Source organism: Dyella sp. PARNA 12/25, from assembly GCF_055702865.1.
Window position 1 is genome coordinate 57,154 of record NZ_JBVQCI010000010.1, and the last position, 56,240, is coordinate 113,393.

Genomic DNA, 56,240 nt, shown 5'->3' on the forward strand with positions numbered 1-56,240 from the left:
CAATCGTGCTGCCCGCTCGGCCATCAGCGAAGTGGATGTGGTGGTGCAGGTGATCGAAGCCGGTCGCTGGACGGATGAAGACCAGGCGCTGTATGACGCACTGGTGGAGCAGAAGGTGCCGCGGCTGCTGGTGATCAACAAGGTCGACCTGGCCAAGGAAAAGGCGACCATGCTGCCGTTCGTGGCAGAGTTGATGACGCATCACACCTTTGATGACGTGTACTACGTCAGCGCGCTGAAACAGAAAGGTCTCAAGGAGCTGGAGCAGGGGATCCTCAAGCGCCTTCCAGTGCAGCCGCCGGTTTATGGCGAAGACGAGATCACCGACCGCAGCGAGCGTTTCCTTGCGGCCGAGATGGTGCGTGAGCAGCTGATGCTGCGTCTTGATCAGGAACTGCCGTACGCCACCACGGTGGAGATCGAGCAGTTTCAAGATCGTCCCGATGGTGTCGCGGAGATTCACGCCGTGATCTGGGTCGAGCGCGACGGTCAGAAGGCTATCGTCATCGGCAATGGCGGCGCTCAGCTCAAGGCTATAGGCAGTGCCGCGCGCCGTCACATGGAACGCACGTTTGAGCGCAAGGTGTTCCTGCGCCTGTGGGTGAAGGTGCGCGAAGGCTGGGTTGACGACGAGACGATGCTCAAGAAGTTCGGGTACACCGACTGAGATGCGCGGTGTGAGCGGTGAGGATGTTGTTGCACATCGCCGCTCCGTGACCATCGGTGACCGATTGCCTGCAGTGGAACCTCGTTCACTGCGTTCGGTCCATTCGTAACCACCTCATGCGCATCGAACAGCAACCGGCCTACGTCCTGCATTCGCGACCCTATCGCGAAACGTCCATGCTGCTCGAATGTCTCACCCTCGACTATGGCCGCCTCGGCATCGTCGCCCGGGGTGTGCGGCGTGAACGTGCGCGCCTGCAGCGGGCACAACTGGAACCCTTCCAGCCGCTGGCTCTCGACATGCTGTTGCGAGGAGAGCTGGCGACGCTGCAGGGTGCGGAAACGATAGGCGCGCCTTTGCGCCTGGTAGGTGATGCCGGCCTGGCCGGGCTCTACCTCAATGAACTGGCGGTTCGACTGACCGGTCGCCAGGACCCGCACCCCGCATTGTTTGACGCTTACGCACGAACCCTGCCGCGTCTTGCGGGCAATGAACCGTTGGCGTGGAGCCTTCGACGCTTCGAACGGGATTTGTTGGAGGCGATAGGTTATGGGCTGCAGCTGGACTTCGAGGCGGAGTCTGGCGAGCCGATCGAGCCCGGCCAGCTTTATCGCTACGTGGTGGAAGAAGGGCCTGCGCCTTGTCGCGCGGGCACGCCCCATGCGTTGCGAGGTGATGACCTGCGCGCACTCGCCGATGACCGGTTGCCTGACGCCGCAGGCCTGTCGGCCTTACGCGTGATGATGCGCGAAGTGATTCGGCACCACCTCGGTGGCGGCGAGCTGCGCGCCTGGCACGTGCTGGGCATGGCTGTGTCGCGGCAGCGCTAACCGGAAGTGTCACCCGTCAGGTAGCGCCACTCGATTCGAGCGCGTCGATGGTGGCAAGTAGCGCACGGCGGAAGCGTGACAGTGGCGCCATCGAGCCCGAGTGGCCGAGCTTGAGGTGGCGTTGCAGTACGGTGGCTTGCGTACCGAGTGCACTCGCGCCGCAAAACCCGCAGGACGAGCGCAGGCGGTGCAGGCGCCCGGCAAGTGCCTCGGTGTCATCCCGCAACACGTCCAGATCCTGATAGAGGCCCACCAGCTCGGCGCGAAGCAAGGTGCGCATGGCCTTCACCACGTCGGAATCACCCATGGTTGCCAATGCCTGCGCGTCATCCAGCAGCGGCATCGCGCCGGCGCCAGCCTGGACCAGGGTTAGGATGCGGCGGAGGTCTGCGACATTGCAGGGCTTTTGCAGCACTTCGCTGAATTCGGCGGCCAACAGTCGTTGCCGCTCTGAAGCATCCATTTCCGCGCTGGTGGCGACCGCGGTGCAGTCGCTGGAACGTGCCCCAGGGTCTCGTCTCAGCGCAGCCAGTACCTCTTCGGCACCAGCGCCGGGCATGCGGCAATCCAGCAGCAGCAGGTCGAAGGCCTCGTCGTGAGCCAGGGCGATGGCGGCTTGCCCATCGTTACAGGCCTGGGCATCCAGGCCGAGGCCGCGCAAGGCCTCCACAAGGAAAAGACGGCTACTGGGGTCATCATCCGCTACCAGGGCGCGGACGGTTTCGGGGGCGGCAGGAGCCTGTGAAGGGTCGCCGGGAAGCGTGTTGAACATGACTAGTCCGTGTCGTTCAGCTGTTTTTGGCAGAATGGCGCGTCATGCGTTTCACATCAAGCTACCTACTACTCAATCTCGGCATCCTGATCTGGATGGGCCTCGCCTTGCCCGCCCGGGCTGACATTGCGCTGGGCGCCAAGGCGGTCAGCATACCCGGCCTGAAGATGCAGGACGTGCAGGCCCAAGTCGGCGAGGACGGTCAGGGTGGGCTGGTGCTCAACCTGAAGGCGGCGAAGGCCGATGTACCGTCGATGGGCTGGAAGCGAATCGGCGTGGATCTGCGGGGCACCTTGCAGCGGGATACGCGCATGCGTTGGTTGTTCGACGGCACGGCCCAGCTGGCAGGCGCGCCCGGTGGTGCGCTGAGCAACGCCAAGGTCGCGGTGGTGGTCGATGAGGCGGCCAATACGCTGGAAGTGGATATCACCCAGGGGGCGGCCCAGGCCAGTACGGCGCTGCCGCTGGACCAGCCGACCCACGCGCAGATCAGCCTCAAGGGCGTGCCAGCCGTCTGGCTGCAGGGGCTGCTGAGCACGGTGTGGTCCGGCCGAGCCACAGGCGGCAAGCTGGATGCGGATATGGCGCTGGACCTTGCTGACAAGGGCATACAGGCGTCGGGCCAGTTCGCGCTGAGCGGGGGTGGATTCGATACGGCCAGCGGCACCTTGGCCGGCCAGTCGGTCAATGGCAACGGCCGGCTCAATATCGACACCACGAATTCACCGTCGCGCATCGACCTGGACGCGAGCCTGCGCGGCGGCGAATTGCTGCTGGGCCCCATTTTTGCCCGACTGCCCGACCACCCGGTGCAGGTAAGCCTGGCGGTGGCGACGCGCAACGGCGCCGTAGACCTCTCGCGTGTACGCGTGGCGGATGCCGATGCCTTGCAACTGGATGGCTCCATGGCCTTCACGGCCAAGGGCGAGCTGCAAAAGCTCCGGCTGGAGCGGGTGCAGGCGCGGTTCCCTGCGGCCTATCAGCGTTATGGCCAAGCCTGGCTGGCGACCTTGGGCATGCGCGATATGCGCGTTGCCGGTCAGCTGAGCGGTGGCCTGGATCTTGAAGCCAGCGGTTTGCGCAGCTTTGCTTTTGATACCGATGGCCTGGATTTCTCCGATGGCGAGGGTCGGCTCTCGGCGAAAGGTTTGCGCGGCGGGCTGGACTGGACCGCGGATGGCGAGCGCCCCGCCACGACGCTGAACTGGCAGGCGCTGCAGGTCTACAAGATGGCCAACGGCGCTGCCCAAACCCGCTGGCAAAGCCGCGGCGGCTCATTGAGCCTGCAGCGTCCTGTGGAGGTGCCGCTGCTCAATGGCCACGTGCGGGTGGGTGATCTCGAGTGGCGCCCGGCAGCAGCCAGGGGCCGCCGAGTGTCGATCTCTATCGCCTTTGCCGGCATCGACATGGCCGCTTTTTCACGGGCCATCGGCTGGCCGGAATTTCCGGGCACCATGGGTGGTGCCATTCCCGCGCTGCGTCTCGTCGATGATCGCATCGAGTTCGATGGCGGCCTGTCGATGAACGTATTCGATGGCTTTGTCGATATCACGCGGCTTACCTTGCAGGGGCCGTTTGGTCCCAGTCCGGTGTTGACCGCCGACGTGCAGCTGCGGCAGCTTGATCTCGCCGCCATGACCAGCGTGTTTGATTTCGGCAGCATCACGGGGCGCATGGACGGCACCATCAACGAGCTGCGCCTGGTCAACTGGAGCCCGGTGGCATTCAAGGCCAACCTGCTGGCGGGTAGCGGTGGACGCATCAGCCAGCGCGCGGTGAACAATCTCACCGCGGTGGGCGGCGGTGGCATGGCCGCGGGCCTGCAGGGTGCGGTGCTCAAGCTGTTCAAGACGTTTGGTTACAAACGTATTGGCCTCAATTGCACTTTGCAGGCATCCGTATGTCATATGGGTGGCCTGGACAGCGATGCAGACGGTTTCACTATCGTTGAAGGCAGTGGCTTGCCGCACCTGCAAGTGATTGGTCATCAGACCCAGGTGGATTGGCCCACCTTGGTTCGTCGTGTAAAAGCCGCCATTCAAGGCAATGGACCGGAAGTCCATTGAACATTCTCACGGTCTGTGAGCCCCACCCCTAAGGAGTTGTCGAATATGCGCAAGCTTGTCTATGGATTGCTGACCACGTGCCTGGTCGCCCTGGTGGGGTGCGTCACCATCAATGTGTACTTCCCTGAGGCGGCTGCACAAAAGGCAGCTGATCAATTCATCGGCACGGTGCTCGACAATGCCGCACCAGCGCCCAAGACCAATCAGCCACCCGCGCCGCCCAAGAAGAGCAATCAGCCGTCGGCGATGTTGCTCGACCTGCTGATCCCGGCGGCCTATGCGGACGAGGCTCCCAATATCCGCATCCAGACGCCAACAACGGACGCCATTCACGGCCGCATGCGGGATCGCTTCCAGAGCACGCTTTCGCCCCTGTTCAATAGCGGTGTCATTGGCTTTACGCATGATGGTCTGGTGGCGGTGCGCGACGCAGCCAAGGTGCCGCTCGACCAGCGCGCCAGCGTGAATGCTGCCGTGGCCGATGAGAATCGCGACCGCAATGCGCTCTATCGTGAAGTGGCCAATGCCAATAACCATCCGGAGTGGGAGGCGCAGATCCGTGGCACTTTTGCCAAAGGTTGGATCGAGCGGGCGCGTGCGGGCTGGTATTATCAGGACTCCTCGGGCGCCTGGAAGCAGAAGTAAGCCGTTCGCCCACCATCTACCCGATTGTCGCGCCCGGGAACCTCACGGCCCGGGCGCATGTGTTTTGAGACTCCATGAAAGAATTCGAAGCCACCATTACTGACCTCAGTCACGACGGCAAAGGCGTCGCACGCATCGACGGCAAGGCCGTGTTCGTCAGCGGCGCGTTGCTGGGCGAAGAAGTGAAACTGAGCATCCGCAAGCGTCACCGTCATTACGACGAAGCGGAAGTGGTGGAGCTGCTCACTCGGTCGCCGCATCGTGTGGAGCCGCGCTGCCAGCATTTCGGTCAGTGCGGTGGCTGTTCGTTGCAGCATCTGGATGCCGCTTCGCAGATCGAGGTCAAGCAGCGCGTTCTGAAAGACAACTTCGAGCGCATTGGCAAGGTGGAGCCCGCGCTGTGGCTGCCGCCACTTACCGATGAGCCGTGGGGTTATCGCCGCAAGGGGCGCCTGTCGGTGCGTGCCGTAGCCAAGAAGGGGCGTGTGCTGGTCGGCTTTCGCGAAGAGAGCAACCCGCGCTTCGTCGCCGACATCAGTCGATGCGAAGTCGTGCATCCCGCGCTGGGCCCCAAGATCGGGCTGCTGGCCGAACTCGTCAGCAGCATGGATGCCGCGAACGATATCCCGCAGATTGAATTCGCCGCGGGCGACGACACGGTGGCGCTGGTGTTTCGTCACATGTCGCCGTTGAGCGAACGCGATCAAACGACGCTTGTCGAGTTTGCCAAGCAGCACGGTTTTGCCATTTACCTCCAGCCAGGCGGTGTCTCCAGCGTGCATCCGCTGTGGCCGGAGCACCCGCGTCTTGCTTTTCGCATTCCCAGTGGCGATGCGTCCATTGATGACGTCGAGCTGGAGTTCCGTCCGCTGGATTTTGTGCAGGTCAATGCCGGCATGAACCGCCGCATGATGGCGCGCACGATGGAGCTGCTTGATCCGCAGCCGAACGACCGCGTGCTTGACCTGTTCTGTGGCCTTGGCAATTTCACGCTGCCCATCGCACGGCGCGTGGCCGAGGTGGTCGGCGTGGAAGGTGAGCATGGGCTGGTCGAGCGCGCCGCCGAGAACGCCGCTCGCAATGGCATCACCCACGCCCGCTTCGAAGTGGCCAACCTGTTTGAAGACCAGCGGCACGCTCATTGGGCGAAGCAGTCGTGGGACAAGCTGCTGCTTGACCCGCCGCGGGCTGGCGCGGACAAGGTGCTCGAGTATCTGGCGCACAAGGAAACGCAGCGTATTGTGTACGTTTCGTGTCACCCCGGCTCGCTGGCGCGTGACGCCGGCATTCTGGTGCAGAAGCATGGTTTCCGCTTGAGTGCGGCGGGCGTGATGGATATGTTCCCGCATACCGCCCACGTGGAGTCGATTGCGCTGTTCGAGCGTTAAGGACCTCGCGTCCTTCATGCAGGCATCACACACCCAATCAACGGACGCAGCATGGGTATCGAGATCGAACGCAAATTTCTCCTGAGTGACGACAGCTGGCGTGCGTCTGTCACGCACAGCGAGCGTATCGCGCAGGGCTACCTGGTGGGCGCGCAGGCGTTGCGCGACGGCACGGCACGCGCTTCCGTGCGCGTGCGCCGGTCGGGAGATCATGCGTGGCTGAATATCAAGTCGGCACAGTTGGGCATCGAGCGAGCTGAATTCGAGTACCCGATGCCGCTGGCCGATGCCGAGCAGATGCTCGCATCGCTGTGCGATGGCCTGCTTGAGAAGATCCGGCACCATGTCACCGTGGATGGCGTGCTGTTTGAAATCGACGAATTCTTTGGCGAAAACGCGGGGCTAGTGGTCGCCGAGGTGGAACTCGCCTCGGTGGATGCATCGTTTCCCCGGCCATCCTGGCTTGGGCGCGAGGTCAGTCACCTCGTTCGCTACTACAACGTCAATCTGATCGCCCACCCGTATGCGCAGTGGACGCAGGATGAGCGGCAAGCCGTCGGGGAGTCGATGTCATGCTGATGATCGGTCTGGCCGGCACCACGCTGACTACTTCCGAGCATGTGTGGCTGACGTCGCCAGGTGTTTCCGGCGTGGTGTTGTTTTCGCGCAACTTCCAGTCACGCGATCAGCTGATGGCGCTGGTGGATGCCATTCGCGACGTCGGTGGCGACGACATGTTGATTGCCGTCGATCAGGAAGGCGGCCCGGTGCAGCGCTTCCGCGACGGCTTCACGCGTCTTCCGCCGCTGTCCGCCATCGGCGCGGTGTACGACCGCGACCCGGAGGATGCGATACGTCTGGCCGAGGAGCACGCCTGGGTCATGTCCAGCGAGCTGCGCGCCAGCGGCGTGGATTTCAGTTTCGCGCCCGTGGTGGATCTGGCGCGCGGCAATGCGGCCATTGGTTCGCGTGCGTTCCATGCCGACCCGGCGATTGCCGCCGAGCTGGCGCAGGCCTATGTGCGCGGCATGCACCTGGGCGGCATGGCGTCGGTGCTCAAGCATTTCCCGGGGCACGGCTCGGTCGCTGTGGATACGCACAAAGCCACCGCCATCGACCCGCGTTCGCTCGACGAGATTCGTCGCGACGATCTGCTGCCCTTCATTGAAGGCATGGCGGCGCATGCCGAGGCCGTGATGGTGGCGCATGTGATCTATCCCGAGGTCGATTCGCAACCTGCAGGGTTTTCGAAGCGCTGGATCATGGACATCCTGCGTAACGAGCTGGGCTTCCATGGCGCGGTGATCAGCGACGACATCAGCATGGCAGCCGCCGGTGCGGCGGGTGGTGCAGCGGCACGCGTGACCGCGCACCTCGATGCCGGCTGCGATCTGGTGCTGGCCTGCTTCCCCGATGTGGTGGACGACACCATTGCGGCAGCTCAGGGACGGGCAGCGACCGCGCCCGAGCGGTTGGCCGCATTGCGCGGCGCCGTGGCATCCACCTGGGAAGGACTTCTCGATAACCCTCAGCGCGATCGATTCATCGCGCGCGTCACGGCGCTCAATCCCGTGGAAGGACACACTTCAGCATGACCACTCAAACCCCTTCATTGGCGGCAGCGCTCGCGGACGCCGATCTGCTGTTCGATCGTCCGGAGCTGGAATCGGTGATTGCCGACATGGGGCGCCACATCGATGCTGCGCTGGACGGCGAGCGCGCGGTGTTTCTCACTGTGATGAATGGCGCGCTGATTTTCGCCGGTCACCTGGCGCTGGCCATTCGCACCGATGTCGAGTTCGACTACGTGCATGCCACCCGCTATCGCGGCGCGACCTCCGGCAGCGAGTTGCACTGGCTGCGCGAACCGGCCGTGGATCTGACCGGCCGCACCGTGCTGCTGGTCGATGACATTCTCGATGAAGGGCACACCTTGAAGGCGGTGCGTGACGACTGCCTGCGCCGTGGCGCGCGCCGCGTGCTGATCGCCAGCCTGTGCACCAAACAGCATGACCGACTGGTCGAGGGTATCGCCTCCGACTTCAATGGCGTGGAGCTGCCGGATCGCTACGTGTTCGGTTTTGGCATGGATTACCACGAGCAGGGTCGCAACCTGCCGGGTATTTACGCGCTGAAGTAAATCCACCCGGCTGGCCATTGATGGCCAGCATCGCGACCATTGGAGTGACACATGAACATCCTGGGCATCTCCGGCAGTTTGCGGCAGGCCTCATTCAACACCGCGTTGCTGCACGCGGCGCAGGAGCTTGCGCCGGCAGGAATGAACATCGTCATTCATCACTTGCACGACTTGCCGCTGTTCAACCAGGACGTTGAAGAGCACGGCGACCCTGTCGCGGTCACTGCCTTCAAGGAGGCGATCGACAGCGCGGATGGCCTGCTGTTTGCGTGCCCGGAATACAACGGCGGCATCACCGGTGTGCTCAAGAACGCCGTCGACTGGGCGTCGCGTGCGGGCAAGTCGCGCAAGGTGGCGCCATTAACTGGCAAGACCATTTGCATCGTGGGCGCCAGCCCCGGCATTACCGGCACCGTGCGCGCACAAGACCAGTTGCGCCTGGTGCTGCGCCGCGCTGGCGCGCGTACCGAGCCGCAGGGCGATGTACTGGTGTTTCAGGCGCATACCAAGATCGTCGAAGGCAAACTCGCCGACGAGCGTACGCGTGAAGCGCTGGGCCGCCATCTGCAGGCCTTTGCCGAGCGCCTGGCTACCACGGCATAAGAACTTCCATTTGAAACAGGAACGACCCGTGACTATCGATCTGGCCGTCATCGGCGGCAGCGGTTTGTACAACTTTCCCGGGCTGGAGAACACCTCCCGTCACCGCATCGACACCCCGTTCGGCGCGGCCTCGGGCGACGTGGTGGTCGGCGAGTTCGCCGGCAAGCGCGTAGCCTTTCTGGCGCGTCACGGCGAAAGCCATACCGTGCCACCGCATCGCGTGAACTATCGCGCCAACCTGTGGGCGCTGCACTCGCTGGGAGCGCGTCGAGTGATCGGTGTGAATGCCGTGGGCGGTATCCGTGCCGATATGGGGCCGCGCGTGATCGTGGTGCCGGATCAGATCATCGATTACACCCATGGTCGCTACACGAGTTTCTGTGACGTTGAAGGTGCGGAAGTTCGTCATATTGATTTCAGCGAACCCTATACCGAGGCATTGCGTCAGCAGTTAATCCATGCCGCCAAGCAAGCCGGTGTGGCCGTGCTGGATGGTGGTTGCTACGGTGCGACGCAAGGTCCGCGCCTGGAGACCCGCGCAGAAATTGCACGCATGAAGCGTGACGGTTGCGACTTGGTCGGCATGACCGGCATGCCGGAGGCTGTGCTCGCACGCGAGCTGGAGCTGGAGTACGCCTGCCTGGCGCTGGTGGCCAATTTCGCCGCCGGCTGCGGTGACGAGGCGGAGATAAGCATCGAAGAAATCTTCGCCCATCTGGCTGCGGCCACCGCCGAAGTACCCCGTATCCTCGGCGTTCTGCTCAAAACCTGAGCAACGGTTTGGGTTTTGATCGAGTCAAAGCCTCGCCCATATTGCGCTTTGCCATGAAACATGTTGATACTTCCGCCGTGCCAGGGGCGGCGGACCAAGGGGTCAAGGTGGTTCAGCGCTTTACCGTGGTGCATCCAGTCCATGATTCAGAGGTTCACGCAATGCGTTTCGGTACGGTCAAGTGGTTCAACGACGCCAAGGGTTTCGGCTTCATCGCACCCGAGGACGGTGGGGAGGACGTGTTCGTCCACTTTTCGGCGATCAACGCCAAGGGCTTCCGCAGTCTGCAGGAAGGCCAGCGTGTGAAGTTCGAAGTCACGACGGGCCCGAAGGGCGCCCAGGCTTCGGGCGTCGAGATCGCCTAATCAAGGCGAGCCGGCGTGCGTGCCGGTCATCGATGTAACGGGAAGCCCCGCGTCGCAAGGCGCGGGGCTTCTGTTTTTCTGGCATGGGGACTCTGGAATTAGGGATGCTCCGAGCTATTCAACAAGGGTGGCATGATGCCCATAACGCATGCTGGGTGTGGGGCGTGGCGCCGCTCAGGCTCGCCGCCTGAGCAAGCCGCGCACCACACCCAGCATGCGTTATGGGCATCACCCAACGGGCCGACTCTGTTTGCCCGCAGCTCCGCGTCGCGCCATCTCGACAGGCAGCCAGCCTGCCTTCGCTGGCGCAACACGCATCTGCGGGCAAACAGAGTCGGTGACACCCTTGTTGAATAGCTCGGAGCATCCCTGAGATGGCAAACCGTAGGGACTTTCTGAAGGCGTCCATTCTTGGGGCATCGGCGGTAGCGCTGGCGGGAGGCGCCAATGCACTGACGGGGCAGGCGACCACAGGCAAGGCGGCGGCGGCCAAAGGTCCCCGCGTCATATCCACCTGGGATTTCGGTGTCGCCGCCAATCTGGCGGCGTGGTCCGTACTAGGCAAGGGCGGCAACGCATTGGACGCCGTGGAAACCGGTGTGATGGTGCCGGAAGCAGACCTGAAGAATCACAGCGTCGGCCGCGCCGGCTATCCCGATCGGGATGGTCACGTAAGCCTGGACGCCAGCATCATGGATGCCGATGGCAGCTGCGGTGCCGTGGCTGCGCTGGAACATATCGCACATCCGATCCAGGTGGCGCGCCGCGTCATGGAGCGCACACCGCATGTGCTGTTGGTGGGCGATGGCGCGTTGCAGTTCGCGCTCGAGCAGGGCTTCAAGAAAGAGGAACTGCTCACGCCCGAATCCGAGGCGGCATGGAAGGAATGGTTGACGACGGCGCACTATCAGCCGTCGGTCAACAGCGAAGTGCGCGACTACGGCAAGACCGGCATGCCGGGTGGCAAGAACAACCACGACACCATTGGCATGCTTGCCATCGATGCGAACGGCCGGCTGGCCGGCGCGTGCACCACCAGCGGCATGGCGTGGAAGTTGCGTGGGCGCGTGGGCGACAGCCCGATCATCGGCGCTGGCTTGTACGTCGATGGGGAGGTGGGTGCAGCGACGTCTACGGGAGTGGGCGAGGAGGTCATCCGCAACGCTGGTAGCTTCCTGGTGGTGGAGCTAATGCGCCAAGGGCGCTCACCGCAGGAAGCCTGTCGCGAGGCTGTCATGCGCATCGTCAAGAAGCGCCCCAACGCGTCGAAGGATTTGCAGGTGGGCTTCCTTGCGATGAACCGTGATGGCGAGGTCGGCGCGTTCGCGATCCAACCCGGCTTCTCCTATGCGGTGTGTGACGCCCAACGACAAGACGGTCTGTTGCCCGCCAAGAGTGTGTACTGAGCATGCCGCTACGCCTGCTTGAGGTCGCTGCCAATTCGCTCACCTCCGCGCTAGCAGCGGAGGCAGGCGGCGCTGGGCGTATCGAGCTGTGCACGGCGTTGGAACTGGGAGGCCTCACGCCGTCGTACGGTGAAATTGCCCTGGTGCGCGAGCGTGTGTCTCTGCCGCTGTATGTATTGATTCGCCCTCGCGCCGGTGACTTCCTCTACAACGACCTCGAACTGGAAACCATGCAGCGCGACATCGAAGCGTGTGCATCACTCGGTTGCGAGGGCGTAGTGATGGGAGCGCTGGATGCCGAAGGTGAAATCGATAAGCTGCATTGCCGGTCGTTGATCGGTGCGGCGGGCAGCATGGGCGTTACCTTTCATCGCGCCTTCGATCTCGTGCGCGACCAGACTCGATCTCTGGAAGAGGTGATTGCTCTGAATGCCGAGCGTGTGCTGACCTCGGGAGGCAAAAGTGTGGCACGAGAGGGTGCGGAACGAATTCGGGCACTGATCGATCAAGCGCGTGGGCGAATCGTCGTCATGCCGGGTGCGGGCATCGCCTCGGACAATATCGCCGAGCTGGCGTCGCTCACGGGTGCTCTAGAGTTTCATGCTTCGGCCAAGCGCGCTCACAGCTCTGGTATGCGCCATGTGCCTACGAATTTGCTTGGCATGGAAGGCGGTGAGACCCGCACTGACGCGCGCGAAGTGCGAGCACTCGTGCAGGCACTGGGTACCTGCTGAGGCTCACCAGCGACGAGCTGTCATCACTCAGGCAGTGAACTGCAATCTCGCCAATTCAGCGTAGAGACCACCTTCGGCAAGCAGGCTCTGATGTGTGCCTTGCGCCACGATGCGACCGCCGTCCATCACCACGATGCGATCGGCACGCTGCACGGTGGCAAGGCGGTGCGCGATGACCAGCGTCGTGCGACCTTTCTCCAGTCGCTCCAGTGCCTGCTGGATGGCTGCCTCGGACTGGGCATCCAGCGCCGAGGTCGCTTCATCGAGCAACAGCAATGGCGCATCGCGCAGAATGGCGCGGGCAATCGCAATGCGCTGGCGCTGGCCACCCGAGAGACGCACACCGCGTTCACCGAGTTCCTCGTCATAGCCCTTGCCCAGGGCGCTGATGAAGTCATTCGCTTCGGCCGCGCGAGCGGCGTCGCGTACTTCGTCATCACCGGCATCCTGACGACCGAAGCGAATATTGTCGGCAGCACTGCCGCTGAAGATCACGGTTTCCTGCGGTACGAGCGCAATGGCTCCGCGCAGTTCGGGCAAAGCCAGTGCGCGCAGGTCGACGCCGTCCACGGTGATGCGACCGCTCTGCGGATCGTAGAAGCGCAGCAGTAGTGCGAACACCGTGCTCTTGCCGGCGCCTGACGGGCCGACCAGCGCCACCGTTTCGCCGGGCCGGATCGCCAGGTCGAAATCGTAGAGCGCCGGCGCGTCGGGGCGGGTGGGGTAGTGAAATGCCACGTTCTCGAAACGCAACGCGCCCTGCATGGGCTTGGGCAGTGGCGTCGGTTGCGCCGGGCTGGTGATCTCGGCGTGCTCTTCGAACAGTTCGCCGATGCGCTCCATGGCGCCCGCGGCACGCAGCACATCACCCCACACTTCGGAGAGACCGGCCAACGAGCCGGCGGCGAAGATCGCATAGAGCACAAACTGGCCGAGCACACCGGCGCCCAGCGTACCGGACAGCACATCGCGTGCGCCGGCCCACAGCACCAACGTGATGGCGCCGAAGAACAGCACGATCACGGTGGCAGTAAGCATCGATCGCATGCCGATGCGCTTGCGCGCCGTGGCCAGTGCGCGCGTGATGGCGCTGCCGTAGCGCGTGCTTTCGATGTCTTCGCGTGCGTACGCCTTTACTGCCGGCGCGGCGTTGAGCGTTTCATTGGCGATGGCGGCGGTGTCGGCCAGGCGATCCTGGCTGGCCCGCGACAGCTTCTGCACGCGGCGGCCAAACACCAGAATGGGCAGCATGACGGCCGGAATCACCAGGGCGGTCAGGCCGGCCAGGCGCGGACTGGTCCACACCATCATCCCGGTAGCGCCGAGCAGCATCACGGCGCTACGCAAGGCGACGGAGATGCCGGAGCCGATCAGGGCCTGGATCACTTCGGTGTCCGTGCCCAGGCGTGAAATCAGTTCGCCGACGCGACTGCGCTCGAAAAAACTGACGTCGAGACGGATCACATGCGCGTACAGCTTGGCGCGCAGCGACGCCAATGCGCGCTCACCCAGCAAGGTGATGCAGTAGTAGCGCGCGGCGGTGGCGAAGGCGAGCACCAGCGCAACGCCGAACAGGCCAAGGAAGGTGGTGTTGATCGCGGCGGCATTGGCGTTGCCGAAACCCTGGTCGATCATGTGCCGCACGGCCATCGGCAGCACCAGGGTGGCCGTGGATGAAATGGCCAGGAATAGCAGCCACCCAAAGGCCAGGCGGCGATGCGGCTTCACGAAGGGCCACAGCTTCAGAAGGGCGCCGACACGTCGGGACGGGCGCTGGGTGTCGGCGGGTTGGTTCATGAAATCCTGCTGTCGTCGTGCGCCGGGCGGGCGCGTGATCATGAAGGTTGGGGGAGTTTCGGGCCGATTCAATCCAGCCGACGGGCGCTGTGTCGGCCGTGACTGATATCGGTAATGCGCGCCTGTGCTTCCGGCACCTGGCTCTCGGGCAGCTGAACCTCCAGCGTTACACCCTCCGCACCGAACGTTTCGCTCAGCACGTTGGCGTCGAGCTCGCGCAGGCGCGCCTTGAGCAGGGTGAGCTCGGGGAAATCGCAACGCATGCCGAGCCGCGCCATCGCCACGATGGGCAGGCGTTCGGCTCGGCGCATACATTCTGCTGCCGTGCCGCCATAGGCACGCACGAGGCCGCCGGCGCCCAGCTTGACGCCGCCGTACCATCGCGTCACTACGACTACGGCGCGATCGATACCCTGGCCTTCAATGGCCTGCAGAATGGGTCGGCCGGCGGTGCCGCCGGGTTCGCCGTCATCGTTGAAGCGATAATCCTGGCCAATACGATAGGCCCAGCAGTTATGCGTGGCCGCGAGGTCGCTGACCTGGCGCACGAATGCCAGCGCCTGATCGGGCGTCTGTACCGGCGCGGCCTGTGCGAGAAAGCGGCTTTTCTTGATGTCCTCGCTGTGCTGGCAAGCGGTAGCGAGGGTGTACAGCGTGTCACTCATGATCGGGTAACTGGGTGCGCAGGTCGTCAGGCAGGGGTGCGTCGGGATGCGCTTGCTGGAAGGCGGTGAGTCGTTTCAATGCTTCGTCACGGCGCTGCTGCGCAAACAACTGGCGGATCTTATCCAGCTCTTGTGCCGGCGTGTCAGCTGGGTTGGGCGTTGTGGGGTCGTTGGCTGGCATGGCGCGCATGGGGGCTGCGGACATCGCCTGCATGGTCACGCGGGCGTTGTTGGAGTACGCCGCACGCGGTTCGGCGGCGGCCTCGGAGGCGGCTGACGCGCGGGGTGCTGCCACTACTGGCGCAGGCGGGGCGGGTGCAGCAGGCGGCGCCTGCACGGGCTCCGCGCGTTGCATGGTCAAAGGTGCTGGTGCCAATGCGGAGGGCGTTGTTTCGGGTGCTGCCTGCGCAGGTGCTGCGGCGCGCGCCTTCGCTGCCGGGCGAGCGGGCGCCTGCCGGTGCGGTACTTCCAACGTCGCAGCAGCCGGCGCCGGCTTCGACACCTCGTCACTTGCAGACGTGTCGGCCGGGTGTGCCACTGGCGCAGCTGGCGAGGCCGTGGGTGCGGGCGCGCGGGCGGTTATGGCCTCATGGGTTGGGATTTGCGGCACGCTCGACGGCTGTTCGTATAAGCGCCAGCTCAATCCCGCTGCGATTACCAGCACGGCGGCGCTGGCGGCCGCAACCGGCCACCGCGACATGTGTCTGCGGCCTGATGGGCGCACGGCATCCGCTGCCGCGCGCCGCACGGCCTCGTCGAGTGCCGGCGTCGGCTCCTTGCGCGGCAAGCTGGCATAGAGCGCCTTGAGCTCGTCTTCGCCGGGCAGCGGTTCGTTGTCGTGGTGATCGTGCGTATTCATTCGGCCAACTGCTCACGCAATCGATTCATGGCATAGCGCAGGCGCGATTTTGCTGTTTCGCGTCCCACGCCGGTGACTTCGGCAATCTCCTCGACGCTCAGGTCGTTCTCCAGGCGCAGCAGCACAGCGGTGCGTTGCTCCTCGGGCAGTTGTTCAATCGCCAGCTGAAGTCGCCGGCGACGTTCAAATTCAGACAGTACATGTTCCGGTTGTTCGTGATCGGGCGTCGCCAGAGCCTCAAGGGCGTGTTCCGCATCCTCGCCGGTCGCCATGGGGCGTTTGCGCCGATGGCTGTCGATCAGCAGGTTATGCGCGATCTGCAGTAGCCAGGTGGTGAACTTCGCCTGTGGGGTGTACCGCGTACGTGCAGCAATGACGCGGCTCCAGGTTTCCTGGAACAACTCGTCAGCGAGCTGCGGGTCGCGAGCTGCGCGCAGCAGAAAACGATACAGCGTGCCCTTGTGGCGCGCATACAGGGTGTCGAACGCCGACAGCTGGCCCTGTGCATAGGCCAGCATCAGTGTCGCGTCGTCGTCCACGGGGGCATCCATGGGCGGCGAGGTTAAGCCAAACCGGCCGCGCCGGTAAGCGTCAGGCGCATTCGATGAGGGGAATGTGCACGAGTGGGGCCAGTGCATGGGTGGGTAGTCGCATTCGGCGGTTCATGGTGGTGAAACGCACAACCGACGCCCGCGGGGTTAATCGCGGGTGCATGACTGCATACGCCCGCTCGTCGGGCACCGGTCAGGGTTACTGCGGGGAGTAGAGCCAGATCCTGGATTCGCCGCCGGTGCTCAGGATGTGTCCGTTGCGCCGGATCAGGTGCTCGGTGGTGCGGTCGCGGGCCAGCGTCATGTCGCCCAGTCGCATGGCGGACACGGTTTGCACGGTCGCCTCCTTCTGGTTGGGCGACAGCTCTATGGTCTTGATCTCGGTTTCCACATCAAAGGTAACGAGGCCTGCTGACGCATCGCTCAATCGCTTCATCCATGCCATGGACTTCTTCGCTGCGTCGCACACGGCTTTTTTGTCGAGGTGTTGCTCGCGATGTTTGTCGCCCTGCAGGGCCGTCTCGGTGCCCTGGAAGTCATCGGAGATGCGCTTGCAGAGGGTTTCGTCGTCAAACTGGCGGATAGCCTCGGCCTGATCGGCGTAACTTTCTCGGATCTGCGCTTCGGTCATGCGGTGGCTGTAGTCGAAATACCACCACGCCAGGCCGGCCAGAACGGCCAGCAGTATCCACTTCATCATGGTTTCCCTTCCCCTTGGACTAGCCGTTGTCAGCCTGTCGGCGCCACATATCCTTCTGTGTCGCAAGTTTTTGCGACTATCGCACGGCAGGGGCGCCGTGTCATCCGGCCCAGATCAGGGAATGGGGTCACCTGGCACCGGGTGGCTGAAATCGTCTGGTGTCAGCTTCTGCGTGAGGCGGAACACGCCTTCATGCACCTTTCTCGGCAGCACGACGTCCAGCACGGTGGTCTGGTGAGGTGCCAGTGCGTGGAACAGATCTTCGCCCGGCATGGTCGCAGCCATCGCGTGGTGCACCAGGCCGCGCAAGCTGACAGGTTGTACGGTCGCGCCATAAGGGCGATGAGCTTCGATAGCGGCACGCAGTGTCTTCCGGCTGTTTTCCGGGTGGCTCACACGCGGCGTGCCCGCGAGCAAGGCGTGGTTGAGGAAGAACGACACCACGTTGCCCTGACGGCTGTTGGCCTGACGATCGAGCATGAAGCCTTGCGGCATCCAATCCGGATTGGGAGGCGTGCCTGCGTTGAGCAACAGGCGACTGCCGCGCAGTGGTTCACCGCTTTCGTCGGTGAGGCGCACGATCAATTGGCTGCGCGGATCGTGCAAGTGCAGGCGCGCGGGAAAAGGCCCCACCGACTCGAACTCCACTTTGTCGCCATCGCGCTCGGCGTTCTCGGCATCGAAGTCGTCGCACAATCGCGCATAAGCGTCGGCATGGTCGACGCGCAGGCAGCGCAGCAAGGCCTCGATGGTGGCATCCGGTGCGGCGGCCATGATCCCTTGTTCGTCGCCCGAATGCGCCGCACCGGGAATCAGCTTGAATGCCGTGCGAGGCGCAACGGCGACGTTCAAGGTCAGCGTGTCTACGGGTTGATCGCCGGGTCGGGCAAGCACGGCATGTCGTGCGTTGAGGTTGGCGGCGGCGATGCGCACCACACCATCGGAACCGTCCTCACCGGTATAGCTGTTGATGTGGTCGTACATCGAGCGATCAGGGCGGTCGCCAGTCAGCACGAACAAATACTGGCGGTTCTGCGCAAGGTCGCTGCCGTGAATGTGGTCGAGGTTGAGCGAAAGTGACTCGGCACTGCCCAGCTCCAGCCAGTCCAGCATGCGTTGCCCAGGCTCGACGCCATCCGCCCACGCGTGCAGGCGGCCGAGCACGCCCTTGCCAAGTTGCGCCAGCGCGGATCCGAAGTTGGCGGGTGCCAGCATCATCAGGTGGGTCAGGCGGATGGTGCTGAATGCGCCGGGTCGTTCGCGTTGCGCGCGTAGCCATTCGCGTACCACCGGCCCGCCGGTGGAATGGGTGATGCAGGCGAAGCGGCTGTCCAACAGGTGGAGGTCGCGCAGCGCGTGGTCGAAGGCGCGCACCACGTCGCCCATGGTTACCGCGTCATCGAAGCTGACGTACTCAGAGAGCCAGATGTCGGCGACCTGCAGTGGCACCCCTTGTGTGGTTGCTTGTTGCTGCAAGCGCTGGGGCAGGGCGCCATAGGTGGAGGTGTTGGTGACGCTCCAGCCGTGCACGAAAACGAGGGTAGTCATGGCCTGACTCCTTGACAGGGGCTCGCCTTCCTGATGGTTGTCATGTCTATAGGTTTTAGGCCATCCATGGTGTCCGCTATCGCCTCGTATCGCGGTAAGGCCCTAAGATGCCATGACTTTCCACGGACCGGGGAATCCGCATGCTCGTCGTCCTGTTTGTCATGCTGGTGCTGGCGTTGCTGTTGTATCGCCTGCGCTGGCGCCGGGCTGGCCATGTCTTGGTGGGCATGACGACCTTGCTGTTCTTCGCCATCGGCTGCGGAACGGTGCCGCGCTGGCTCGTCCGTGGCCTGCAGAGCCCTTATGACGTGGAGCCGGCGATCCATTGGGCGCCGCGCAATGTCATCGTGTTGTTGAGCGGCGGTACCGCCGTGGCGGGTGATGAACCGTTGCAGCCGTCTTATTTCGCCGACGGTCGCGTCTTGCGTGCAGCGCAGCTGTATGTCGCATGCAAGGCCGCCGGTGGGGAATGTCGCCTGCTGATCTCAGGCGGTGATTCGCAGGATCACGGCGAGCCGGAGTCGGTCGTTTATGGGCGCGCGCTGGAAAAGCTGGGCATCCCGTCTGCGGACCTGTCGTTCGAAACACGCAGCTTGTCCACCTGGCAGAACGCGCAGTTCAGTCGCCCATTGTTGGTCGAATATGCTCCGCAACATCTGGTGCTGGTGACGTCAGGCATTCATCTGCGCAGGTCGCTGTTGTACTTCGCACACTTCGGCATTACGCCGCAGCCGGTGGCGGGCGATTGGGTCAACGCACGCCGCGAAGTCTTCCCCGATTCGTGGAACGTCATGCTGACCGATGCCGCCTTGCACGAGTACCTGGGCATTCTGCGCTACCGCGTGTACAACGCGCTGGGCTGGAATGCGCCCAAGGCGCCGCCATTACCGCAGTAACTTGCGAATTTCATTCATTTTCCAGCCAGCTACTGCGCTCGCTTTTGCGTAACCTTGCGCGGCCTTTCTTGCTGACGCTTCCCTGATGCATTCCGACTCGTCGACTGAGCCGCACTCGCGTGCGGCGCTTCCGCTTGCTCCGTCGCTGGACCCCACGCTGTCTGCGGCGCACATGCCGCGACACTTCCGTCCATTGGAGCGACGCGTGCTGTGGATTGCCGCGCTGGCCATGGTGCTTGGCTCGGTGGTGGCGCTGGTTGCGCGCTTGCTCACCGGGTTGATCGGCCTGGTCACCAACCTCGCTTTCTACGGTCGCCTGAGCACGGAGTTCAGCAGCCCGGCCGGCAACCATCTTGGCCTGTGGGTGATCGGCGTGCCGGTGGTGGGTGGCCTTATCGTGGGCGTGATGGCGCGCTGGGGATCGCGTGCCATTCGTGGACACGGCATCCCTGAGGCGATGGAGCAGGTGCTGCTCAACGAAAGCCGTATCCCTCCGCGCATCGCCTGGCTGAAGCCGGTGTCGTCGGCGATTGCCATTGGTACGGGCGGTCCGTTCGGTGCGGAGGGGCCCATCATTGCCACGGGGGGTGCGTTGGGTTCGCTGGTGGGGCAACTGCTGCATGTGACGGCAGATGAGCGCAAGACGCTGCTCGCTGCGGGTGCGGCTGCCGGTATGGCGGCAGTGTTCTCCGCGCCGATCTCGTCGGTATTGCTGGCCATCGAACTGTTGTTGTTCGAGCGTCGCGCGCGCTCGTTGATTCCGGTGGCGTTGGCGGCGGTGATCGGTACCGGTGTGCGTTACCTGCTGGAAGGCAACGAGCCGATGTTCCCGATGCCGGACATCGCCACACCCGCGTTCAGTGCACTGATTGCGTACATGGTCATGGGCATCGTGGTTGGCGTAGCCAGCGTGGGTATCACCAAGCTCACCTACGCCATTGAAGACGGTTTCGAGAAGCTGCCGATTCACTGGATGTGGTGGCCGGCCATCGGCGGTGTGGTGGTCGGTGTGGTCGGTTATTTGATGCCGACCACCCTGGGTGTGGGCTACACCAATATTGCGGCGGTCATCGCCGGGCAGATTGGCCTCGGTGGCATGCTGGCGTTGTGTCTGATGAAGCTGCTGTCGTGGTCGGTGGCGCTGGGTAGCGGTACCTCGGGCGGTACCTTGGCACCCTTGTTCACCATCGGCGGCGCACTGGGTGGTGTGCTCGGCCTGGTCTGCGTGGCCTGGCTACCGTGGTTGCACGTCGATGCCCGCGTGGCTGCACTGGTGTGCATGGCGGCGATCTTCGCCGGGGCGTCGCGTGCGTTTCTGACCTCGGTGGTGTTTGCCTTCGAAACCACGCAGCAACCGCATGGCCTGCTGCCACTGCTGGGTGCCTGCGCAGCGGCGTATCTCGTTTCCGGACTGATGATGCGCAACACCATCATGACCGAGAAGATCGCGCGTCGTGGCGTGCGCGTGCCGGCGGAATACGCAGCGGATTATCTGGAGCGCATCAGCGTGGCCGATGCCTGCAGCCGCAACGTGGTGAGCTTGCGTGCATCGCAGCGACTGGCGGATGTGCGCGTGTGGCTGTCCACGGAGCAGGCGGCGGCCAAGCATCAAGGCTTCCCGGTGCTGGGCGAAGAGGGCCACCTGCTGGGTGTGGTGACGCGAAGGGATCTGCTCAACGCCGCCATGAATGACGATGCCAGCATCCAGTCGCTGGTGCGACGTGCTCCGCTGGTGGTACGCGAAGATCACACCTTGCGCGAAGCGGCGGATCACATGGTCGAAGCCGATGTGGGGCGGCTGGTGGTGGTGGGCGGTAAAGAGTTTCAGCAGGTGGTGGGCATCATCACGCGCGGCGACCTGCTGAAAGCGCACGCTCAGCGTTTGCGCGAAGCGCATCAGCAAAGCCGCCATCTAGGTAGGGCCTAAATCAACGCTGAAAACTGCCAATAGAACCGCACGTCATTCCCGCCTTCGCGGGGATGACGGGCCATAGGTAAGGTTTGCCGAATCTGAGGTGGTTTTAGAAAGAGCGCGGCATAACCGCGCTCTTTCCTATTGCGTCAGGCAGCCTGCTTGAGCGAGGCGATGTCGATCACGAAGCGATAGCGCACATCGCTCTTGAGCATACGGTCGTAAGCACCGTTGATGTCCTTGATATCGATCATCTCGATATCGCTCACGATGTTGTGCACGGCGCAGAAGTCCAGCATTTCCTGCGTCTCGGCGATGCCACCAATAGCTGAGCCCGAGATCGAGCGGCGACCCAGGATCACCATGCCGGCCTGCACCGGCGGTTCAATCGGCTCGAGCAGACCCACCAGGCAATGCACGCCATTGAGCTTGAGCGTGGCGAGGTAGGGGTTCAGATCATGCGGCGACGGCACAGTGTCGAGAATGAAATCGAACTGTCCGGCCACCGCCGCCATTTGCTTGGGATCGGTGGAAAGCACCACATGGTCCGCGCCAAGGCGACGTGCCTCCGCTTCCTTGCCCGGCGTGCGGGTAAACAGCGTGACGTCAGCGCCCATGGCCTTGGCGAACTTCAGGCCCATGTGACCCAGACCGCCCAGGCCAATCACTGCCACCTTGCTGCCCTTGCCGATGTTCCAGTGACGCAGTGGCGACCAGGTGGTGATGCCGGCGCACAGCAGCGGCGCCGCGGCCTTCAGGTCCAGCTTGTCGGAAATGGACACCACGAACTTGTTCGACACCACGATGCGTTCGGAGTAGCCGCCGAAGGTGGGCAGGTTGTCGCGTCGGTCCATCGCGTTATAAGTCCAGGTCGGGCCTTCCTCGCAGTACTGCTCAAGGCCGGCGTTGCACGATGCGCAGTGCTGGCAGGAGTCGACCATGCAGCCCACACCTACCGTGTCGCCCACCTTGAACTGGGTCACCTGGCTGCCTACCGAGCTGACCCGGCCCACGATCTCGTGGCCAGGCACCATCGGGTAGATGCTGTTGTGCCATTCGTTGCGAGCCTGGTGAATATCCGAATGGCAGACGCCGCAATAGAGGATGTCGATCACCACGTCGTCCGGACGCGCTTCACGGCGCTCGAACTGGTGCGCGGCCAACGGCGAGGTGGCGTTCTGTGCGGCGTAGCCGCGAATCGAAAGGGCCATGCATAACTCCTTGGAGGGGGACGGCGAGGAGCGCAGTATCGGCGGCGGGCGGCGCCAGCGGGTAGCCGGATCCTGCGAGATCCTTGCCTGATCCTGCAAGGCTCCGCGTGAGAGACTCGTCTTGGCGTGGAGGAACAGGCAATCTTGCCCCCTGAGTTCCGCAGGCAAATCCATGAGCAGCAAGCCACACAGTCCCTCGCCGTCATCGCGCATGGAACAGGATCGCGAGGAATTGACAGCCATCGTTGAACGATTGGCGCCGACCCAGGGTGTGCACGTCACCGCTTGGCCCGCGCTGACGCTGTTCCGCGCGGACGCGGTCGGCGCACCCACCTGCGCGATGTATGAGCCCAGCCTCGGCCTCGCCCTGCAGGGTGCCAAACAGATTCTGTTGGGCCAGCACACGTTTTTGCATGAGCCGGCTTCCTACATGGTGACCGCGGTCGATGTGCCGGTGTCCTCGCAAGTGGTGCAGGCTTCCGGGGAGAATCCGTGCCTGTGCCTGACCTTCCGACTGGATCTGCAGCGTATCCGCGACATGTTGCCGGAGGTGGCGTTGGCACATGCCGCTGCCGCTTCGTCGCCGGGCCTTTCCTTGAGTCCGCTGGACGACAACCTGTTGGACCCACTGTTGCGCCTGGCGCGGCTGCTGGGTACGCCGAAGGACCTGGCGATGTTGGGGCCCTTGGTCGAGCACGAGCTGCTCTATCGCCTGCTGACCGGAGAGCAGGGTGTCCGGCTGGCGCAGATCGCCACCTCGGGTAGTCAGAGTCATCAGGTGTCGCGCGCTATCGATTGGCTGCGCAATCATTTTGACGAACCCTTGCGTATCGAGGCATTAGCGGGGCGCGTCAATATGAGTGCGTCATCCTTGCATCATCATTTCCGCGCGCTAACCGCGATGAGTCCGCTGCAATACCAGAAGCAGCTCCGCCTGCACGAGGCACGGCGATTGCTGCTGGCAGGGCAGTGCGATGTCGCCACCGCTGCGCATCGCGTGGGATACGAGAGTCCCTCGCAATTCAGTCGCGAATACAGTCGCCAATTCGGTGCTCCGCCGTTGCGCGATGTGGCGCGATTGCGCTTGGCTGACGTGAGCTCAGTCGCCTGAAAGTACTTGACGCCGCGCAACAGCGAGCGTGACGATGCCGCAGACCGGCCACGGAGCGCGCCTTGAATCTTGCCTTGTTCGATTTTGACGGAACCATCACCACGCGTGAGATGTTCCGGCCATTTCTGGAATATGCGGCGCCGCGACGGCGACTGCTGTTGGGCGGCCTGTTGTTGGCGCCGATGGTGGCTGGCTACAAGCTGGGTTGGGTGCCTTCGAACATGATGCGGGCTTGCGCGTTGCGCCTAGGGTTGGGTGGCGTTGATGCCGCGCATGCGGATGAACAAGCACAGCGCTTCGCCATCAACGTGTTGCCCGGCGTCATGCGTGAGCACGCGCTGGAACGCATCCGGTGGCACAAGCGACAGGGTGATCGGGTGGTCGTGGTTTCCGGCGGCCTGGATATCTACCTGTCGCACTGGTGCCGGCAGCACGAGCTCGAACTGGTCTGCTCAGAGCTGGAAGTGAAAGCCGGGCGGCTAACCGGACGCTATCGTGGCGCGCAATGCGTCAGCGAAGAAAAACCACGCCGTGTACGCGCCGTCTACGATCTCGACACCTATCCGGTGGTCTACGCCTATGGCGACACGCGGGAAGATCATGAGCTGCTGAAGATCGCCCATCGCCGCTATTTCCAGTGGCAGGAAGTGGCCTGAATCGCATTTTCTTGAAGTTGGCGGCAGGCGGCTGTGCGGCGCGTGGTGGCAGGCGTCATGCAACCGCGCGATGATGGACGGACACCATCGCCGAAGGACCGTCCTATGAAGGGTTTCCGCGTAGTGTTCATGGCCAGCCTGGCCACACTCATGTTCGTCACGGGACTTGCCGTTCACGCCTCCCAGGACACTCCAAAGACGCAAAAGGTCAACGCCAATCTCGCTGGCCTTCACGACTTTGATTTTCTGGTGGGCGACTGGCATGGACATCATCGCAAGCTCAAGGAAAAGCTTGCCAACAGCCATGACTGGGAAGAATTCGAAGGCACGCTCAGCATGCGCAAGCTGATGGATGGCTATGCCAATGTCGACGACAATATGTTCAGCACGCCCGAAGGCACCTACCGCGGCGTAGGCCTTCGTTCGTACGATCCGAAGACGGGGCAATGGGCCATCTGGTGGCTCGACGGTCGCGATCCGTTCGGTGAGCTCGACCCGCCGGTGAAGGGTCACTTCGAGCACGGCGTAGGCACGTTCTTTTCCCACGATACATTGCGCGGCAAGCCCATCCTCGTGCGCTTCGTCTGGTCAGGCATCACGCCAACAACTGCGCATTGGGAGCAGGCTTACTCCGCTGACGATGGCAAGACCTGGGAGGTCAACTGGACCATGGATTTCCAGCGGGTCGCGCCGTAGCTCGCAAGCGCCTTGTCAGTGTTCACCACACCCATGCAAAGCCCCACTCATGTGGGGCTTTGCATATCGGCCTATGGGCGGATAAGTGGTTAGTACACGGACGGCGACCCGCGCCCCTCGCGATGAACTGCGAATGCGTATTCCCGTCATTTTGCTGCGCAACGCGCAACCGTGTGGTGCTTCCGGATGATGCGCTGTAGTGGCTGCCGTAGTCCGCGGCGCCATGGAAGTGTGGCGGGACCGATGGCAGCATCACCAGCGTTGCGAGGATTCGTCGCCCGGGGCGTCGCTGGCGTGAATAGCTGTTGTTCCTGGCGAAACAAGGCCGGCAACGGCGAGTGCGCACCATGATGATGGAGCTTTGCCAGCGCCAGCTCACGGCACACTGCCGGCGTCGAGGCTTTCGACCAGGGTAACTTCCTTGGCATCATGAAGCTGCTGGCGCGCCATGGCAGCGCTTTCGTCAGGCACGCTGAGCAGGTAGGCGCCCGTCTGCGTGGGGCCGCCAACCAGTCGCGCATGACTTGCACGCAACAGTTCGCGCAATCGAGCCTCACTGGTTTGAGGGTCGAACGTCACGACCATGAGTGACGCTTTCGCAGCGGGGGTGCTGAGTGTGTGATAGACGGGCGCGCGCTGCTGCAGCCATGCGACGCCCAGCACAAGGATAAGCATCGCCTGCGCTACGACCACCCAGCCCATAGAACGGTTCCGGTGCCACCAGCTAACGAACGAAAAGGGCGGCGTGGCGGCGTGATGTTCGTGGGCGACGCGGCGGCGAAGTCGGTGCAAGGCGGGTGCAGCATCGTCGGCAGCGACATCCTTGGCATCATAGGCGTGTTGCAGTCCCTTCAGCCAGGCCGCCTCCTGTTGACACGATGTGCATTCGGCGAGGTGTTGCTCCACCTGTGCGCGTTCATCGGCGTCGAGCGAACCATTGATCCACCAGGGCAGCAGGCGGTCCACTTCCGCGTGGGCCGACCCTTCGAACTTGATGATGCGGCCATTCATATGGCCTCCTGGCGCGAAGAAAACCACGCTCTGAGTTTGCGTCGCGCATAGAACATGCGCGTTTTTACCGTGTCGACCGGACAGCCCATGATCTCGGCGATTTCGCGGCAGGCGTAGCCGAAATAGTAGGTGAGTTCCATCACCGTGCGCTGCTCAGTCGAAAGCGTGCTCAGCGCAGCGTCCAGGTGTTTGCGCAGCTCTTGCTTCAGCAGTTCATCGTCAGGGCCGGCCGTGGTGAGGTCGGCGTGCTCGCCGATCTCGTCGTTGACCATGCCACCTGATCGCCGCAGTGCCTTGAGTGATTGGCGGTAGGCAATGGCCAGAATCCAGGTCGACACTTTCGCGGAATGATTGAACGTATAGGCCTTGCGCCAGACCACCATCATGGTGTCGTCGAGAATCTCCTCGATCAGCATCGGTTGCCGCGTGATGCCGCGAACGAAGCGTTGCAGGCGCGGGCAGTAGAGGCGGTAAAGCGTTTCGAAGGCATCCACTTCCTCTGCCGCAACGCGATTGAGCAACGTTGCCTCATCGGCATCGGAGACGCCGTTGCTCCACTTCCTCGTGCCTGCCTCGCCGCCGCGCATGGCTGCTCCCGAAAGCTGGTGCATCGCCCGGGCGTCCATACCCACCAGGGTGATTTTGGTTCAAATAGCTGACGTGGGCCATTCGGGCGGTGATCCGTGCCTAACGGCACTGGTGGCCAGGTTGGGCTTTCCGCATCTATGGGGGCTCGCACCGGGCATGTCCTGCGTGCGTTTGGGGGCAGGGATGCCTGCTGGCTTCCCGTCGTTTGACCTTTGTTGAGAGTCCTGATGAAGCGTGATTTGCCTGTTGAGGCCCGTGTGGCCCGTGTAAAGCGCGGCGCCGCATGGTGTGCGGCCGTGCTGCTCGTGGGAGCGGCGCTGTCGCCGTGGTCGTTGGCCGTCGCTGCGGACGCCAAGCCGGCCGCGGAAGCCGGTGCCGAGAAGAAGTCCGATATCGAGCTGCCGGCGCTGCCGGCGGACAAAACCATCAAGCAGAGCGTGCGCGTCGGCGGGCGGACGCTTTCCTACGAGGCCACGGTGGGCACCATTCCGGTGCGCAACGACAAGGGCAAGAAGATCGCCGACGTGGTCTACACAGCCTATACGATGCCCGGAAACGATTCGCAGCGACCGGTGACGTTTGCCTTCAATGGCGGCCCCGGCGCTTCGTCGGTGTATCTGAACATGGGTGCGATAGGCCCCAAGCGCATCCAGTTCGGCGTGGATGGCGATGCGCCTTCCGACAGCGCCGTGACCAAGGACAACCCCAGCACCTGGCTCGACATGAGCGACCTGGTGTTCATTGATCCGGTGGGCACAGGCTTCTCGCGCTCGCTGGAAGACGAAGATCAGACCAAGAAGGACTTCTACACCACCGAAGCGGACATCAAGTACCTCTCGCGCGTGGTGTACGACTGGCTGGTCAAGCACGGCCGTCTGCGCGCACCGAAGTATGTGATGGGCGAGAGCTATGGCGGCTATCGCGCGCCTCGTATTGCCTATGAATTGCAGACACGCATGGGTGTGGGCGTGAATGGCCTGGTGATGGTGTCGCCGTATCTCGACCCAGCCGCCATTGGCGATGGCGACGCGCTGTCGCCGTTGCCATGGATGATCAACCTGCCGTCGATGACGGCGGCGCATCTGGAAGCGCAGGGGAGGTTGACGCCGGCGGCGATGGCGGATGTCGAGAATTACGTGCGCACTCAGTACGCCACCGATTTCCTGGCGGGGCGTTCCGATCCGGGTGCGATCGGTCGCATGGTGCAGAAGGTGTCGGGCTATACGGGTCTCGATCCGGCACTGGTGTCCAAGTTGGATGGGCGCGTCGATATCGCCACGTTCCTGCGCGAAGTGCACCGCAATGACAAGAAGATCGGTAGCGTGTACGACGCCAACGTGACGGCGTTCGATCCGTTCCCGGGCTCGGCTGAACGCCAGTCAGGCGACCCGATTCTCGAGGCACTGCTCGCGCCAACCACCAGCGCCATGGTGGATTTCGTGACACGCGAGGTGGGCTGGAAAACGGATGCGCACTATGAGGCGCTGTCGTACGCGGTCAACAAGGCATGGGATCGCGGCAATGCCGACGACAAGCCGGTGGCGGATCTGCGCAAGGCGATCGGCAACGATCCCAAGATGAAGGTGCTGATCGTGCACGGCTACAACGATTTGTCGTGCCCATTCTTCACCTCGCGACTGATCATCGACCAGATGCCGAGCTTCGGTCAGGCCCAGCGCGTGAAGCTGTCGGTGTATCCGGGCGGCCACATGTTCTATAGCCGGTCGGGTAGCGCGGAGTCGTTCAAGTCTGATGCGGCGGCGATGTACAGGGCGAAGTAAGCAGGCCCCGGTTACCCTCACCGTCATCCCCGCGAACGCGGGGATCCAGCGTCTTTCGCTTTTTCCTGGCGCTTAAAAGGCACTGGATCCCCGCGTTCGCGGGGATGACGGTGAGGTGATAGCGGGTCCTCGCAGAAATATCGATCGAGTACCTATCACTCGACGCAACTCACTGCGTTACACCCTCCGGCGGCCGAACAATAAATCCACGCGATTTCAACTTCGCGATATACCCATCCGGCGCCATCAGCTGCTCCATGGTCAGAATGGCCACGGTGCTGCGATTACGCACCATCGCCGCTTCAGCCGCCTCCATCCACACATTCTCGATGCGCTGGGGCAGGTCGGGCACGTTGAGCTGGTGTTCGAAGTCACCATTGATCGCGGCGACGACGCAGGGATCGTAGTGCGTGTGTTGCACCAGCTCCTGCAGTGTTCTCATGTCGCCGGTGGCCCAGGCGTTGGCGCGCTGGGTCAGGGAGGGCATGTCGTGCTCCACGGTATGCATGGTTTCGTCCAGGCAGGCGATGCCCTGCTTCTGGTCCTGATCTACCGTGGTGGCTGGCTGTGCATGTGTCACGACCAGTTCGTAGCGCACGCCGATGACGCGGGTGCCATGCCGGCGCGCGAGCTTTTCAACCATGGTCCCCACATCGGTTTCTTCGGTGAGGTCGTTGGCCTTGAGGGCGCTCTCGTACAGCCGCTCGGCGACGACGATGGGGCGCATGTATTCCAACGCATCATCGTCCTGCATGTATTGCTTGCGCAGCACGCGCCAGCGCGCGTACATGTCGGCCGGAAGCAGGTGCTCCAGTGTCTTGCCGCCGGGGTTGAGCTTGGCCGAAGGTTGCAACGCCAGGCGAGAAAACAGGCTGGTGGGCATCTTGAGGCGCGCGGATGGCACCTCCAGCAGTTCCTGCGATCGGCCCAGGGCTTTTTCCAGTTCGGTCCATTGCCAATCGGCGTTCTTGGGCAAAGGTGACAGCGTGCCGATGATCCACAGCACGTGATCGCCTCGCCGCACCTCCCAGAGCGCGGGCCCGGGCTGCTCGCCGTGAACCGTGACGGCCTTCAGGTCGACCACGGAGGTGGGTGGTGCAGGGCTGGTACTGGCGGATGGGAGTGTGGTTTGTGCCCAGGTGCTGGTGGCGGCCAGAAGTGCGCCAAGCCAGATGGCTTTCTTCGCGAGCATCCGAAAAGTTCCTTGTGAGGACGCGACGGCTACCGCCCGCGAAGGCGGGCGCCATGATTGAACAACACCTATAGCCGCGATACCAGACTTGGCTAACGAAGGCAGTACAACCTGACCCGGCCGTCCGTACGCGTCGGCCCGGGCTGGGGCGGCCAGCGCCCCGTCAGCTGGCTAACGCTCAGAAGACGTGCCGGAGGACAGCGTAGAGCCCGCCTGCCAGCAGAATGGAGGCCGGCAGCGTCAGTACCCAGGCCATCAGCAGGTTGCGCACGGTGGTCCATTGCAGGCCGGAACCGTTGGCGGCCATGGTGCCGGCCACGCCCGAGGTGAGCACGTGGGTGGTGCTGACCGGCAGGTGGTACATGTCTGCGGCCTGGATCAGTCCCATGGCCACCAGCTCGGCCGAGGCACCCTGCGCGTAGGTGAGGTGCTCCTTGCCAATCTTCTCACCCACCGTCACCACGATGCGCTTCCAGCCCACCATCGTGCCCAGCCCCAGGGCCAGCGCCACTGCCACCTTCACCCAGGGCGGAATGAACTGGATCGCCTGCGTACCCAGCCCACGCCAGCTGGTCAGCATTGCGGTTTGCGCTTTGCTGAGTCCGGGTTGGGCAAGTACCAGCGGCATGGCGGAGCTGGCCAGGTAGATGTCGTTGCGCACATTGCCCATCGCTTCCGGAGGCACGGATCGCAGCGATGGGCGGTTGCCCACCTGATGGTTGATCTCGCCAATGAGTGCCGCAAGCGCAGGCGCCGTGGAGGGGAGCAGCTTGCGTTGCTGCACGGCCTCGGTCACCAGCTCGCGTGGGTTGCCGGTAAAAGTCATGCTGCCACCAAGGGCCTGCAGCACCTGCTGGCTTTCCACTGAAACCTCATGGAAGGTATTGACCTCGCCGCTCGATACCGCACCATTGAGCGCGTAAGCCGTAGGCACGGTGCCGATCAGGATCAACATGATCAGGCCCATGCCTTTCTGGCCATCGTTGGAGCCGTGGCTGTAACTCACGCCGGTACAGGTAAGCACCAGCAGGGCGCGAATCGGCCACGGCGGCGGCCGGTTGCCCTCGGGCGCTCGATACAGCGCGGGCACCTTCACCAGAGTCTTGAGCAGCAGCATCAGCAGGCCGGCCAGCAGGAACCCCGCTATTGGCGAAAAAATCAATCCGCGGAACACGCCCATGGCGGCGTCCCAGTTCACTCCGCTGGTGCCCGTTCGAGTGGCAAGCAGCTGGTTGGCCAGGCCGACGCCGATGATCGATCCGATCAAGGTGTGTGAGGACGAATTGGGCAGGCCGAAATACCACGTGCCCAGGTTCCAAATGATGGCGGCGAGCAGCAACGCGAACACCATGGCAAAGCCGGCCTGACTGCCCACTTGCAGTATCAGTTCCACCGGCAGCAGCGACACGATGGTGAACGCCACGGCGCCGGACGACATCAGCACGCCGAGAAAGTTGAAGGTGCCGGACCAGATCACCGCCAGTCCCGGCGGCATGGCGTTGGTGTAGATCACCGTGGCCACGGCGTTGGCTGTGTCGTGAAAGCCGTTGACGAACTCGAAGCCCAGCGCGATCAGCAGCGCCATGCCAAGCAATAAGAAGGGGCCCAGGGCATGGGTGTGGACTATCGAAAGGTCCTGCACCAGGTGCATGCCGGCGTAAACGACGCCGATAATCAGGACGACGCTGAAAACGAGGCCAAACAGGCGATTGGACGATGGCGTTCCGGAAGTGGATGCGGCGACAGCGGCTTCAGTCTGCATGACATGCGCTCCTGGTCGACCCATCAGCGTTGCCTTAGAGCAAAGCACCTGCGCAAGACATTCTGGTGACAGCTGAAGATCGCGGCGCCCGCAGGCGAGCGCCGCGCCGGCATTACATTTCGCGCATCACCATCAAACGTACTTCGGTCATGTCCTCGATGGCGCAGCGCACGCCTTCGCGGCCGATACCGGAAAGCTTCACGCCACCGTAGGGCATGTTGTCCACGCGGAAGCTCGGCACGTCATTGACGATGACGCCGCCTTGCTCCAGTTCGTTCCATGCGCGCATGGCGTGGGCGAGGCTGTCGGTGAAGATGCCCGCCTGCAAGCCGTATTCCGAATCGTTGACCAGGTCCACCACTTCATCGAAGGTGCGGAACGGAGCGAGCAGGGCAAATGGGCCAAACGCTTCGTTTCGATAAGCCTTGGCGCTGGTCGGCACGTTTTCCATCAGCGTCGCTTCAAGCATGGCGCCATCGCGTTTGCCGCCGCATAGGATCTTGCCGCCGCCCTTGCGCGCCTCTTCGATCCAGCCATGCAGGCGTTCGGCAGCGGCTTCGTCGATCATGGGGCCGAGGAAAGTGTCCTTCTTCTTCGGGTCGCCGGCCTTGAGCTTCTTCACGGTGGCGACCAGGCGTTTCTTCAGTTCGTCGTACAACGATTCGTGGATGAAAATGCGCTGTACGCTGATACAGCTCTGGCCGGATTGATAGAACGCGCCAAACACCAGGCGGTCGATCACGCGATCCAGGTGTGGTCCCTGATCGGCATCGACGATGCAGGCAGCATTACCGCCCAGTTCCAGTGTCACCTTCTTGTGACCGGCGCGCGCCTTCAGATCCCAACCAATCTGGCTGCCTGTGAACGAGAGCAGCTTGAAGCGCGGATCCTCGACCAGTGGATTGGCATGCTTGCCGTCGAGCGTCAACACGGAGAACGCACCCTTGGGCAAGTCGGTTTCCGCCAATATCTCGCCAATGATCAGTGCGCCAATAGGCGTGCGTTCCGCCGGCTTGAGCACGAACGGGCAGCCCGCCGCGATAGCAGGCGCCACTTTGTGCGCCACCAGATTCAACGGAAAGTTGAAGGGTGTGATGAACGAGACCGGCCCCAGCGGCACGCGCTTGGTATAGCCGTGATAGCCATTCAGGCGCTTGGCGATTTCCAGAGTGATCGTTTCACCGGGGATGCGCACGGCTTCTTCGGCAGCGATGGTGAAGGTTTCGATCAGCCGGGTGACTTCGCCATCTGAGTCCTTGATGGGCTTGCCTGCCTCGACGCATAGCGCATAGGCCAGTTCATCGCGGCGTTCGGTAAAGCGCTGCACACAGTGATGCAGTACTTGCTGACGTTGCCACGGTTTGAAGTCGCGCATCGGGCCGGTGGCTTTGACCGCAGCAGCAATGGCTTTCTGGGTGGCCTTGGCATCGGGCACAGCCACGCGCGTGGCGACCTTGCCACTGTACTTGTCCAGCACATCCATCGTTTCCTTAGATGTCTGCGGCTGGTTGGCGAGGTAGTAGGGGTAGCTTTTTGCGAGCATGAAACACTCCGGCGATCAGACGGCCGCACTCAGCCGGCGGATCTCTTCGTTGAGGATGTGGTGATTGTCCGAATAGTCGATGGCCAGGTCGATCAGGTGTACGCCACCGGCATCGAAAGCGCGCTTGAGGGTGGGAAGAAGCTCGGCGGCGCTGCCGGGGCGATGGCCATGCGCGCCATGCGCTTGGGCGAACTGCACGAAATCCGGATTGCCAAACACCATGCCGTAGTCGGTGTATCCCATCTCGGCCTGCTTCCAGCGAATCATGCCGTAGGCGTCGTCGCGCAGCAGCAGGATCACCAGATCGAGCTTGAGCCGCACGGCGGTTTCCAATTCCTGCGCGTTCATCATGAAGCCGCCGTCGCCGCAGATGGCCAGCACCTTGCGGTCGGGATAAACCATCTTGGCGGCCATGGCCGAGGGCAGGCCCGCACCCATGGTGGCTAGCGCGTTGTCCAGCAGAATGGTGTTGGGCTGCCGTGCACGGTAGTAGCGCGCATACCAGATCTTGTACATGCCATTGTCCAGGCACAGCACGCCGTCGTCGGGCATGAACTGTCGCGTGTCATCGACCACGCGTACCGGATGCATCGGAAAGCGATCGTCGCTGGCGTGATCGCAAAGCTGCGCAAGAAAGGCTTCACGCACGCGATCAAAGAACTCGAAGTTCCAGTGTGGCTGTGGCTGCAGCGCGTCAGTGAGCCTTTCAATCGTATGCGCTATGTCGCCCACCACTTCGATCTGCGGGAAATAGACCGCGTCCACTTCCGCGCTGGAGAAATTGATGTGGATGACCGTACGTCGCCCCTTGCGCATGAGGAACGGTGGCTTTTCCACCACGTCGTGACCCACGTTGATGATCACATCCGCCGCATCAATGGCCCGGTGCACGAAATCACCATCCGTCAGCGCGGCATTACCAAGCCAAAGCGGATGATCCTCGTCGACAACGCCCTTGCCCATTTGCGTACTGAAGAACGGAATGCCCAGCTTGTCGATGAAGGCGCGCAGCGCCACGGTGGTGCGCTGGCGGTTGGCGGCAGCGCCGATCATCAGAATGGGGTGCTTTGCGCTGCTGATCGCTTCGGCGGCCTGCACCAGGGCGGCCTCGTCAGGTGCAGGGCGGCGCGCGTATTCGGTGGGTAGCAAGATCGCGTCTTCCACCGTGTCGCGGGCGATATCTTCCGGCAATTCCAGGTGCACCGCGCCGGGGCGCTCTTCTTCCGCGCGGCGGAAGGCTTCGCGTATGCGCGCGGGAATGGTCGATGCCGACACCAGCTGGCGCGTGTACTTGGTCAGTGGCTGCATCATGTCGACCACGTCGACCAGCTGAAACAAACCCTGCTTGTGCTCGCGTATGGGCTTCTGACCGGTGATCATCAGCATCGGCATGGCGCCAAGCTGGGCATAGGCGGCGGCGGTCACGAGATTGGTGGCGCCCGGGCCCAGCGTCGAGAGAGCGACGCCCGCCTCGCCGGTAAGTCGGCCCCAGGTAGCCGCCATGAAGCCGGCGGCCTGTTCGTGGCGCGTCACGATCAAGCGGATCGATGAGTCGCGCAATGCCTCAACCAGATCCAGATTCTCTTCGCCGGGCACGCCAAAGATGCTGTGCACCCCTTCTGCTTCCAACGCTCTCACAAACAGTGTTGCTGCCTTCATGCCGCACTCCTGAGGTCAAGACGTGCAGCATGCGACGGGACTTGTTCAGGGTGTGTGAGTTGCGCGATGTTGAGCGGATATGTCGCAGGGCGTGTTTCTATTCGCTTCTCAGCTTCAACTCGCCATCGGCGAGGCGTGCGCGAAGCGGCGTGCCTTCGGGTACGTTCTGCGCGGAGCGCAACACTTTGCCATCGGTATCGAACAGGATGGCGTAGCCACGATCCAGTGTGGCGAGTGGACTGATGGCATGCAGCGCACGGCCCGCCTGCTTCAGTGTCAGGCGATCGCGCTCCAGCTGTCGCTCGATGGATTGGCGCATACGCTGCGACAGCTCCGTAAGCTGGCGACGCCATAACATCAGGCGCAGGCGAGGATGCTGGGCGAGTAAGCGCGCATGGACGCGATCAAGCGTCGCCTGGCGACGCTGCGCCTGTTCGCGCTGCAGGCCTAGCAGCCGGCGCTGCAGATGCATCAGCCGCTCACGATCGCGCGCCAGGCGTGCCTGCGGCCGTTGCGCTTGCAGGCGAGCGAACAAGTGGTCCACGCGCTGGATACGTGATTGCAGCCGGCGCTGTTCCAGCGTCACCAGCCGCTGCTGCAATTGATCCAGGTGGCGAATGAGTGCGTATGCGTCCGGCACCAGTAGTTCAGCCGCCGCCGAGGGTGTGGGCGCGCGCAGGTCCGCCACGAAATCGGCAATGCTGAAGTCGATTTCATGGCCTACCGCGGAGACCACCGGTACGGCACTGGCATGAATGGCGCGGGCGACCTGTTCGTCGTTGAACGCCCACAAGTCTTCCAACGATCCGCCGCCGCGGGTGAGCAGCAATACATCGTAGCGGCCGCTGGCCGAGGCTTTGCGCAACATCTGGACGATGGCGGGCGGCGCTTCGCGTCCCTGCACCGGTACGGGTAGTACGTCGACATCCGCCAATGGCCAGCGACGCGCCATCACGCTCAGTACGTCGCGGATCGCGGCACCCGTGGCCGAGGTGATGACGCCAATGCGGCGAGCGTAACGGGGCAGGGGCCGCTTGTGTGCCGGGTCGAACAAGCCTTCCGCATCCAGCCGAGCTTTGAGCTGCTCGAACTCGCGTTGCAGCGCGCCTTCGCCGGCCGGTTCCATGTGTTCGGCTACTAGCTGGAACTCGCCGCGCGGTTCGTACAAACCCACGCGCGCCCGAACCAGCACATGCATACCGTCCGCGGGACGGAATTTCAGCCAGCCACTCTTGGGCCGAAACATGGCGCAGCGCACCTGGGCGCCGGTGTCCTTCAAGGTGAAGTACAGGTGCCCGGAGGCCGGCCGGGCCACGTTGGACAGTTCGCCTTCGATCCAGATCAGCGGCAGCGCGTCTTCCAGCAGATCGCGCACCAGCCGGTTCAATGAGCTGGGCGTAAGGATCTGCCGCGGCGGCGAACCGCCTGCGTCGGTGCTGGTGTCGTCTGGCGAGCGCATGGAGGCGGGAGACTAGCACGACATCACCACGCCGAATGCTTGGATTACATTCGCTTGCCCGATCAAGCACAGCCTGATCATGAGGCATGGTGGCTAGTTATTTGAAATAGAACGAAATGCCAGGATTACTCGCCGTCTTCGAATTCAGCTTGGCGTCGCATGAACCGTTTGCGCAGCTGCCACGCGTGCGTTCCCAGGTTGATCGCGAACCAGGCCGCCAGCAGGCCCAGCGGCCAGCCGATAATGGCCGGCCAGAAGATCGCAACCACCGCGAAAGCGGCCAACACCAGGGTGCCGACGAGCAGTGGGCCGGTGGCGGTGTCGCCGAGCACGCGGCGGTCGGTCAGTGCCGCGCCGAACGTGTTGGCGATACGCAGTGCACTGGCTGCGGTACGCCCGGAGCTGCCGCCCATGCGGCTCTGGCGAGGCGGGCGCTCGGTGTGACTCCGTATGTGGTCGCTACTGCGGTTCCAGCGACGCGGCGCAAGCACGATCTCGGTGGCATGGCCCAGGTCGCGCTCGTATTGCTCGGCCATGCAGCGGGCAAACTCCGCGTCTTCCACCGCTATGTCAATCTCGCGGTTGCTCATCCAGCTGGCGAGATTGAGGTTGGACGATCCCACTCGCGCCCACTGTCCATCCGACACCGCGCTCTTGGCGTGCAGCATGCTGCCGTTCCACTCGAACACGCGGATGCCCGCCTTGAGCAAGGGGCGATAACCGGAACGCGACATGCCGGCCACCACCGGGATATCACTGCTGCCCGGCACCAGCAGGCGAACGTCCACACCGTCGCGCGCCGCCGCGGCGAGCGCCTGCACATAGGGCGCCACGCCGACAAAGTAGGCGTCGGTGAGCCACAAGGTCTTGCGCGCCATGGCGGCAATGAGTTGATCCAGGCGATACATGCTGGCCGTGGCCGGTTGCGTTGCGATCACGCGCAGGGTGACTGCGCCAGCAGCGGTGTCATCGATGTTCGAAGGAAGGGGTGGCAGCGGTGCACCCATGCTGGCCCAGCTCTCGGCGAAAGCGCGTTCCAGTGCGGTCACGGCAGGCCCGCGCAAGGCCACGCCGGTGTCGCGCCATGGCGCTATGCCGCGTGCCGGGTCACCCAGCCATTTCTGACTGATGCACACGCCTGAAAGAAAGCCATGCACACCATCGACGGTCAGCAACTTTCGGTGGTCGCGGCTGATCCACCCCAGCGGCTTGCCAAACTGCGGCGGGTTGAACACGCGCACCTGGCCGCCCGCTGCACGTAGTGGCGTCCAGAAGCTGTCGCGGGATTGGCCCCTGCAGCCCAGCCAGTCATACACCACGGCAACGAAGACACCACGCTCCGCGCACTCGACCAGTGCATCACGAAAGCTACGGCCTACCTCATCGTCCCGGATGATGTAGTTCTCCAGCAGCACGTGGTGGCGTGCGCCGCGTATGGCGGCAAGCCAGGCGTCGAAATGGGCGGCCGCATCGATCAGCAGCTCTGCGGCATTGCCGCCCAGTAGGGGAGCACCGGCGGCCCGGCTCAGCGCCTGTTCGGCATGCAGTCTGATTCGGGCAGGCGCAAGCGGTCGCTTCGGTTTCATGGCCCGAGTGTAGGGCATGGAGGCAGGGCGTCTTCAAGCCATGTTCACCCTGATCGTGGCACCAATACGCGCCACGTTTTCGATCATGTCGTCTCAATGAACCTTCTGTCATGCTGGCTCCATGTCGCCTGAGCAATGCCATTCGGACACCGAAGCCTGCGCTCAGCAGATCGCCGAACAACTCGGCCCGGATCTGCGCGTGGCGGCGCCACTGGGGCTAGGCAAGCCACACGCGCTGCTCAACGCCTTGTATCGACTGACCAAGGCGGACACGTCGCGTTCGTTGGCGCTCTATACCGCACTGTCGCTCACGCGACCGCGGCCGGCGCCGGGGCTGGAAGAGCGCTTCATGACCCCTTTCGTCGAGCGGCATTTCGGCGCGGATGCGGTGGACCCGGAATACGCGGTGGATCAGGCGCGCAATCAGCTGCCCTCCAACGTGGCCGTGCATGAGTTCTACATGCAGTCGGGTGCGCTGCTGCACTCGGGTAGCGCCCAACGCAACTACATCAGTCAGAACTACACGCATGTCGCGCGCGACCTTGCCGTGCAGGACATCAATCTGCTGGTGCAGCTGGTCGCGAAGCGTGAAACGGCGGAAGGTGTGCGTTACAGCCTTTCGTGCAATCCCGATCTGACCTTGGATTTCATTGATCAGGTCGTGCAGTCCGGCAAGCCGCGTCCGTTGTGCGTGGCCGTGGTGCACCCTGACTTGCCGTATGTCAGCGGTCACGCTGAGGTCGATCGCAACTATTTCGATATCGAGCTGCAGACCGAGACGGCCCCTTCGTTATTTGCGTTACCGCGTCAGCCGGTGGATATCGTCGAGTACGCGCTTGGCATGCATGCGAGTGCCTTGGTGCGAGATGGCGGATGCCTGCAGATTGGCATCGGCAGCCTGTCCGATGCACTGGTGCATACGTTGCGTTGGCGCCAGCAGGACAACACGCAGTGGCGCCGCGCGCTGGTGGCGCTTGATCCGCGTGGTGGTACGCACGCTCTGGCGGCGCGCTTTGGTGGACTTGCACCGCTTCGCACCGGCTTGTACGGCGCCAGCGAAATGGTCATGGATGGCTTCATGCACCTGCAGCGCGCCGGCATCCTCAAGCGTCGCGCCTGGGACAGCATCGATCTCGAACGCGCGGCAGCCTGCGGTCGGTTGCCGCCGGAAACACCGGGTGGACACTACCTGCGCGGCGCGTTTTTTCTCGGTTCCCGCGAACTGTATGAATGGCTGGCGATGTTGGAGGCGGAGGACCCGCATGCGCTGGACATGTGCCGCGTCTCCAACGTCAACCAATTGTATGGCGATCATCAGACCCTCGCCGCGCTGCAACGCCGCGGCGCGCGCTTCTTCAACACCTGCATGATGGCTACCTTGCTGGGTGCGGCAGTGTCCGACGGCCTGGAAAATGGCGAGGTCGTGAGTGGCGTCGGCGGGCAATTCAATTTCGTGGCGATGGCGCACGAGCTGACGGACGGTCGTTCCATACTCATGCTGCGCTCGACGCGGAAGGGGCGCGGCGGCGTAGAAACCAACATCCGTTGGAACTACGGTCACACCACCATTGCACGTCACCTGCGCGATATCTTCGTGACCGAGTACGGTGTGGCCGATTTGCGCGGCAAGACCGATAGCGAATGTATCGAAGCCATGCTGTCTATTGCGGACGCGCGTTTTATTGATGCCTTGTGTGCGGAAGCCAAATCGAACGGCAAATTGGCGGCGGACTTTCAGGTGCCGGAGCGCTGGCGCAACAACACGCCGGAGAGCCTCCGCGAGGCGCTCTGCACGTGGCAGGCAAAAGGTGCCTTGCCAGCATTTCCCTTTGGCTGCGATTTCACCGAGGAAGAGCAGCGCCTGCTGCCCGCGCTTGGCTGGTTGAAATCCCGCAGTACGACGTGGCGAGGCAAGGCCAGTCTGTTCAAGGCAGCGTTGAGCCCCGGGCAACCCGTGGAAGGCGAGGGCGAGAGTCTGGCGCGTATGGGGCTGTCGAAGCCCGCAGGATCCAGCGAGCACTTGCTGCGCCGGCTGCTGGTTGCGGCATTGCGCCGTACTGGCAGTCCATCGGCCCCTTCAGGCGGAGAGGCATAGCGAGGAGCAGGCCTGGCGGCCTGCTCCTGTTTCTTGCAGTCTTCAGTGCACTAGCAGCGACTGACCGAGTTCGCGCAGAGCGTCCAGGTCCTTGATGTAGAGGCCATGGCGATCGAGTGCGATCATTTCGCGCTGCTTGAAGCGACCCAGCAGCCGGCTCACGGTTTCCGTGGTCAGGCGCAGGTGGTTGCCGATATCGGCGCGCGACATCGGTAGCGGCAGGTAATCGGCGGACAGACCAAGCGTGGCACGCCGGTCACGCAGATCGACCAGGAAAGCGGCGAAGCGCTCTTCCGCGAGATAATTGCCGCCCGTCAGCTGCAGGCGCGAGATGCGCTGGCTTGCTGCCTGAACCAGGTGCCAGGGAATTTCGGGCTGCTCAGTGGCCACCTGCTTCACCGCGGAGAACGGAAAGCGGCAGAACTGCGTTTTGCCCAAGGCGACCACGGCGTTTTCGTGCACTTCACGATCGATGGCGTCCAGGCCAATCATCTCGCCGGGCAGATGGAATGCCACCACCTGCTCGCGACCGGCGATATCCACCGCCACCGTCTTGGCCATGCCGGACTGCACCGAATAGACGGCGCGGAAAGGTGACATGGGGCGATAGAGATACTCCCCGGTGCGCAGCGGCCCGATGCGTTCAGCAATATGACGCATCCCGGAAAGCTCCGGGCGGTCATAGCCGCTGGCCTGGCAGACAGACGCGTGTCCACAGCCGGCACATGAGGGGGAGGGTGACATGCGATGAGCGCCTTCCTGGCGAAGAAGTGTCGAGAGCATGGTACGTGAGGCCTCCTTAGCCTTTGCTCGTTATTCCACGTCGCCCATGATCCTCGCTTGCGGGCCTGGAATGGCTACGCTGCGCGGTTTTGCCGCATAGTTCTAAGGTGCAGAAAGCTTGCTAGGGCAGCGCTGGCCATTCGGTTATCCTTCTCCAGTTGGCTCCGCCGCCGGCGGGCACTGATTTGCGAAAAATCGTCCATGAGCGACTCGAATTCCGCCCCGCGTAACGCCCAGCCTCTGCCGCGCCGTCCAAGCGTGGGTGTCAAGATCGGCAAGATCACCGTCGGTGGTGGTTCGCCCATCGTCGTGCAGTCGATGACCAACACGGACACCGAGAACCCGGCCAGCACCGCCAAGCAGATCGCGGAACTGGCGCGCGCCGGCTCGGAGCTGGTGCGCATTACGGTGAACACGCCGGCTGCCGCCGCAGCGGTGCCTCGCATACGCGACAAGCTGGCCATGATGGGCGTGGATGTGCCGATCATTGGCGACTTCCACTACAACGGCCACCAGTTGCTGGAAGCTGAGCCTGCCTGCGCCGAGGCGCTGGCGAAGTACCGCATCAATCCGGGCAACGTTGGCTTCGGCAAGAAGAAAGACAGCCAGTTCGCCTCTATCATCGACATGGCTTTGCGTTACGAGAAGCCGGTGCGCATCGGTGCCAATTGGGGTTCGCTGGACCAGAGCATGGTTGCCACCCTGATGGATGAAAACCACAGTCGCGCCGAACCGTGGGATGCCGCGCATGTGGCACGCGAAGCCCTGATTCGTTCCGCACTCGATTCGGCCCATCGCGCTGAAGAGATCGGTTTGCCGCGCGATCGCATCATTCTTTCCTGCAAGGTGTCCGGTGTGCAGGAATTGATTGCGGTGTATCGCGATATCGCGACGCGCTGTGACTACGCGCTGCATCTGGGGCTTACTGAGGCCGGCATGGGCTCCAAGGGCATCACGGCCTCGTCGGCTGCCTTGGCCGTACTGCTTCAGGAAGGCATTGGCGACACCATCCGCATTTCGCTCACACCTGAGCCGGGTGCGTCGCGTACCGGCGAAGTGATCGTGGCGCAGGAGCTGCTGCAGACCATGGGCTTGCGTGCGTTCACGCCACTGGTTACGGCATGCCCCGGTTGCGGCCGCACCACCAGCGAGTTCTTCCAGGAACTGGCGCGCACGGTGCAGGCGCATGTGCGCGAGCAGATGCCCTTGTGGCGCGTGAAATACGACGGCGTGGAGAACCTCACGCTCGCCGTGATGGGCTGCGTGGTGAACGGGCCGGGCGAATCCAAGCACGCCAATATCGGCATCTCGTTGCCGGGTAATGGCGAAGCGCCGTCTGCACCGGTCTTTATCGATGGCGAGAAAGCCATGACCTTGCGTGGCGACAATATCGCCAATGAGTTCATCGGCATTCTCGACAACTACGTGGCCAACAAATACGTCAGCCGCGCCGGCTGAGCATCCGTATGACGCCAGGCTCGGGTGAATCGCTGATTCTCGATGCCTGGCAAGCCAACGCGCAGGCATGGGAACGCGCCGTGCGCGGTGGACGTATCGAGAGCCGCAAGCTGGTCACCGATCAGGCCATCATCGATGCCGTGCTGGCGCGAGCGCCGCGCACGGTCATCGATCTGGGTTGCGGCGAGGGCTGGCTGGCGCGGCCGCTGGCCAGCGCTGGCGTTCGGGTGACCGGCGTCGACGCGATACCTGCGCTGGTCGATGCGGCGCAGACTCAGGGCGGCGGCACGTTCAGGGTCATGTCGTACGCTGAAGTGGCAGCGGGCGCGCTGCAAGAGCGTGCCGATGCGGTGGTGTGCAATTTTTCGCTGCTCGGCGAATCGTCCGTCGACCAGCTGCTGGCTGCCGTGCCTGACTTGCTTGAGGCTGACGGTGTGTTGCTAGTGCAGACGCTACATCCGTTGACTGCTGGCATGGCGCCGTATCGCGATGGCTGGCGCGAAGGCTCATGGGCGGGCTGCGGCGAGGGCTTTGGCGAGCCTGCTCCGTGGTATTTCCGCACTTTGGGCAGTTGGGTGACGGCCTTCGAGACTGCCGGCTTGCAGCTGAACAGCATGATTGAGCCTCTGCACCCTCACACAGGACACCCCGCCTCCGTTATCTTCTTAGCCGGGGTCCGTGAGCGGAGTGGGGCATGAACAGACATCGTGCCGTAGCGTTTCGCACCACCATCCAAGGTACTCAGCGGCCATGGCAACTGCCATTGCCGTTTGATCCGGTAACTCAGTGGTCCACTCCGGCACGACCGCTGTGGAAATGCGGTCATGGACATAGAGTACGCGGCAGCCTCAATGGCCAGGATTTTCGTGGTGCCGTCGTCGAGCGTGCGGGTGTGTTCTGGTTGGTGCTGGAAGAATCGTTGGCGGCGGTGGCTGGACTGAACGAAGGCCAGCCTGTGGATGTGCTGATCGAGCCCGAAGACGCTTAAGGCTCGCCAGCGTGCGCTAGTAGCCCTTACGCCACGCCCTTCTGAGGGTATGCTCCAGGTGTTGTTCAGTCCGCAGGTGACAAAACTGGGGTCTGCGGCGGGGGAGATTGGGTGACGTTCAAGCCACAAGTTCGCATTGCCGCTATCTACATGATGCTGGCGTGGGTGTGGGTGTTCTTTTCAGATCGCCTGCTGTTTTCGCTTGGCTACGATTCGCACACGCTGAGCTGGCTCCACACCGCCAAGGGCAGCTTCTACGTGCTGTGCACCGGCCTGCTGCTGTACTGGCTGATCGGCCGCGATGTACGCCGACTGGATCGCCTCAACCACATGCTGCTCAACGGTAATGAGCAATCGTTGCGTGCGTTGGTGTCGGCCATGGATGTGCGCCACAAAGAGACCCGTGACCACTCCGAGCGCGTCATGCGCATGACGGTCGCGCTGGCGCGTCATGCCGGCCTCGAAGGTGACGCGTTGCGCCACGTCCGCTTTGGCGCGCTCTTGCATGATGTCGGCAAGTTGGCACTACCCGATGCCATTCTGATCAAGCCCGGTCCGCTGACGGCGGAGGAAACGGAGCTGATGCGTACCCATCCCTTGTTGGGTCGGGACCTGCTGATGCGTACCGCTTTTCTGCGCCCCGCCATCGATATTCCCTATGCCCATCACGAGCGCTGGGACGGCACGGGCTACCCGCGTGGCTTGAGCGGCGAGGATATTCCCATGGCGGCGCGCATCTTCAGCGTAGTCGATGTATGGGATGCACTGAGTTTTCCGCGTGTCTACAAGCACGCGTGGCCGGAACACGAGGTGCTGGACTATCTGCGCAATGCAGCAGGCGGGCAGCTTGATCCGCAGATCGTTGCTTTGTTTCTGGAGCACTACGACGCGCTGAAAGCTATCGGCGTCGATGGCATGGAGCCAGACTGACCGCCTTCGCTGGGCGGCATCAATCGCCGTTACGCTACACTGCGATGGCGCCTGTAGCAGGCGCCTCGACAGGGGACAACACCGTGTGGCCGGACTTTTCGACGCTGCCAGCGTTCGTGGCGTATTTTGGGCTTGGCGTTCTGTTTCTTGCCGTGTTTTGCACGGTGCATGTCTGGCTGACGCCGCAGCGTGAAATGTTGTTGATCCGCCACGGCAATCTAGCGGCGGCCATCAGTCTTGCCGGTGCCTTGATCGGTTTTGTGGCGCCCCTGGCCAGTGCCATGGCGCACAGCGTCAGTCTCGCCGACCTCGCACTTTGGGGTGTGGTAGCGATGGTGGTGCAGTGGCTTGCTCATCTGGCCATGCGCCCGCTTATCCATGATCTTGCCGGGCAGATTGAGCGGGACAATCGCGCCGTCGCGGTATTCGCCGCAGCAGTAGCGATAGGCGTTGGCCTGATCAATGCCGCGGCGATGACGTGGTAGTTCGCCATGAATCCGCCGCGTAAGTCCATGGGTCCCGTAACGTCGCGCCATGCCGGTGCTGCGCCTCACCGTGACGCGCAGTTCAGCTCTTCAGCTTTGCGGCCGCAGAAACGCTCGATGGCGGTGCCGTTGATCGCGCTGGGTAGTGCGGCCATCGTGGGGCTGTCGGTATTCGGTCGGGGCCAGGATGTGCAGCGCAATCGCTACGATTCGCTGGAAGACTGCGTGCACGACTACTCCACTGGCCAGTGCGAAATCGACAACAAAGTCGGGTCGACGGGTCACGGTGGCCTGTATTACTTCGGCCCGTGGTACCGCAGCGATGCACGGGGCGGCGCCGCTGACCCGGGCCCGGGCCGCACCATGGGTTCGGTAGCGCGGAGCGTGCCGACAGGCGGTTTTGCCGGTGGGCCCCAGTCGGTGGAGTTGGGGTCGCGCGGCGGCTTCGGTTCGACCGGCCGCGTGTCTGCACGAGGCAGCTGATGCGCCGCGAATCATGCACGCCGCGCGTCGACTGGCGGGCTCGACTCGAATCGTTGGGCTTTGCATTTCACACCATTGATGGGCAGCCCTACTGGCGGGAAGACGTACGTTACGTCTTCGAGGCTCGCGAAATCGACGAGATCGAAGCCGCCACCAACGAACTGCACGCGCTGTGCCTGGAAGCGGTAGACCGCATCGTGCGTGCCGGGCGGTATGCGGAGCTTGGCCTCGACGCTCGTGCCGCCACCCTGGTTGAGCGCAGTTGGTGGGATCGTGAGCCGGCGCTCTATGGGCGCATGGATCTGGTCTATGACGGCAGTGCGCCGCCGCGCCTGCTTGAATACAACGCGGATACGCCTACTGCGTTGTTCGAAGCCTCCGTAGCGCAGTGGTACTGGCTGCAGGACACCGCGCCCGGGCTGGATCAGTTCAACGCCATCCACGAAGCGCTGGTCGAGCGGTGGAAGGTGTGGCCCAAGGCATCGCACGTGCACTTCGCCGCCTGTTATGACAGCACCGAAGATGGCGTGACGACGGATTATCTGCTCGACACCTGCATGCAAGCTGGTCACCGCACCACGGCCCTGAATATCGAACAGGTGGGTTGGTCGGGTCGCGACTTCATCGACATGGACAATGCGCCCATCGAGCGGATGTTCAAGCTCTATCCCTGGGAATGGATGCTCGCCGAGCCGTTTGCCGACCACTTGCCCGACGTGCGGCTGCGCTGGATCGAACCGGCGTGGAAGATGCTGCTGTCGAACAAGGCCATCCTGCCCCTGCTGTGGGAGTTCTTCCCGGGGCATCCCAATCTGCTGCCGGCCAGCCGTCGGCGCGAGGCGATCGAGGGCGTGGCTGTGCGCAAGCCGTGCTGGGGCAGGGAAGGTGCGGGTGTCATCGTGCTCGAACGCGGCGATGCCGGCCCGTTCACCGATGAACCTTGCATCTATCAGGCGTTCGCACCGCTGCCCGTTTTTGACGGCCGCCATGCGCTGGTCGGTTCGTGGGTGGTGGGCCATGCCGCCGTGGGCATCGGCATGCGCGAGGATGATGATCGCATCACGCGCAACACCAGCTGTTTCGTGCCGCATCTGTTCCAGTCGGTGTAGGTACGCTTTCCTGCGGACATCTCTGGCGGTAGGCTGTTACCGGTCCATCCCACATGGGAAGCCCATGCACGCATTCCTCGATTACGTTGCCTTTGGGTTGTTGGGCCTGCTGCCCATCGCCAATCCCATCACCAGCGCCACGGTGTTGCTGGCACTAACCGGGCGTTATCCCGAGGCGGAACGCAACCGCCAGATCAATCGCGCCACGCTTTATGTGCTGATTGTCTTGCTGGTCTGCTTCTACGCAGGCACTGCGGTGATCAGTGGATTCGGCATTTCCATTCCGGGCCTGCGCGTGGCGGGCGGCCTGATCGTGGCGTACATCGGCTTTGGCATGCTGTTTCCCCCGGCACGAGGGAAGGAGGACGAAGTGCAGGCGGAAATGGCTTCGCACGAGCCCACCGCCAAGTTGCAGGACATTTCATTCATACCGCTCACCATGCCGTGCACCACGGGGCCAGGCACCATTGCTTTCATCATCAGCGCGTCCGCCGGCATACCGGACGGGCGGCTGACGCTGATGGTGCACATGGTGGTGCTGACGACGACTCTGCTGTTTGCGTTGGTGTTCTGGTTGTGTATGCGCGGCGCTACCAAGATCATGCGTTTTCTTGGCGAGACGGGCATCGATGCACTTTCGCGTTTGATGGGCTTTCTGCTGGTGTGCATCGGCGTGCAGTTCGTCATCAACGGCGTGCACGAGTTGCTGAAGGGCTGGGGCTTCCTCGTGTCGTAAGGATTGCAGCGCTCGAGCAGGCATCACGAAACGCACGCACCTCCGTAACTTAGCTTGCCTCAACTCGCGCCGTATTGAAGCTGCGGCGATAGTTGGTCGGCGAGGTGCGATACGTGCGCTGGAAATGCTGGCGCAGCGTCACCGGTGAGCCCAGGCCGATGCTTTGCGCGATGCGTTCAAGCGGCATGCTGGTCGTCTCCAGCAGGCGCTGGGCCTGACTCAGTCGTTGGGTGAGCAACCAGTCGCCAAAACTGCTGCCGGTGAGTTGGCGGAAATGTCGGGTGAAACTGCGCCGGCTCATGGCCAGCTTGGCCGCCATGTCGTCGAGGTTGTGATCTTCGTGCAGGTGTCGCTGCACATTCTCCAGCAGGCGTGCCAGTCGTCGGTCCGCAGGCATGTCGGGCAGCGGCTGCTCGATGAACTGCGCTTGCCCGCCGCGACGCAGCGGCGACACCACCATGCGACGTGCAATGCGGTTGGCGATCTCGCTACCCAGCAGTTGTCGTACCAGGTGCAGGCAGCAGTCGATGCCGGCTGCCGCGCCGGCCGAGGTGACGATGGGGCCTTCATCGACATAGAGCACATCGGCGTCGACTTCGACCTTGGGGAATCGCTCCATCAATTCCTGCGTCCAGCCCCAGTGCGTGGCTGCACGGCGGTTGTCGAGCAGGCCAGCATAGGCAAGCACGAAGGCGCCCAGGCACAACCCGACGATGCGCGTGCCGCGCCGTGCTGCGCGTTGCAGCGCCGCCAGCAACGGTGCGGGTGGTGCCTCGGCCGGGTCGCGCCACGACGGCACCACGATCAGGTCGGCACGGGACAGCTCTTCCAACCCGTAAGGCGTGCTGATGGCGAAGCCGGCTGAGGTGTTGATCTGCGGCCCTTCGGCCGAGCACACACGTAGCCGAAACGGCGAGGGCTGCACCGCCGAGGGGTACTGAAACACCGCGCAGGGTACGGACAAATGGAAGGGCAGGATGCCCTCGAAGGCGACCACGACCACTCGAATGGTTTGCATGGTGCTGTTTCCGGTGTGGCCCGATTGCATCGAATGTTGTCCTTCGGGCCACTCGTGCGCAAGTGCCGTGGCGCGCACCATTTGCCTACCTTTTCACCCGTCAGGAGCCGTGCCATGTCCCACCAGCCCCGCCGCGCGCTTATCGTCATCGATGTGCAGAACGAGTACTTCACCGGCAACCTGCAGATCGAATACCCGTCGCCGTCGCAGTCCCTGGCTAACATTGGCCGCGTGATGGATGCCGCCACGACTGCCGGCGTGCCGGTGATCGTGATTCAGCAGCATTCGCCGGCGGATGCCCCTGCCTTTGCGCAGGGAAGCGAAGGCTGGCTGGTGCACGAAACGGTGGAGAAGCGTCATCGCGATGCGTTCTTCCAGAAACCGCTGCCAAGTGCGTTCAGCGAAACCGGCCTGGCTGATTGGTTGAAAACACACGACATCGATACACTCACCGTGGTGGGCTATATGACTCACAACTGCAACGACACCACCATCAAGCACGCCTTCGATCGCGGCATGCAGGTGGAGTTTGTGCACGATGCGTCGGGCTCGGTCTCTTATGCCAATCGCGCAGGCTATGCAAGCGCTGAAGAGATCCATCGCGTGTTCAGTGTGGTGGAGCAATCGCGCTTTGCAGCGGTGATGAGCACAAACGAATGGCTGCACGTGCTCGCCACCGGCGAAACGCCGGTGCGCGAGACCATTCTCGACTCCTACCGCGCCGCCAAACAGCGCCGCTCAGCTGCCGCGTAAGCCTGGCAGTTGAGCCAGCTCGGTGAACCTGGCCCAGCTGCCGGGTTGACCGGGCAGGTGCGCCAGCTGGGACACCATGCGCAGAAACTCGGTGCGGGGATACTCCCTGGCGCCGAGTTTCAGTAAATGGGCGTTGGTGACCTGGGCATCGATCAGCGGGAAATCCCATTGGCGCAGCAGCTGGGCGAGAGCGGTCAGCGCGACTCGCGAGCCGCCACTTTCCAGGCTGAACATGGATTCCCCGCAAAACAGGCGCCCCACGGCAATGCCGTAGATGCCGCCAATCAGCCGGTCGCCTTCCCACACCTCAACGCTGTGGGCGTGTCCCATGTCGAACAGGTGGGTATACGCACCTACCATGGCCGGCACGATCCATGTGCCCGCCTGGCCGGGACGTGGCGCGGCACAGGCTTCCACGACATCGCGAAACGCCTGGTCCACCGTGACCCGCCATGACACCTCGCTCAGTCGTCGCCGCAGGCTGCGGTTGATCTTGATCGAGTCGGTGTGAAAGACGCAGCGAGGGTCGGGCGACCACCACAGCAGCGGCTCGTCCTCGTTGAACCAGGGAAAGATGCCTTGCGCGTACGCGGCAAGCAGTCGCTTGGGCGAGAGGTCGCCGCCGAAGGCCAGCAGGCCGTTCGGGTCGTTCAATGCCTTGCGCGGATCGGGAAAATGCTCCGGCTTGGCCGAGTCGAGCAAGGGCAGTCGAATCATCGCGAGCGAGTGCGGATTTCCAGGGGAGGGAGGGCGCCGTGGGACACATGCTAATGGTATGTCGCTGTGATTAGGATGGCCCACCCCTTTGAAGCCTCGGATGACCATGCGCCATTTCGCCTTGGTATTGTCGCTGCTGGCATTCCCTTTGGCGTCGCCCGCTGCGGGCGCCCTTGATCCAGCCATCGCCAAGCACATCGACGCCGACGCTGGCGCCTTGTTGCTGCGCACGGGCACGCCCGGCGCGGTGGTTGCGGTCTATAAGGATGGGCGGCTGCTGTACAGCCAGAGTTACGGCTATCGAGATCAGGAGCATCGCCTCCCGGCCAGTCTGAATACCTGGTACGAAATCGGCTCCATTACCAAGCAATTCACGGCGGCCGCCATCCTGCAATTGCAGGAGGCTGGCAAGCTCAGCATCGACGATACGGTTGCAACGTATCTGCCCGATGCGCCCCACGCCAAAGAAGTGACTTTGCGGCAGCTGATGTCACACACCAGTGGCCTGCCCGAGTATCTCGACGGGCCGGATGTCGAAACCGTGGCGGTGAAGCCCGCTACCTTCGGTCAGCTGTTGGCACGCGTGCGCGACAAGCCACTCGAGTTCTCGCCGGGTAGCCAGTGGTCGTACTGCAACACAGGGTATTTGCTGCTCGGACGCATCATCGAGGTCGTTTCACGCGAGTCGTATGGGCAATACGTCAAAGCGCATCTGCTCGCCCCCGCAGGGATGACCCACACGTACACCGTGGCCGATGAGGGGCATCTGTCGGATATGGCGGTGGGCTATCGACATGTGGACGGGCGATTTGAGCGCGCACCGACCATTCACGACACGGTGGGTTGGTCCGCGGGGAATCTGGTATCCACTATTGCCGATCTGCAGCGCTGGAACGAAGCGCTGACCCATGGTCGGATCATCAACGCTGCAGACTATGCGCTGATGAGTACATCAGTGATGACCACCAGCAAGGGCAGCGCTCAGTACGGCCTTGGGCTTTTCGTCGACGAGGTGGAAGGGCAGCCGCGTGTCGGTCATACCGGCGGCTCGTTCGGTTTCACGACGGCGAACGAATACTTTCCAGTCCAGGGTGTGCGCATCATCGCTTTCACCAATAACGGCGACAACCCGGAGCCGGGTGAGATGCTGACCACGGCTATCTTCGATCGCCTGTATCCCGAGCTGGCGGCCAGCGAAAGGCGGCCTGCCGGGAATGAGGACACCAAAGCGACCGCAGTGGCCAGGGACATGTTCGCTCAACTACAAAAGGGCGACGAGGACTTGTCGCAGCTTGGCCCGAAATTGCAGGAAAAAATGAAGCATGGCCTTTCCGATCGACTGGCTAAGCGATTTTCACCCTTCGGTGCGCCGACTGCCTTCATCTTCAAGGGAAAGCGCGCTGACAGTGGTGTGAACTGGAGCGACTATCTGATCGAATTCGGTCCAGGCAGTGTGCTCAAGTTTGGGCTGGGGCTCGATGACGCTGGCAAAGTGGTCAGCCTGTCGTTCGGCTGACACGTTCCGATCATTGGCCGGGAGCGTGTGCGTAGGGGCTATGGCGATGCAACTCACGCGCGTAGTCGTCCATGGCTTCGGCCTCCTGAGCCAACGCGGCTCGCACGGCGCTACGAAAGTCGTGGTTCACCAGGTAATGGCGCGAGTGGGTACGCACCGGCAGAAAGCCCCGGGCCAGTTTGTGTTCGCCTTGTGCGCCGGGCTCGAATCGCTGAAGGCCACGACGGATGGCGTGCTCGATACCCTGGTAGTAGCACAGCTCGAAATGCAGGCCGGGTATGTGCATGGCTTCGCCCCAGTAGCGGCCATACAAGGTGTCGCGGCTCTGCAGGAAAAGCGCCATGGCCACCATGTCGCCGTTATGCCGCGCCACGGCAACCTGCACGTTGTCACCGAGGGTTTCGCCCAGCGTGAGAAAGAGCTCGCGCGTCAACGCGGCGTGATTACCCTTCGCATCGAACGTCGATTCGTACAGCGCATGGATACGCCGCCAATCCTGCCCATGGAGTGAGCTGCCACCACGCATCTCGATAGCCAGCCCGCTGTCGGCGACATGAGCGCGTTCGTGGCGGATGTTCTTCCGCTTCTTGTGATTGAGGGTGCCAAGGAACTGCGTGAAGTCGGTGTAGCCGTCATTGCGCCAATGGAACTGCACGTCCGAGCGGCTAAGCCAGTGATGGTCGAACGCGGCCAGTTCATCGTCGCGCAGAAAGTTGGCGTGTACCGAGGACCATTGCATGCGCTCGGCAAGTGCACGCATTGCAGAGACCAGTGCCGCTTGTCGTGCAGGCGCGCGAATGCCCGTGCCGGCCAGCAGGCGTGGCCCGGGTACCGGCGAGAAGGGCACGGCGTTGAGCAGCTTGGGGTAGTAGTCGCCGCCTGCACGTTCCCAGGCGCTGGCCCAACTCCAGTCGAACACGAACTCGCCGTGGGAGTTGCCCTTGAGGTAGAGCGGTGCCGCGGCGATCAGCTGCGCGTTCTCATAGAGACCGAGATGATGCGCCTGCCAACCCCAGTCGGGGCGAATGCAGCCGGTGCGTTCAAGCGCAGCGAGGAAGGCGTGCGAAACGAACGGATTGTCGTCGGGCCGCAGCGCATCCCACGCCGGGGCGGGGATGCGTTCGATGCTGTCGTGGAAGCGGGCTTCGATCACGTCAATCCAAAGTGCTTACGCGAGGACGCAGTGTCGTCGCCTAGGGAACACCTCACCCTCTCAGTGCCGTCATTCCGGCGCAGGCCGGAATCCAGTGGCGATATGGCTTGATTGTCGCGAAGGGCTAGCACCCAGACTCATGGCGACAGCCAGATACTGCAGCAACTGGATTCCGGCCTGCGCCGGAATGACGATCAAAAGCTTCAGCTCGCCGGACCCTGCTGATCCAGCCAGCGCTCGGCGTCCAGTGCAGCCATGCAGCCGAAACCGGCCGAGGTCACGGCCTGGCGATAAACATGGTCGGCCACGTCGCCAGCGGCAAACACGCCCGGCACCGAGGTCATGGTGGCCATGCCATTCAGGCCGCTGCGGATCTTGATGTAGCCGTCGTGCATATCGAGCTGATCTTCAAAGATGCCGGTGTTCGGCGTATGGCCGATGGCGACAAAGAAGCCGGTGGCCTGAATATCGCGCGTCACGCCAGTGTTGACGTCCTTGACGCGCACGCCGGTCACGCCGGAGTTGTCACCCAGCACTTCGTCCACGCTGTGGTTCCATACCAGCTCGATCTTGCCGGCGGCGGCCTTGTCGAACAACTTGTCCTGCATGATCTTCTCGGCGCGCAGCTTGTCGCGGCGGTGCACGAGATAAACCTTACTGCAGATGTTGGACAGGTACAGCGCTTCTTCCACCGCCGTGTTGCCGCCGCCGATCACCACCACTTCCTGCTCGCGGAAGAAGAAGCCGTCGCAGGTGGCGCAGGCTGAGACGCCGCGACCCTTGAAGTGCTCCTCGCTCGCAATGCCGAGGTACTTGGCGGTAGCGCCGGTGGACACGATCAGCGCATCGCAGGTGTACTCGCCGGAGTCGCCCTTCAGGCGGAACGGGCGCTGCTTAAGATCCACGCTATGGATATGGTCGAACACCATGTTGGTTTCGAAGCGCTCCGCATGCTGCGCCATGCGCTGCATCAGCTCCGGACCCTGCACGCCCTTGTCGTCGCCCGGCCAGTTGTCCACTTCCGTCGTGGTCATCAGCTGGCCACCCTGCTGCAGGCCGGTGATCAGCGTCGGCTTGAGATTGGCGCGGGCAGCGTAGACGGCGGCGGTGTAACCGGCGGGGCCGCTGCCCAGGATCAGCAGGCGGCTGTGCTTGGTGGCTGTGTTCATGCGTTCCTTCTATCCGCGTGAGTGGCGGGGGTATCGGTCGTTCGGGTGAAAGGGGTGGGTCATCCCTGCTGGATGGCCGCGCCCCGGCAAATGGTACGCAGGCAGCGCCCTAAATGGGGGTTGGGGGTCCAGATTTCACGGGTGGGGCGGCTATCCTGTTGAGTTTTCAAGTAATGATCCATGCGTCATTCGCTTGATCCCCCCGTGAAGTTTCCCGGCAGGCGTGCGGTGTGTGAGCCGGCAAGCATGGGGAAGTGGCCCGGCTGATTCAAGCTCGGGGCCGCGTCGTGCGACATCCGCTGAAATGGGGCGACGGGACCTCGTCGGTGACGAACTCTGCCGCTATCCTTCCTCCTGTGGAGCAGGGGCATCCAGGTCGGTGCGGCGCGTTGGTTCATCCGGCGCTTATGGGCATGATTTAAGGTCTGCCCGTCGCTCGGCGGGTGCGATACGAGCGATCGCCAACAGGCGGCCGCCCTTTGGCAACGGAACAGGAAAAGGATCACGGTGGCGCGTAGCGCGAACGTCAAGAAGGAAAAGGAGCGCGAGGGCCTCAGCGAGGAGCTGAAGCGCCGTCTGCGCGAAGCCGGCGCACTGCTGTTGCTGCCGCTGGCCTTGTATCTGCTGGTTTGCCTGTTCAGCTACAACGATCAGGACCCGAGCTGGGGCCATGCCGGCACGGTGGACCATGCCCGCAATTTCGGTGGCTCGGTCGGCGCCAATATCGCCAATGTGCTGCGCTACATTTTTGGGTTGGTGTCTTATTTTTTCCCGCTGTTGCTGCTTATTCTGGGCGTGCAGGTGCTGCGCAACCGCGGCGAGCGCAGCGTGCAGCCATGGGAGCCTTCGCTGCGCCTGATCGGCTCGGTGTTCTTCTTCATTACCGCGCCGGCGCTGCTGTACCTCAATTTCAATGACTCGCCGATCTTGCCGCAGGGCGTGGGCGGGATCATCGGCATGTGGGTGGGCCGCAGCCTGTTGCATGGGTTGGGCGACAAGGGCGCGCCGCTGCTGTTGCTCGCGCTGTTCCTGGTGGCGGTGACGCTGGCCACCGGCCTGTCCTGGTTCCGGGTCATGGATGTGACCGGGCAAGGGGTGCTGAGGATCGCCGGGTGGTTCGGCGGCAAGCTGCGCGAGGCGCCAGAGGTATTGGCGGCCCGCCAGGCGCGCGCCGAACGCGAGGTGGTCAAAAAGACCGAGGCCGTGAAGCAGGCCAAGCGCGAGCCCGTGCGTATCGAAACGACACCTGCGCCCGTGGTGAAGAGCGAGCGCGCCAAGCTGGAGACCCAGATTCCGCTGTTCACGGGTGCCTCGGCGCCGGGCGAATTGCCGCCGCTGTCATTGCTGGACGAGGCGCCGGAGCAGGGGCCGGGTTATTCGGAAGAAACCCTGGAAGTGCTGTCGCGCCAGGTGGAGCTAAAGCTCAAGGATTTCCGCATCGAGGCCAAGGTGGTCGGTGTCTATCCGGGCCCAGTCATCACTCGTTTCGAGCTGGAGCCCGCCGCTGGCGTGCGCGGCTCGCAGGTGTCGAGTCTGGACAAGGACATTGCCCGCGGCCTGTCCGTGGTGAGCGTGCGTGTCGTGGACGTGATTCCGGGCAAGAACGTCATCGGCCTGGAGATTCCCAACGCTAAGAAGCAGATCGTCTATCTGTCCGAAATCCTGCGCTCGGACAAGTACGACGCCATGAAGTCGCCCGTGGCACTGGCGCTGGGCAAGGACATCGCCGGCCGCCCGGTGGTGGCCGATTTGGCCAAGATGCCGCATCTGTTGGTGGCCGGTACCACGGGCTCGGGCAAGTCGGTGGCGGTGAACGCGATGGTGCTGAGCCTGCTTTACAAGGCCAGTGCCAAAGACGTTCGCATGATCATGATCGACCCGAAGATGCTGGAGCTTTCGGTTTACGAAGGCATCCCGCACCTGCTCGCGCCGGTCGTCACCGACATGAAGGAGGCGGCCAACGCTTTGCGTTGGTGCGTCGCCGAGATGGAGCGCCGTTATAAGTTGATGGCCGCCGTAGGCGTGCGCAACCTGGCCGGCTTCAACAAGAAAGTGAAAGAGGCCGAGAACGCTGGCCAGCCGCTGCTGGATCCGTTGTTCCGACCCAATCCCGAGATGCCGAACCTGGCGGCTGAGCCGCTGGAGCCGCTGCCGTACATCGTGATCATCATCGACGAATTCGCCGACATGATGATGATCGTCGGCAAGAAGGTCGAAGAGCTGATTGCCCGTCTCGCCCAGAAGGCCCGTGCGGCTGGCGTGCATCTGGTGCTGGCGACGCAGCGTCCGTCCGTGGATGTGATCACTGGCCTTATCAAGGCCAATATTCCCACCCGCATCGCGTTCCAGGTGTCGAGCAAGATCGACTCGCGCACCATTCTCGACCAGTCCGGCGCCGAGGCGCTGCTGGGGCACGGCGACATGCTTTACCTGCCGCCCGGCACCGCCACGCCCGAGCGCGTGCATGGTGCGTTCGTGGACGACCACGAGGTGCATAACGTCGTGAACTGGCTCAAGTCTCAGGGCGCGCCGCAATACATCGAAGGCGTGCTGGAAGAAGTGCAGGCCACCAGTGACGGCAAGTTCATCAACGACTCGGGCCTGCCGCAGGAAGGCGAAGAAGGCGGTGACGCCGACGCTCAGCTGTACGACAAGGCGGTTCGCATCGTCACCGAGACGCGCCGTGCCTCGATCTCCGGCGTGCAGCGCCATTTGCGCATCGGCTATAACCGCGCCGCCCGCCTGATTGAGCAGATGGAGCAGGACGGAGTGGTGAGCGCGCCGCAGCACAACGGCAACCGAGAGGTGCTGGCTCCGCCGCCGCCGAAGAACTAATAGGGGCCTCGGTTCTAGCTCGTCATTCCTGCGTAAGCAGGAATCCAGCGTCTTTGCCCTTATTAGCGCTACAGCCGAAGCATAAAGGCACTGGATTCCTGCTTGCGCAGGAATGACGATTAGGAGGGGCCTCCTCAGCGTTAAGCTTCAGCACCCCACAATTCGCATTACAGCCTCACACTCAAGGCACCCATGAAACGCCTGCTTCTCCTCGCTACCGCCACGTTTGCGCTCTCCCTGAGCGGCCTCGCCATGGCCGCCGGCACTGCGCGCACCCGGCTCGACGCTTTCGCCACTGGCCTGCATTCGCTTTCCGGCAAGTTCAGCCAGACGCTGAAGGACGCCAACGGCAATGCTGGCAAGCCCAGCACCGGCACCCTGGCGCTTGAAGCGCCGCGCCAGTTTCGTTGGGAAACACTGACTCCGTCCAAGCAGACCATC

The 56,240-nt window shown here is 63.1% G+C and carries 53 protein-coding genes (2 of these 53 only partly in view); 32 read left to right on the top strand and 21 right to left on the bottom strand.

The annotated features are described in order from the left end of the window. Positions 1–667, top strand: partial view of a GTPase Era gene (era, locus tag AC0GUR_RS17360; RefSeq protein ID WP_472878756.1) — the 3' portion only. It extends 275 nt beyond the left edge of the window; the window shows 667 of its 942 coding nt (coding positions 276–942); the start codon falls outside the window, past its left edge; it ends in the stop codon at positions 665–667. A 116-nt stretch (positions 668–783) separates the two neighbouring features. Beyond that, entirely contained in the window at positions 784–1,497 is a 714-nt protein-coding gene (gene recO, locus AC0GUR_RS17365; protein WP_472878757.1) for a DNA repair protein RecO, read from the top strand. Positions 1,498–1,513: 16 nt separating this feature from the next. On the opposite strand, the gene AC0GUR_RS17370 is transcribed toward recO, so the two are convergent. After that, a complete protein-coding gene (locus AC0GUR_RS17370; RefSeq protein ID WP_472878758.1) occupies positions 1,514–2,269 on the bottom strand; it encodes a response regulator in 756 nt (251 codons plus the stop codon). 44 nt (positions 2,270–2,313) lie between these two features. Between AC0GUR_RS17370 and AC0GUR_RS17375 the strand changes: the two genes are divergently transcribed. The 11 genes from AC0GUR_RS17375 (at position 2,314) to AC0GUR_RS17425 (ending at position 12,388) form a co-directional block, all read left to right on the top strand. Then, positions 2,314–4,335 (top strand): translocation/assembly module TamB domain-containing protein, encoded by a 2,022-nt coding sequence (locus tag AC0GUR_RS17375; protein WP_472878759.1) that lies wholly within the window; start codon positions 2,314–2,316, stop codon positions 4,333–4,335. 45 nt (positions 4,336–4,380) lie between these two features. Beyond that, the gene (locus AC0GUR_RS17380) at positions 4,381–4,980 is read left to right on the top strand and encodes a YdbL family probable chaperone protein (protein WP_472878760.1); all 600 of its coding nucleotides are present in this window, start codon (positions 4,381–4,383) and stop codon (positions 4,978–4,980) included. 74 nt (positions 4,981–5,054) lie between these two features. Continuing rightward, the gene (rlmD, locus tag AC0GUR_RS17385) at positions 5,055–6,368 is read left to right on the top strand and encodes a 23S rRNA (uracil(1939)-C(5))-methyltransferase RlmD (protein ID WP_472878761.1); all 1,314 of its coding nucleotides are present in this window, start codon (positions 5,055–5,057) and stop codon (positions 6,366–6,368) included. 51 nt (positions 6,369–6,419) lie between these two features. Then, on the top strand, positions 6,420–6,947 hold the full coding sequence (locus AC0GUR_RS17390) for a CYTH domain-containing protein (RefSeq protein ID WP_472878762.1): 528 nt from the start codon (positions 6,420–6,422) through the stop codon (positions 6,945–6,947). Then, a complete protein-coding gene (gene nagZ, locus AC0GUR_RS17395) occupies positions 6,941–7,963 on the top strand; it encodes a beta-N-acetylhexosaminidase (protein ID WP_472878763.1) in 1,023 nt (340 codons plus the stop codon). Before AC0GUR_RS17390 ends, nagZ begins: the two co-directional genes overlap by 7 nt. Beyond that, complete coding sequence (locus AC0GUR_RS17400; RefSeq protein WP_472878764.1) at positions 7,960–8,508, top strand: hypoxanthine-guanine phosphoribosyltransferase; 549 nt, start codon at positions 7,960–7,962, stop codon at positions 8,506–8,508. Before nagZ ends, AC0GUR_RS17400 begins: the two co-directional genes overlap by 4 nt. 51 nt (positions 8,509–8,559) lie before the next feature. Then, on the top strand, positions 8,560–9,111 hold the full coding sequence (locus tag AC0GUR_RS17405) for an NADPH-dependent FMN reductase (protein ID WP_472878765.1): 552 nt from the start codon (positions 8,560–8,562) through the stop codon (positions 9,109–9,111). A 28-nt stretch (positions 9,112–9,139) separates the two neighbouring features. Next, positions 9,140–9,883, top strand: coding sequence for an S-methyl-5'-thioinosine phosphorylase (locus tag AC0GUR_RS17410; protein ID WP_472878766.1), 744 nt, complete (start codon positions 9,140–9,142; stop codon positions 9,881–9,883). A 161-nt stretch (positions 9,884–10,044) separates the two neighbouring features. Then, complete coding sequence (locus AC0GUR_RS17415; RefSeq protein ID WP_114826723.1) at positions 10,045–10,248, top strand: cold-shock protein; 204 nt, start codon at positions 10,045–10,047, stop codon at positions 10,246–10,248. Positions 10,249–10,622: 374 nt separating this feature from the next. After that, the gene (locus AC0GUR_RS17420) at positions 10,623–11,654 is read left to right on the top strand and encodes a N(4)-(beta-N-acetylglucosaminyl)-L-asparaginase (protein WP_472878767.1); all 1,032 of its coding nucleotides are present in this window, start codon (positions 10,623–10,625) and stop codon (positions 11,652–11,654) included. 2 nt (positions 11,655–11,656) lie between these two features. Beyond that, positions 11,657–12,388 (top strand): copper homeostasis protein CutC, encoded by a 732-nt coding sequence (locus tag AC0GUR_RS17425; RefSeq protein ID WP_472878768.1) that lies wholly within the window; start codon positions 11,657–11,659, stop codon positions 12,386–12,388. A 27-nt stretch (positions 12,389–12,415) separates the two neighbouring features. Here AC0GUR_RS17425 and AC0GUR_RS17430 read toward each other — a convergent pair whose 3' ends face one another. The 6 genes from AC0GUR_RS17430 to AC0GUR_RS17455 form a co-directional block, all read right to left on the bottom strand. Next, complete coding sequence (locus tag AC0GUR_RS17430) at positions 12,416–14,185, bottom strand: ABC transporter transmembrane domain-containing protein (protein WP_472878769.1); 1,770 nt, start codon at positions 14,183–14,185, stop codon at positions 12,416–12,418. Between the two features lie 68 nt (positions 14,186–14,253). After that, a complete protein-coding gene (locus AC0GUR_RS17435; protein ID WP_472878770.1) occupies positions 14,254–14,850 on the bottom strand; it encodes an IMPACT family protein in 597 nt (198 codons plus the stop codon). Beyond that, positions 14,843–15,709, bottom strand: a complete 867-nt coding sequence (locus AC0GUR_RS17440) for a hypothetical protein (protein ID WP_472878771.1) — start codon at positions 15,707–15,709, stop codon at positions 14,843–14,845. Before AC0GUR_RS17440 ends, AC0GUR_RS17435 begins: the two co-directional genes overlap by 8 nt. After that, positions 15,706–16,260: an RNA polymerase sigma factor gene (locus tag AC0GUR_RS17445; RefSeq protein WP_472878772.1), complete on the bottom strand. Its 555-nt coding sequence runs from the start codon at positions 16,258–16,260 to the stop codon at positions 15,706–15,708. The genes AC0GUR_RS17440 and AC0GUR_RS17445 overlap by 4 nt, the downstream gene beginning before the upstream one ends. Before the next feature lie 199 nt (positions 16,261–16,459). Beyond that, on the bottom strand, positions 16,460–16,960 hold the full coding sequence (locus AC0GUR_RS17450; protein WP_472878773.1) for a hypothetical protein: 501 nt from the start codon (positions 16,958–16,960) through the stop codon (positions 16,460–16,462). 114 nt (positions 16,961–17,074) lie between these two features. Beyond that, the gene (locus tag AC0GUR_RS17455; RefSeq protein ID WP_472878774.1) at positions 17,075–18,508 is read right to left on the bottom strand and encodes a lipase family protein; all 1,434 of its coding nucleotides are present in this window, start codon (positions 18,506–18,508) and stop codon (positions 17,075–17,077) included. A 140-nt stretch (positions 18,509–18,648) separates the two neighbouring features. Between AC0GUR_RS17455 and AC0GUR_RS17460 the strand changes: the two genes are divergently transcribed. Together AC0GUR_RS17460 and AC0GUR_RS17465 are read left to right on the top strand one after the other, a co-directional pair. Then, entirely contained in the window at positions 18,649–19,404 is a 756-nt protein-coding gene (locus AC0GUR_RS17460) for a YdcF family protein (RefSeq protein ID WP_472878775.1), read from the top strand. Between the two features lie 172 nt (positions 19,405–19,576). Then, positions 19,577–21,331 (top strand): chloride channel protein, encoded by a 1,755-nt coding sequence (locus tag AC0GUR_RS17465; protein ID WP_472878848.1) that lies wholly within the window; start codon positions 19,577–19,579, stop codon positions 21,329–21,331. 134 nt (positions 21,332–21,465) lie between these two features. On the opposite strand, the gene AC0GUR_RS17470 is transcribed toward AC0GUR_RS17465, so the two are convergent. Continuing rightward, positions 21,466–22,527, bottom strand: coding sequence for an NAD(P)-dependent alcohol dehydrogenase (locus tag AC0GUR_RS17470; RefSeq protein ID WP_472878776.1), 1,062 nt, complete (start codon positions 22,525–22,527; stop codon positions 21,466–21,468). 172 nt (positions 22,528–22,699) lie between these two features. On the opposite strand from AC0GUR_RS17470, the gene AC0GUR_RS17475 reads away from it, so the two are divergent. The 3 genes from AC0GUR_RS17475 (at position 22,700) to AC0GUR_RS17485 (ending at position 24,990) form a co-directional block, all read left to right on the top strand. Next, positions 22,700–23,638 carry an AraC family transcriptional regulator gene (locus tag AC0GUR_RS17475; protein ID WP_472878777.1) on the top strand — a complete coding sequence of 313 codons (939 nt, stop codon included), beginning with the start codon at positions 22,700–22,702 and terminating at the stop codon, positions 23,636–23,638. A 62-nt stretch (positions 23,639–23,700) separates the two neighbouring features. Beyond that, positions 23,701–24,294 carry an HAD-IB family hydrolase gene (locus tag AC0GUR_RS17480; protein WP_472878778.1) on the top strand — a complete coding sequence of 198 codons (594 nt, stop codon included), beginning with the start codon at positions 23,701–23,703 and terminating at the stop codon, positions 24,292–24,294. A gap of 105 nt (positions 24,295–24,399) precedes the next feature. Further along, positions 24,400–24,990 (top strand): hypothetical protein, encoded by a 591-nt coding sequence (locus AC0GUR_RS17485; protein ID WP_472878779.1) that lies wholly within the window; start codon positions 24,400–24,402, stop codon positions 24,988–24,990. A gap of 375 nt (positions 24,991–25,365) precedes the next feature. Here AC0GUR_RS17485 and AC0GUR_RS17490 read toward each other — a convergent pair whose 3' ends face one another. Both AC0GUR_RS17490 and AC0GUR_RS17495 read right to left on the bottom strand, forming a co-directional pair. Then, a complete protein-coding gene (locus AC0GUR_RS17490) occupies positions 25,366–26,001 on the bottom strand; it encodes a zf-HC2 domain-containing protein (protein WP_472878780.1) in 636 nt (211 codons plus the stop codon). Next, the gene (locus AC0GUR_RS17495) at positions 25,998–26,588 is read right to left on the bottom strand and encodes an RNA polymerase sigma factor (protein ID WP_472878781.1); all 591 of its coding nucleotides are present in this window, start codon (positions 26,586–26,588) and stop codon (positions 25,998–26,000) included. Before AC0GUR_RS17495 ends, AC0GUR_RS17490 begins: the two co-directional genes overlap by 4 nt. A 228-nt stretch (positions 26,589–26,816) precedes the next feature. On the opposite strand from AC0GUR_RS17495, the gene AC0GUR_RS17500 reads away from it, so the two are divergent. Further along, positions 26,817–28,370, top strand: coding sequence for a S10 family peptidase (locus tag AC0GUR_RS17500; protein WP_472878782.1), 1,554 nt, complete (start codon positions 26,817–26,819; stop codon positions 28,368–28,370). A 169-nt stretch (positions 28,371–28,539) separates the two neighbouring features. On the opposite strand, the gene AC0GUR_RS17505 is transcribed toward AC0GUR_RS17500, so the two are convergent. From AC0GUR_RS17505 to AC0GUR_RS17530, 6 genes are all read right to left on the bottom strand, one after another. Next, a complete protein-coding gene (locus AC0GUR_RS17505) occupies positions 28,540–29,562 on the bottom strand; it encodes a TraB/GumN family protein (protein WP_472878783.1) in 1,023 nt (340 codons plus the stop codon). 178 nt (positions 29,563–29,740) lie between these two features. Continuing rightward, positions 29,741–31,324 (bottom strand): inorganic phosphate transporter, encoded by a 1,584-nt coding sequence (locus AC0GUR_RS17510; RefSeq protein ID WP_472878784.1) that lies wholly within the window; start codon positions 31,322–31,324, stop codon positions 29,741–29,743. 112 nt (positions 31,325–31,436) lie between these two features. After that, positions 31,437–32,867 carry an aldehyde dehydrogenase family protein gene (locus AC0GUR_RS17515; RefSeq protein WP_472878785.1) on the bottom strand — a complete coding sequence of 477 codons (1,431 nt, stop codon included), beginning with the start codon at positions 32,865–32,867 and terminating at the stop codon, positions 31,437–31,439. 15 nt (positions 32,868–32,882) lie between these two features. After that, a complete protein-coding gene (locus AC0GUR_RS17520) occupies positions 32,883–34,526 on the bottom strand; it encodes an acetolactate synthase large subunit (RefSeq protein WP_472878786.1) in 1,644 nt (547 codons plus the stop codon). Positions 34,527–34,623: 97 nt separating this feature from the next. Beyond that, positions 34,624–35,985: an exodeoxyribonuclease VII large subunit gene (gene xseA / locus AC0GUR_RS17525; RefSeq protein ID WP_472878787.1), complete on the bottom strand. Its 1,362-nt coding sequence runs from the start codon at positions 35,983–35,985 to the stop codon at positions 34,624–34,626. Between the two features lie 125 nt (positions 35,986–36,110). Further along, entirely contained in the window at positions 36,111–37,571 is a 1,461-nt protein-coding gene (locus AC0GUR_RS17530; RefSeq protein ID WP_472878788.1) for a phospholipase D-like domain-containing protein, read from the bottom strand. A gap of 121 nt (positions 37,572–37,692) precedes the next feature. Between AC0GUR_RS17530 and AC0GUR_RS17535 the strand changes: the two genes are divergently transcribed. Then, positions 37,693–39,666, top strand: coding sequence for an acetyl-CoA hydrolase/transferase C-terminal domain-containing protein (locus tag AC0GUR_RS17535; protein WP_472878789.1), 1,974 nt, complete (start codon positions 37,693–37,695; stop codon positions 39,664–39,666). Between the two features lie 42 nt (positions 39,667–39,708). On the opposite strand, the gene AC0GUR_RS17540 is transcribed toward AC0GUR_RS17535, so the two are convergent. Then, complete coding sequence (locus tag AC0GUR_RS17540) at positions 39,709–40,326, bottom strand: helix-turn-helix domain-containing protein (protein WP_472878790.1); 618 nt, start codon at positions 40,324–40,326, stop codon at positions 39,709–39,711. A 324-nt stretch (positions 40,327–40,650) separates the two neighbouring features. On the opposite strand from AC0GUR_RS17540, the gene ispG reads away from it, so the two are divergent. The 8 genes from ispG to AC0GUR_RS17580 all read left to right on the top strand — a co-directional run bounded on the left by ispG (position 40,651) and on the right by AC0GUR_RS17580 (position 46,638). After that, positions 40,651–41,907: a flavodoxin-dependent (E)-4-hydroxy-3-methylbut-2-enyl-diphosphate synthase gene (ispG, locus tag AC0GUR_RS17545; RefSeq protein ID WP_472878791.1), complete on the top strand. Its 1,257-nt coding sequence runs from the start codon at positions 40,651–40,653 to the stop codon at positions 41,905–41,907. A gap of 8 nt (positions 41,908–41,915) precedes the next feature. Then, positions 41,916–42,605, top strand: coding sequence for a class I SAM-dependent methyltransferase (locus tag AC0GUR_RS17550; RefSeq protein WP_472878792.1), 690 nt, complete (start codon positions 41,916–41,918; stop codon positions 42,603–42,605). Then, positions 42,602–42,895 (top strand): DUF1905 domain-containing protein, encoded by a 294-nt coding sequence (locus AC0GUR_RS17555; protein WP_472878793.1) that lies wholly within the window; start codon positions 42,602–42,604, stop codon positions 42,893–42,895. Before AC0GUR_RS17550 ends, AC0GUR_RS17555 begins: the two co-directional genes overlap by 4 nt. 111 nt (positions 42,896–43,006) lie before the next feature. Continuing rightward, a complete protein-coding gene (locus tag AC0GUR_RS17560; RefSeq protein ID WP_472878794.1) occupies positions 43,007–43,825 on the top strand; it encodes an HD-GYP domain-containing protein in 819 nt (272 codons plus the stop codon). Positions 43,826–43,869: 44 nt separating this feature from the next. Continuing rightward, positions 43,870–44,310: a DUF350 domain-containing protein gene (locus AC0GUR_RS17565; RefSeq protein ID WP_472878795.1), complete on the top strand. Its 441-nt coding sequence runs from the start codon at positions 43,870–43,872 to the stop codon at positions 44,308–44,310. A gap of 6 nt (positions 44,311–44,316) precedes the next feature. After that, the gene (locus AC0GUR_RS17570; RefSeq protein WP_472878796.1) at positions 44,317–44,793 is read left to right on the top strand and encodes a hypothetical protein; all 477 of its coding nucleotides are present in this window, start codon (positions 44,317–44,319) and stop codon (positions 44,791–44,793) included. Beyond that, positions 44,793–45,902: a glutathionylspermidine synthase family protein gene (locus AC0GUR_RS17575; RefSeq protein ID WP_472878797.1), complete on the top strand. Its 1,110-nt coding sequence runs from the start codon at positions 44,793–44,795 to the stop codon at positions 45,900–45,902. The genes AC0GUR_RS17570 and AC0GUR_RS17575 overlap by 1 nt, the downstream gene beginning before the upstream one ends. A gap of 64 nt (positions 45,903–45,966) precedes the next feature. Further along, positions 45,967–46,638 carry a MarC family NAAT transporter gene (locus AC0GUR_RS17580; protein ID WP_472878798.1) on the top strand — a complete coding sequence of 224 codons (672 nt, stop codon included), beginning with the start codon at positions 45,967–45,969 and terminating at the stop codon, positions 46,636–46,638. A gap of 49 nt (positions 46,639–46,687) precedes the next feature. Here the strand turns inward: AC0GUR_RS17580 and AC0GUR_RS17585 are convergent, their stop codons facing one another. After that, the gene (locus AC0GUR_RS17585; RefSeq protein ID WP_472878799.1) at positions 46,688–47,656 is read right to left on the bottom strand and encodes a GlxA family transcriptional regulator; all 969 of its coding nucleotides are present in this window, start codon (positions 47,654–47,656) and stop codon (positions 46,688–46,690) included. 114 nt (positions 47,657–47,770) lie between these two features. Here AC0GUR_RS17585 and AC0GUR_RS17590 point away from each other — a divergent pair, with 114 nt between their 5' ends. Then, a complete protein-coding gene (locus tag AC0GUR_RS17590) occupies positions 47,771–48,409 on the top strand; it encodes a cysteine hydrolase family protein (RefSeq protein ID WP_472878800.1) in 639 nt (212 codons plus the stop codon). On the opposite strand, the gene aat is transcribed toward AC0GUR_RS17590, so the two are convergent. Continuing rightward, entirely contained in the window at positions 48,395–49,126 is a 732-nt protein-coding gene (gene aat / locus AC0GUR_RS17595) for a leucyl/phenylalanyl-tRNA--protein transferase (protein WP_472878801.1), read from the bottom strand. The genes AC0GUR_RS17590 and aat overlap by 15 nt on opposite strands. Positions 49,127–49,226: 100 nt before the next feature. Here aat and AC0GUR_RS17600 point away from each other — a divergent pair, with 100 nt between their 5' ends. Beyond that, complete coding sequence (locus AC0GUR_RS17600) at positions 49,227–50,642, top strand: serine hydrolase domain-containing protein (protein WP_472878802.1); 1,416 nt, start codon at positions 49,227–49,229, stop codon at positions 50,640–50,642. Between the two features lie 10 nt (positions 50,643–50,652). On the opposite strand, the gene AC0GUR_RS17605 is transcribed toward AC0GUR_RS17600, so the two are convergent. Together AC0GUR_RS17605 and trxB are read right to left on the bottom strand one after the other, a co-directional pair. Beyond that, a complete protein-coding gene (locus AC0GUR_RS17605) occupies positions 50,653–51,795 on the bottom strand; it encodes a GNAT family N-acetyltransferase (protein WP_472878803.1) in 1,143 nt (380 codons plus the stop codon). Between the two features lie 203 nt (positions 51,796–51,998). Further along, positions 51,999–52,964 (bottom strand): thioredoxin-disulfide reductase, encoded by a 966-nt coding sequence (gene trxB, locus AC0GUR_RS17610; RefSeq protein ID WP_472878804.1) that lies wholly within the window; start codon positions 52,962–52,964, stop codon positions 51,999–52,001. A gap of 507 nt (positions 52,965–53,471) precedes the next feature. Between trxB and AC0GUR_RS17615 the strand changes: the two genes are divergently transcribed. Beyond that, complete coding sequence (locus tag AC0GUR_RS17615; RefSeq protein ID WP_472878805.1) at positions 53,472–55,799, top strand: DNA translocase FtsK; 2,328 nt, start codon at positions 53,472–53,474, stop codon at positions 55,797–55,799. 192 nt (positions 55,800–55,991) lie between these two features. Further along, positions 55,992–56,240, top strand: partial view of an outer membrane lipoprotein periplasmic chaperone LolA gene (lolA, locus tag AC0GUR_RS17620; protein ID WP_472878806.1) — the beginning only. It continues 411 nt past the right edge of the window; 249 of the gene's 660 nt are visible here — the first part of the coding sequence; its start codon is at positions 55,992–55,994; its stop codon lies off the right edge, out of view.

What these genes read in the sequence shown, in the direction of transcription:
- AC0GUR_RS17470 (WP_472878776.1), bottom strand. Translation starts at nt 22,527, where the DNA reads ATGGCCCTTTCGATTCGCGGCTACGCCGCACAGAACGCCACCTCGCCG.
- AC0GUR_RS17420 (WP_472878767.1), top strand. Translation starts at nt 10,623, where the DNA reads ATGGCAAACCGTAGGGACTTTCTGAAGGCGTCCATTCTTGGGGCATCG.
- AC0GUR_RS17425 (WP_472878768.1), top strand. Translation starts at nt 11,657, where the DNA reads ATGCCGCTACGCCTGCTTGAGGTCGCTGCCAATTCGCTCACCTCCGCG.
- AC0GUR_RS17445 (WP_472878772.1), bottom strand. Translation starts at nt 16,260, where the DNA reads ATGGATGCCCCCGTGGACGACGACGCGACACTGATGCTGGCCTATGCA.
- AC0GUR_RS17565 (WP_472878795.1), top strand. Translation starts at nt 43,870, where the DNA reads ATGGCGCCTGTAGCAGGCGCCTCGACAGGGGACAACACCGTGTGGCCG.
- AC0GUR_RS17465 (WP_472878848.1), top strand. Translation starts at nt 19,577, where the DNA reads ATGCCGCGACACTTCCGTCCATTGGAGCGACGCGTGCTGTGGATTGCC.
- AC0GUR_RS17370 (WP_472878758.1), bottom strand. Translation starts at nt 2,269, where the DNA reads ATGTTCAACACGCTTCCCGGCGACCCTTCACAGGCTCCTGCCGCCCCC.
- nagZ (WP_472878763.1), top strand. Translation starts at nt 6,941, where the DNA reads ATGCTGATGATCGGTCTGGCCGGCACCACGCTGACTACTTCCGAGCAT.
- AC0GUR_RS17405 (WP_472878765.1), top strand. Translation starts at nt 8,560, where the DNA reads ATGAACATCCTGGGCATCTCCGGCAGTTTGCGGCAGGCCTCATTCAAC.
- AC0GUR_RS17440 (WP_472878771.1), bottom strand. Translation starts at nt 15,709, where the DNA reads ATGAATACGCACGATCACCACGACAACGAACCGCTGCCCGGCGAAGAC.
- rlmD (WP_472878761.1), top strand. Translation starts at nt 5,055, where the DNA reads ATGAAAGAATTCGAAGCCACCATTACTGACCTCAGTCACGACGGCAAA.
- xseA (WP_472878787.1), bottom strand. Translation starts at nt 35,985, where the DNA reads ATGCGCTCGCCAGACGACACCAGCACCGACGCAGGCGGTTCGCCGCCG.
- AC0GUR_RS17600 (WP_472878802.1), top strand. Translation starts at nt 49,227, where the DNA reads ATGACCATGCGCCATTTCGCCTTGGTATTGTCGCTGCTGGCATTCCCT.
- recO (WP_472878757.1), top strand. Translation starts at nt 784, where the DNA reads ATGCGCATCGAACAGCAACCGGCCTACGTCCTGCATTCGCGACCCTAT.
- AC0GUR_RS17495 (WP_472878781.1), bottom strand. Translation starts at nt 26,588, where the DNA reads ATGCGCGGCGGCGAGGCAGGCACGAGGAAGTGGAGCAACGGCGTCTCC.
- AC0GUR_RS17390 (WP_472878762.1), top strand. Translation starts at nt 6,420, where the DNA reads ATGGGTATCGAGATCGAACGCAAATTTCTCCTGAGTGACGACAGCTGG.
- AC0GUR_RS17530 (WP_472878788.1), bottom strand. Translation starts at nt 37,571, where the DNA reads ATGAAACCGAAGCGACCGCTTGCGCCTGCCCGAATCAGACTGCATGCC.
- AC0GUR_RS17505 (WP_472878783.1), bottom strand. Translation starts at nt 29,562, where the DNA reads ATGCTCGCGAAGAAAGCCATCTGGCTTGGCGCACTTCTGGCCGCCACC.
- AC0GUR_RS17485 (WP_472878779.1), top strand. Translation starts at nt 24,400, where the DNA reads ATGAAGGGTTTCCGCGTAGTGTTCATGGCCAGCCTGGCCACACTCATG.
- AC0GUR_RS17475 (WP_472878777.1), top strand. Translation starts at nt 22,700, where the DNA reads ATGAGCAGCAAGCCACACAGTCCCTCGCCGTCATCGCGCATGGAACAG.
- AC0GUR_RS17510 (WP_472878784.1), bottom strand. Translation starts at nt 31,324, where the DNA reads ATGCAGACTGAAGCCGCTGTCGCCGCATCCACTTCCGGAACGCCATCG.
- AC0GUR_RS17520 (WP_472878786.1), bottom strand. Translation starts at nt 34,526, where the DNA reads ATGAAGGCAGCAACACTGTTTGTGAGAGCGTTGGAAGCAGAAGGGGTG.
- ispG (WP_472878791.1), top strand. Translation starts at nt 40,651, where the DNA reads ATGAGCGACTCGAATTCCGCCCCGCGTAACGCCCAGCCTCTGCCGCGC.
- AC0GUR_RS17515 (WP_472878785.1), bottom strand. Translation starts at nt 32,867, where the DNA reads ATGCTCGCAAAAAGCTACCCCTACTACCTCGCCAACCAGCCGCAGACA.
- AC0GUR_RS17540 (WP_472878790.1), bottom strand. Translation starts at nt 40,326, where the DNA reads ATGCGTCATATTGCTGAACGCATCGGGCCGCTGCGCACCGGGGAGTAT.
- AC0GUR_RS17550 (WP_472878792.1), top strand. Translation starts at nt 41,916, where the DNA reads ATGACGCCAGGCTCGGGTGAATCGCTGATTCTCGATGCCTGGCAAGCC.
- AC0GUR_RS17535 (WP_472878789.1), top strand. Translation starts at nt 37,693, where the DNA reads ATGTCGCCTGAGCAATGCCATTCGGACACCGAAGCCTGCGCTCAGCAG.
- AC0GUR_RS17435 (WP_472878770.1), bottom strand. Translation starts at nt 14,850, where the DNA reads ATGAGTGACACGCTGTACACCCTCGCTACCGCTTGCCAGCACAGCGAG.
- AC0GUR_RS17580 (WP_472878798.1), top strand. Translation starts at nt 45,967, where the DNA reads ATGCACGCATTCCTCGATTACGTTGCCTTTGGGTTGTTGGGCCTGCTG.
- AC0GUR_RS17575 (WP_472878797.1), top strand. Translation starts at nt 44,793, where the DNA reads ATGCGCCGCGAATCATGCACGCCGCGCGTCGACTGGCGGGCTCGACTC.
- AC0GUR_RS17570 (WP_472878796.1), top strand. Translation starts at nt 44,317, where the DNA reads ATGAATCCGCCGCGTAAGTCCATGGGTCCCGTAACGTCGCGCCATGCC.
- AC0GUR_RS17430 (WP_472878769.1), bottom strand. Translation starts at nt 14,185, where the DNA reads ATGAACCAACCCGCCGACACCCAGCGCCCGTCCCGACGTGTCGGCGCC.
- trxB (WP_472878804.1), bottom strand. Translation starts at nt 52,964, where the DNA reads ATGAACACAGCCACCAAGCACAGCCGCCTGCTGATCCTGGGCAGCGGC.
- aat (WP_472878801.1), bottom strand. Translation starts at nt 49,126, where the DNA reads ATGATTCGACTGCCCTTGCTCGACTCGGCCAAGCCGGAGCATTTTCCC.
- AC0GUR_RS17380 (WP_472878760.1), top strand. Translation starts at nt 4,381, where the DNA reads ATGCGCAAGCTTGTCTATGGATTGCTGACCACGTGCCTGGTCGCCCTG.
- AC0GUR_RS17555 (WP_472878793.1), top strand. Translation starts at nt 42,602, where the DNA reads ATGAACAGACATCGTGCCGTAGCGTTTCGCACCACCATCCAAGGTACT.
- AC0GUR_RS17490 (WP_472878780.1), bottom strand. Translation starts at nt 26,001, where the DNA reads ATGAATGGCCGCATCATCAAGTTCGAAGGGTCGGCCCACGCGGAAGTG.
- AC0GUR_RS17415 (WP_114826723.1), top strand. Translation starts at nt 10,045, where the DNA reads ATGCGTTTCGGTACGGTCAAGTGGTTCAACGACGCCAAGGGTTTCGGC.
- AC0GUR_RS17450 (WP_472878773.1), bottom strand. Translation starts at nt 16,960, where the DNA reads ATGATGAAGTGGATACTGCTGGCCGTTCTGGCCGGCCTGGCGTGGTGG.
- AC0GUR_RS17500 (WP_472878782.1), top strand. Translation starts at nt 26,817, where the DNA reads ATGAAGCGTGATTTGCCTGTTGAGGCCCGTGTGGCCCGTGTAAAGCGC.
- AC0GUR_RS17590 (WP_472878800.1), top strand. Translation starts at nt 47,771, where the DNA reads ATGTCCCACCAGCCCCGCCGCGCGCTTATCGTCATCGATGTGCAGAAC.
- AC0GUR_RS17460 (WP_472878775.1), top strand. Translation starts at nt 18,649, where the DNA reads ATGCTCGTCGTCCTGTTTGTCATGCTGGTGCTGGCGTTGCTGTTGTAT.
- AC0GUR_RS17400 (WP_472878764.1), top strand. Translation starts at nt 7,960, where the DNA reads ATGACCACTCAAACCCCTTCATTGGCGGCAGCGCTCGCGGACGCCGAT.
- AC0GUR_RS17585 (WP_472878799.1), bottom strand. Translation starts at nt 47,656, where the DNA reads ATGCAAACCATTCGAGTGGTCGTGGTCGCCTTCGAGGGCATCCTGCCC.
- AC0GUR_RS17375 (WP_472878759.1), top strand. Translation starts at nt 2,314, where the DNA reads ATGCGTTTCACATCAAGCTACCTACTACTCAATCTCGGCATCCTGATC.
- AC0GUR_RS17455 (WP_472878774.1), bottom strand. Translation starts at nt 18,508, where the DNA reads ATGACTACCCTCGTTTTCGTGCACGGCTGGAGCGTCACCAACACCTCC.